The 57,671-nt window shown below is 39.3% G+C and carries 37 protein-coding genes and 2 tRNA genes (1 of these 39 running past the window's edge); 18 read left to right on the top strand and 21 right to left on the bottom strand.

The genetic code is table 11. The features are described 5' to 3' along the window. Positions 1–2,676 carry the 3' portion of an MHYT domain-containing protein gene (locus tag HCZ11_RS15830; protein ID WP_167658873.1) on the top strand. It extends 654 nt beyond the left edge of the window, so 2,676 of the gene's 3,330 nt are visible here — the last part of the coding sequence; its start codon lies beyond the left edge, outside the window; it ends in the stop codon at positions 2,674–2,676. Further along, a complete protein-coding gene (locus HCZ11_RS15825) occupies positions 2,673–3,662 on the top strand; it encodes a two-component system response regulator (RefSeq protein ID WP_167658872.1) in 990 nt (329 codons plus the stop codon). Before HCZ11_RS15830 ends, HCZ11_RS15825 begins: the two co-directional genes overlap by 4 nt. Positions 3,663–3,678: 16 nt before the next feature. Here the strand turns inward: HCZ11_RS15825 and HCZ11_RS15820 are convergent, their stop codons facing one another. Together HCZ11_RS15820 and HCZ11_RS15815 are read right to left on the bottom strand one after the other, a co-directional pair. Beyond that, on the bottom strand, positions 3,679–4,071 hold the full coding sequence (locus tag HCZ11_RS15820; protein ID WP_130051813.1) for a VOC family protein: 393 nt from the start codon (positions 4,069–4,071) through the stop codon (positions 3,679–3,681). A 1-nt stretch (position 4,072) separates the two neighbouring features. Then, entirely contained in the window at positions 4,073–4,720 is a 648-nt protein-coding gene (locus tag HCZ11_RS15815; RefSeq protein ID WP_167658871.1) for an HD domain-containing protein, read from the bottom strand. Between the two features lie 135 nt (positions 4,721–4,855). On the opposite strand from HCZ11_RS15815, the gene HCZ11_RS15810 reads away from it, so the two are divergent. Beyond that, positions 4,856–6,046 carry a class I SAM-dependent methyltransferase gene (locus HCZ11_RS15810; protein ID WP_130051815.1) on the top strand — a complete coding sequence of 397 codons (1,191 nt, stop codon included), beginning with the start codon at positions 4,856–4,858 and terminating at the stop codon, positions 6,044–6,046. A gap of 9 nt (positions 6,047–6,055) precedes the next feature. Here the strand turns inward: HCZ11_RS15810 and HCZ11_RS15805 are convergent, their stop codons facing one another. From HCZ11_RS15805 to HCZ11_RS15780, 6 genes are all read right to left on the bottom strand, one after another. Further along, positions 6,056–6,352, bottom strand: coding sequence for a PilZ domain-containing protein (locus HCZ11_RS15805; RefSeq protein ID WP_130051816.1), 297 nt, complete (start codon positions 6,350–6,352; stop codon positions 6,056–6,058). Positions 6,353–6,360: 8 nt separating this feature from the next. Then, positions 6,361–6,774, bottom strand: coding sequence for a two-component system response regulator (locus HCZ11_RS15800; RefSeq protein WP_256855174.1), 414 nt, complete (start codon positions 6,772–6,774; stop codon positions 6,361–6,363). 73 nt (positions 6,775–6,847) lie between these two features. After that, positions 6,848–10,738 carry an ATP-dependent RNA helicase HrpA gene (gene hrpA, locus HCZ11_RS15795; RefSeq protein ID WP_167658870.1) on the bottom strand — a complete coding sequence of 1,297 codons (3,891 nt, stop codon included), beginning with the start codon at positions 10,736–10,738 and terminating at the stop codon, positions 6,848–6,850. A 249-nt stretch (positions 10,739–10,987) separates the two neighbouring features. Further along, positions 10,988–11,878: a peptidylprolyl isomerase gene (locus HCZ11_RS15790; RefSeq protein ID WP_167658869.1), complete on the bottom strand. Its 891-nt coding sequence runs from the start codon at positions 11,876–11,878 to the stop codon at positions 10,988–10,990. A 91-nt stretch (positions 11,879–11,969) separates the two neighbouring features. Beyond that, a complete protein-coding gene (locus HCZ11_RS15785) occupies positions 11,970–15,656 on the bottom strand; it encodes a translocation/assembly module TamB domain-containing protein (RefSeq protein WP_167658868.1) in 3,687 nt (1,228 codons plus the stop codon). After that, positions 15,656–17,353 (bottom strand): autotransporter assembly complex family protein, encoded by a 1,698-nt coding sequence (locus HCZ11_RS15780; RefSeq protein ID WP_233786803.1) that lies wholly within the window; start codon positions 17,351–17,353, stop codon positions 15,656–15,658. Before HCZ11_RS15780 ends, HCZ11_RS15785 begins: the two co-directional genes overlap by 1 nt. Positions 17,354–17,554: 201 nt before the next feature. Between HCZ11_RS15780 and HCZ11_RS15775 the strand changes: the two genes are divergently transcribed. Beyond that, entirely contained in the window at positions 17,555–17,887 is a 333-nt protein-coding gene (locus HCZ11_RS15775; RefSeq protein WP_130051822.1) for a ribonuclease E inhibitor RraB, read from the top strand. Between the two features lie 25 nt (positions 17,888–17,912). Here HCZ11_RS15775 and HCZ11_RS15770 read toward each other — a convergent pair whose 3' ends face one another. The 6 genes from HCZ11_RS15770 to HCZ11_RS15745 all read right to left on the bottom strand — a co-directional run bounded on the left by HCZ11_RS15770 (position 17,913) and on the right by HCZ11_RS15745 (position 31,407). Then, on the bottom strand, positions 17,913–19,658 hold the full coding sequence (locus HCZ11_RS15770) for a DEAD/DEAH box helicase (protein WP_130051823.1): 1,746 nt from the start codon (positions 19,656–19,658) through the stop codon (positions 17,913–17,915). Positions 19,659–19,727: 69 nt separating this feature from the next. Continuing rightward, positions 19,728–20,033 carry an H-NS family nucleoid-associated regulatory protein gene (locus HCZ11_RS15765; protein ID WP_063707100.1) on the bottom strand — a complete coding sequence of 102 codons (306 nt, stop codon included), beginning with the start codon at positions 20,031–20,033 and terminating at the stop codon, positions 19,728–19,730. Between the two features lie 110 nt (positions 20,034–20,143). Further along, positions 20,144–24,274 (bottom strand): transporter substrate-binding domain-containing protein, encoded by a 4,131-nt coding sequence (locus HCZ11_RS15760; RefSeq protein WP_167658867.1) that lies wholly within the window; start codon positions 24,272–24,274, stop codon positions 20,144–20,146. Between the two features lie 216 nt (positions 24,275–24,490). Further along, positions 24,491–25,465: a class I SAM-dependent methyltransferase gene (locus HCZ11_RS15755; protein WP_167658866.1), complete on the bottom strand. Its 975-nt coding sequence runs from the start codon at positions 25,463–25,465 to the stop codon at positions 24,491–24,493. Positions 25,466–25,515: 50 nt separating this feature from the next. Continuing rightward, positions 25,516–28,158: a TonB-dependent receptor gene (locus tag HCZ11_RS15750; RefSeq protein WP_167658865.1), complete on the bottom strand. Its 2,643-nt coding sequence runs from the start codon at positions 28,156–28,158 to the stop codon at positions 25,516–25,518. A 585-nt stretch (positions 28,159–28,743) separates the two neighbouring features. Continuing rightward, complete coding sequence (locus HCZ11_RS15745; protein ID WP_167658864.1) at positions 28,744–31,407, bottom strand: TonB-dependent receptor; 2,664 nt, start codon at positions 31,405–31,407, stop codon at positions 28,744–28,746. A gap of 640 nt (positions 31,408–32,047) precedes the next feature. Here HCZ11_RS15745 and HCZ11_RS15740 point away from each other — a divergent pair. The 3 genes from HCZ11_RS15740 (at position 32,048) to HCZ11_RS15730 (ending at position 36,275) form a co-directional block, all read left to right on the top strand. Continuing rightward, on the top strand, positions 32,048–33,223 hold the full coding sequence (locus HCZ11_RS15740) for a DUF547 domain-containing protein (RefSeq protein ID WP_130051828.1): 1,176 nt from the start codon (positions 32,048–32,050) through the stop codon (positions 33,221–33,223). A gap of 62 nt (positions 33,224–33,285) precedes the next feature. Beyond that, entirely contained in the window at positions 33,286–34,431 is a 1,146-nt protein-coding gene (locus tag HCZ11_RS15735; RefSeq protein WP_167658863.1) for a DUF547 domain-containing protein, read from the top strand. Between the two features lie 53 nt (positions 34,432–34,484). Further along, positions 34,485–36,275, top strand: coding sequence for a putative 2OG-Fe(II) oxygenase (locus tag HCZ11_RS15730; protein ID WP_167658862.1), 1,791 nt, complete (start codon positions 34,485–34,487; stop codon positions 36,273–36,275). Positions 36,276–36,322: 47 nt separating this feature from the next. Here HCZ11_RS15730 and HCZ11_RS15725 read toward each other — a convergent pair whose 3' ends face one another. The 3 genes from HCZ11_RS15725 to HCZ11_RS15715 form a co-directional block, all read right to left on the bottom strand. After that, entirely contained in the window at positions 36,323–37,969 is a 1,647-nt protein-coding gene (locus tag HCZ11_RS15725) for a tetratricopeptide repeat-containing sulfotransferase family protein (protein WP_167658861.1), read from the bottom strand. A gap of 76 nt (positions 37,970–38,045) precedes the next feature. Beyond that, a complete protein-coding gene (locus HCZ11_RS15720) occupies positions 38,046–40,904 on the bottom strand; it encodes a TonB-dependent receptor (protein WP_130051832.1) in 2,859 nt (952 codons plus the stop codon). Positions 40,905–41,159: 255 nt separating this feature from the next. Next, positions 41,160–43,508: a DNA polymerase II gene (locus HCZ11_RS15715; protein ID WP_130051833.1), complete on the bottom strand. Its 2,349-nt coding sequence runs from the start codon at positions 43,506–43,508 to the stop codon at positions 41,160–41,162. Positions 43,509–43,576: 68 nt separating this feature from the next. Here HCZ11_RS15715 and HCZ11_RS15710 point away from each other — a divergent pair, with 68 nt between their 5' ends. The 9 genes from HCZ11_RS15710 to HCZ11_RS15670 all read left to right on the top strand — a co-directional run bounded on the left by HCZ11_RS15710 (position 43,577) and on the right by HCZ11_RS15670 (position 51,474). Then, positions 43,577–45,292, top strand: coding sequence for a tetratricopeptide repeat-containing sulfotransferase family protein (locus HCZ11_RS15710; RefSeq protein WP_167658860.1), 1,716 nt, complete (start codon positions 43,577–43,579; stop codon positions 45,290–45,292). An 85-nt stretch (positions 45,293–45,377) separates the two neighbouring features. Beyond that, a complete protein-coding gene (gene dinG, locus HCZ11_RS15705) occupies positions 45,378–47,453 on the top strand; it encodes an ATP-dependent DNA helicase DinG (RefSeq protein WP_167658859.1) in 2,076 nt (691 codons plus the stop codon). Continuing rightward, entirely contained in the window at positions 47,453–48,229 is a 777-nt protein-coding gene (locus tag HCZ11_RS15700) for a TSUP family transporter (RefSeq protein ID WP_130051836.1), read from the top strand. Before dinG ends, HCZ11_RS15700 begins: the two co-directional genes overlap by 1 nt. Next, the gene (locus tag HCZ11_RS15695; RefSeq protein ID WP_130051837.1) at positions 48,230–48,838 is read left to right on the top strand and encodes a primosomal replication protein; all 609 of its coding nucleotides are present in this window, start codon (positions 48,230–48,232) and stop codon (positions 48,836–48,838) included. Continuing rightward, positions 48,835–49,728, top strand: a complete 894-nt coding sequence (locus HCZ11_RS15690) for a histone deacetylase (RefSeq protein WP_368484057.1) — start codon at positions 48,835–48,837, stop codon at positions 49,726–49,728. Before HCZ11_RS15695 ends, HCZ11_RS15690 begins: the two co-directional genes overlap by 4 nt. A gap of 46 nt (positions 49,729–49,774) precedes the next feature. Next, a complete protein-coding gene (locus tag HCZ11_RS15685) occupies positions 49,775–50,047 on the top strand; it encodes a late competence development ComFB family protein (RefSeq protein ID WP_130051839.1) in 273 nt (90 codons plus the stop codon). After that, positions 50,044–50,202, top strand: a complete 159-nt coding sequence (locus HCZ11_RS15680; RefSeq protein WP_130051840.1) for a DUF2496 domain-containing protein — start codon at positions 50,044–50,046, stop codon at positions 50,200–50,202. The genes HCZ11_RS15685 and HCZ11_RS15680 overlap by 4 nt, the downstream gene beginning before the upstream one ends. A 72-nt stretch (positions 50,203–50,274) precedes the next feature. Beyond that, entirely contained in the window at positions 50,275–51,162 is an 888-nt protein-coding gene (locus HCZ11_RS15675) for a DMT family transporter (RefSeq protein WP_167658857.1), read from the top strand. Positions 51,163–51,231: 69 nt separating this feature from the next. Next, the gene (locus HCZ11_RS15670; RefSeq protein WP_054563649.1) at positions 51,232–51,474 is read left to right on the top strand and encodes a hypothetical protein; all 243 of its coding nucleotides are present in this window, start codon (positions 51,232–51,234) and stop codon (positions 51,472–51,474) included. Here the strand turns inward: HCZ11_RS15670 and HCZ11_RS15665 are convergent, their stop codons facing one another. Genes HCZ11_RS15665 through HCZ11_RS15650 form a run of 4 tightly spaced genes read right to left on the bottom strand, consistent with a single transcriptional unit; the run spans position 51,475 to position 56,436 of the window. Further along, positions 51,475–52,131 carry a tRNA (adenine(22)-N(1))-methyltransferase TrmK gene (locus HCZ11_RS15665; protein WP_167658856.1) on the bottom strand — a complete coding sequence of 219 codons (657 nt, stop codon included), beginning with the start codon at positions 52,129–52,131 and terminating at the stop codon, positions 51,475–51,477. Beyond that, positions 52,131–53,060 (bottom strand): class I SAM-dependent methyltransferase, encoded by a 930-nt coding sequence (locus HCZ11_RS15660; protein ID WP_130051843.1) that lies wholly within the window; start codon positions 53,058–53,060, stop codon positions 52,131–52,133. The genes HCZ11_RS15665 and HCZ11_RS15660 overlap by 1 nt, the downstream gene beginning before the upstream one ends. A 5-nt stretch (positions 53,061–53,065) precedes the next feature. Continuing rightward, positions 53,066–55,060, bottom strand: a complete 1,995-nt coding sequence (gene uvrB / locus HCZ11_RS15655; protein ID WP_130051844.1) for an excinuclease ABC subunit UvrB — start codon at positions 55,058–55,060, stop codon at positions 53,066–53,068. Next, positions 55,057–56,436, bottom strand: coding sequence for an MATE family efflux transporter (locus HCZ11_RS15650; RefSeq protein ID WP_130051845.1), 1,380 nt, complete (start codon positions 56,434–56,436; stop codon positions 55,057–55,059). The genes uvrB and HCZ11_RS15650 overlap by 4 nt, the downstream gene beginning before the upstream one ends. A 1,063-nt stretch (positions 56,437–57,499) precedes the next feature. On the opposite strand from HCZ11_RS15650, the gene HCZ11_RS15645 reads away from it, so the two are divergent. Together HCZ11_RS15645 and HCZ11_RS15640 are read left to right on the top strand one after the other, a co-directional pair. After that, positions 57,500–57,576: transfer RNA gene (locus HCZ11_RS15645), tRNA-Asn, on the top strand. Between the two features lie 19 nt (positions 57,577–57,595). Then, positions 57,596–57,669: transfer RNA gene (locus tag HCZ11_RS15640), tRNA-Asn, on the top strand. Positions 57,670–57,671 lie beyond the last annotated feature (2 nt).

The following is a 57,671-nucleotide window of genomic DNA, read 5'->3' as shown; positions in this document are numbered from 1 at the left end:
TTTGTCGCAACCTCACCTTTGTTATCCGAAAACGTGCAAACGTCGCAACTTACTTTTATCGCCATTAGCGTTTCATTTGCCACCGTATTATTAACCGCTCTGGTTGGGATTATTAATGGCATGGTGCGTTTTCGTTTATTACTTGCAGAAAAATCAGCAGAAGAGTCGCGCCTAGATGCCATTTTAGGCACTGCAATAGATGGCATCGTCACGATTAATATTCATGGCATTATTTTAAGCTTTAATAAATCAGCAGAAACTATTTTTGGTTGGCGCCAAGACGAAGTACTAGGCAAAAATGTAAAACTATTAATGAACGACGATATTGCTGCTCAGCACGATGATTATTTAGCTGATAGTAGCAGGCATGAAGTTAAAAAAGTCATTGGCGTTAACCGAAATGTCTATGCAAAACATAAAGATGGTCACTTATTCCCTATTCGCCTAGGACTTGGTGAAGTAAAACAGCCTAATGCAGAAACACTATTTGTTGGCTTCATAACCGATCTAACAGAGCAACGTGCACTGCAGCAAAGTCTTGAAGAAAAAGAGAAGCAATATCGTACGTTAATGAACAATACCCCCGGCGCTGTATTTCGTTGCTTGTTAGATGAACACTGGACGATGAAATTTATAAGCCCAAGTGTTGCTGACTTAACAGGATATAGCCCTGAAGAGTTTACCAATGGCACAGTTACATTTGCTCAAATCATTAATAATGATGATGTAGTGCATATTGATGAAGTTATTGAAAAAGCCATAGCAGAAAAAAACCAATATGCTGTTGAATACCGCATTCGCCACCGAAGTGGAAAAGTTGTGTGGGTTTTAGACCAAGGAACAATTAACGAAAATAGTGACTCTGACCAAAAGTGGATCGATGGTGTACTCATTGATATCACTACTCGTCACGAATATGAAGAGTCACTTAAACAAGCAAAACAAGAAGCTGAAGCTGCAGCACAAGCAAAACAATCATTTATGGCAAATATGAGTCATGAAATACGCACACCAATGAATGCAATAATTGGCTTTAGCGACATATTAATGGATAGCCCACTCAGTAAAGAGCAACAAAAGCATATTATTACAGTGAATAAATCAGCTCGCTCACTGCTGCATTTACTCAATGAAGTCCTTGATTCTGCAAAATTAGAAAAAGGCAAACTCGATATTCACGCTGAGCACTTTAACTTACAAGCGCTACTCGACAACATCGTATCGACCTTTTGGCTCGAAGCTAAGCGAAAAGATATCCTGCTTGATTTGATCATCGCTGATAATGTTGCGCCTATTTATATTGGCGATGAATCCCGAATTCGCCAAGTGATGAATAATCTCATTGGTAATGCCATTAAATTTACAGAACAAGGTTCTGTAACGATTACTGTAAGTCAAACTCCAGATAAGCAATTACTTTTTGAAGTGCAAGACAGTGGTATTGGCATAGCGAAGCACCGCTTAGATGCTATTTTCCAGCCATTTGAACAAGCTGACGGTACTATGACACGCCGCTTTGGTGGCACAGGTTTAGGCACCACTATTAGTAAACAGCTTGTTGAATTAATGGGCGGTTCAATTGATGCTAATAGTGAAGAAGGAAAAGGAAGTTGCTTTTACTTCACCCTTCCTTTGCAAGAGGGTGATATTAACAAAGTAGATGTATTTTCTTGTAATCAATTGAATTTACCAAAGCTTCAAATATTAGTGGTTGATGATATTGAGCAAAATATTGAGCTGCTCAATATTTTATTATCTCAAGCTGGGCACACAGTAGTTACCGCTCAGAATGGCCTTGAAGCCATTGCTGCATTTGAGCAACAAAACTTTGATGTGATTTTAATGGATATACATATGCCAGAATGTGACGGAATAACTGCCTGTAAGGAAATCCGTGAAATTGAAAAAGTCAGATGCTTAAAAATTACTCCTATCATCGCTTTAACGGCGAGTGTTTTACAACAAGATAAAATTACTACAAAGCAAGCCGGGATGAATGGTTTTGCAAATAAACCTGTTGATATTAACCAGCTGAACCATGAAATCGCGAAAGTGCTTGGTTTAGAAGTAAATAAAGTCACTAGTAATAAAATGCGTGATGAAAGAAAACACATCAACTACGACAAAGGTGTTTTGATGTGGGGAAGCAAAGAGAAGTTAAATATGGAAATTGGCTTATTCCTAAGCAATCATCAACAGAGCATTCTACGACTGAAGGATCAAAAACTCAGTGAAAACGAACAAAAATTAATTTTGCATACTCTTAAAGGAGTCGCAGGTAATTTAGCCCTGGCAAAATTATTATATTTGTTATCAAACGCTGAGAAAGAACGTGAAAAGGAAAGCTTCCCTTCACTCATTGCCGAATGCGAACAGGAATGGCAAACTCTAATTGCATTACTTGCAGATCAGCAGCAGCCCAGTTCACAACAGCAACGTATACACGAAGTGTCATTGGACGCTTTTATTAGCCAAATTGACACACTGCAAGAGCAAGCTGAGCATGCAGAAATAGACGATGATTTATTAAGCCTGGTGCAATCCCAAGCACCTACAACCTATAAAGAGCAGGTTGTTGAAATTTGTGCGCATTTTGAAAACTTTGACTTTGATGCAGCAAGTACCGCTTTATTAACTTTAAAGCATACAGTCCAAGCTGCTAAGGAACACCTATGACACAACTCTCAGAACGTGCAAAGATTTTGGTCGTCGATGATGAACCTGCAAATTTAAAAGTGATCCGTGAAGTACTTGCTAACGATTATCGCTTATCGTTTGCTAAATCTGGGGAACTTGCTCTTCAACTTATTGAGAATGAACCACCTAAGTTGATTTTGCTCGATATTATGATGCCCGATATGAGCGGCTTCGAAGTCTGTAAAGTGTTAAAAGCAAATCCTAAAACAGCGCATATTCCTGTTATCTTTGTTACGGCACTTTCACATGAACAAGATGAATCTGAAGGCTTTGCTCTTGGTGCAGTCGATTATATTACCAAACCAATTAGCCCCGCAATTGTCAGGGCTCGGGTTAAAAATCACTTATCCCTAGTGCAAGCTGAGCAACTGCAATTAGCTCATATTGATTTGATTCAACGTTTAGGTCGAGCTGCCGAATATAAAGACACTGACACCGGTGAGCATATCGCAAGAATGAGCCGCTACAGTAAAGTACTCGCCCTTGCCTATGGCATGAGTGAGTATGAAGCCGAGCAGCTTAAACAGGCTGCCCCAATGCATGATGTTGGTAAAATCGGTATTCCTGACGCCGTGCTTTTGAAACCTGGGCGCTTAAACGAAAACGAATACGAGCACATGAAACAACATGCTTTAATAGGTGCGAAGATTTTAGAAAACTCACCTTCGCCGCTATTACAATTAGCTCATAAGCTTGCCCTTGAACACCATGAAAAGTGGGATGGTACGGGTTATCCGTATGGCCTTAAAGGCAAAGAAATCAGTATTGAAGGACGTATTGTAGCTATTGCTGATGTATTTGATGCTTTAACCTCAAAACGCCCCTATAAAAAAGCCTGGTCGATTGAAGAAGCCCTCGACTTATTAAAAGATGAGGCAGGTAAGCATTTTGATCCGCAATTAGTTGATTTATTTATCGGCCAAATAGATAGCATCATAGAAATCAAAAACACTTATACCAGCTAATGGCGAATTAAAGGCCTCATTTGAGGCCTTTTTTAATTGCTTCATAATCATGCGAAGTAATTTCATGGCTATTACCAGCACAATCTTTAAAATACATTGAGTAAGTAACACCATGGTCGGCAACAACAGTTTTAATATCAAATTGAGCTAAATGTTCAAGCCATTCTAGAAACTGTGCTGCATTTGCGCCAAAAGCAATCCCCTTGCTTCTACCCTCAGCTTCAAACAGTGCCAGACGAATCGTTTTTGCTTGATCTTCTAGGGTTAACGGACCTTTTCCTTCATCCCAAAAAGCAAGTTCAGGAACGACGGTAAAACCAAGTACCTGTTGATACCAGCCAACAGCTTTAGCTAAATCATCAACATTTAAGTGGCAATGGTCAACACCACATAAAGATGGAATAGCCATATTACTCGCCAATTTCTGTTTTTAACTGTTCTAAAAATTCGAGCATATAAGCTGTGCGTCTTTTGGCTTCATCTTTCGCTGATGGCGTGTTCATACTCTCGCTAATGTTTAAAAGCTTAATGAAAAAATGATCGAGGGTGTATTTTGTATCATCGGGTTCGCGGTTTAAGCAAAATGGATCGTCTTTATGGTACAGATAGCGACCAATTGAGCCCCCTACCTTCATACAGCGGCTAACACCGATTGCACCTAATGCATCCATTCGATCTGCGTCTTGTACTATTTGCGCTTCGACACTTTCGACTTTGATATTGGCACTAAAGCTATGTGCCACAATAGCATGATGAATGGCACTGAAATACTGCTCTGGATAATTAATTGAGGCTAAAAAACTTAACGCCTTGTCTGCAGCCATGGTCGATGCTTTTGCCCGATCTGGGTGGTTTTTTGCAACCGCAACACAATCATGTAACCAAGCTGCAGGTAACACCACTGCCATGTTGGCCTGCTCTGCAATACATAACTGTTTAGCAACCCTAACTACTCGCTCAATATGGCTAATATCGTGTGCGACATCGGCATGAAGTAAAGACAAAATAAAGTCTCGACACTGAGTTTCTAAAACTGCAAAGTCTATTTCTGGCTGCATATACAGGCTATCACCATTAACTAATTGAAATTATGCTTACTTTAGCGTGGTTGCTGGATTTGTTCAAAACATTCATTGTATGTTTGTCAGCGCTTCATTAAACTATGCCCCCTTTTGTTTGACGCGAGAATCCCTATGTCATCTGCTATTTACCTGCAAGCTGGACGAGAAAAATCATTAAAAAGAAAACACCCGTGGGTGTTCTCAAAAGCCATTAAGAAAGTAAAGGGTAAGCCAGGACTAGGTGATACTGTCACTATCTATGATAATGACGGTAAATTTTTAGCCATTGCTGCTTACAGCCCGCAATCGCAAATTCGTGCTCGCGTATGGAGCTTTGATAAAAACGAAGTGATTGACCAAGCATTTTTTGAAAAGCGTTTACGCCGTGCTTATGATGCTCGACAGCAGGTGATCAGTGAAGGTGGTTTAACGGGTTTTCGTTTAAGTGCCGCTGAATCTGACTATTTACCAGGCATCACTATCGATAAATTTGACAATGTACTGGTTTGCCAACTCCTAAGTGCAGGCGCAGAGCGACATAAAGGTGAAATAGTCGCTGCACTTATGACTATTTTTCCTGGCTGCGATGTCTACGAACGCTCAGACGTTGATGTTCGTACTAAAGAAGGCCTTGAACCAATCAAAGGTATACTTTGGGGTAAAGAGCCAACTGGACCAGTACTAATCGAAGAAAATGGCTTAAAGCTTGAAGTAGACATTATTGAGGGCCATAAAACAGGTTTTTATTTAGACCAGCGTGACAGCCGCGCTGCGCTTGAACGCTTTGTGAAAGACAAAACAGTATTAAACTGCTTTAGCTACACAGGTACATTCTCACTCTATGCTTTGCGTGGCGGTTGTAAACACGTCACTAACGTCGATGTATCACAACCAGCGCTTGATACTGCTAAGCGTAATGTTGAGCATAATAACCTTGATTTATCTAAAGTTGATTTCGTCAAGCAAGATGTCTTTAAGCTGTTACGCCAATACCGTGATGAAGGTGTGCAATTTGATACTATTGTAATGGATCCACCTAAATTTGCTGATAATAAAGCACAATTGACCGGAGCATGCCGTGGTTATAAAGATATCAATATGATTGCGATGCAAATCTTAAAGCCTGGGGGAACCTTACTGACATTTTCATGTTCTGGGTTAATGGAACAAAATTTATTTCAGAAAGTGGTTGCGGATGCTGCCCTTGATGCAGGTAAAGACTTATTGATCATGGAGCGACTAAATCAAGCTGCCGACCACCCGATTGCTGGCAGCTACCCTGAAGGTTTTTATCTTAAAGGCCTAATCTGTAAAGTATACTAAGCAAAGAGATTAGTTAAAATTTACAATTTCTAAACCGGCACTCAAGGAGCCATCTTGCTCCTTGGTTGCTCGTATCACCCGTGCTGTAGCATCAAATGAGGTAATAGCGGTGCTAGTCGAAGCAATTAACACGCGATAAAGACGGCCTATTTCTAAAGCTTCATCAAGATGAATTGCAAGCCCTGTTGCACTTAAGTCAGTGCATATCGCCTCAATTTCTGCGCCATTAGCAACATCTAACGGGATAAGTTTTGCAGGGGTATGAATTTGCATGCGGCGAAAGTCGCGTTTCTCCTCATGAAACATATGGCCTCCTATACCAGTGTTTTTATTTTCTCTATTAATGTTTTAACAGAAAAAGGCTTCACTACATAGGCGTCGCACCCAGCATCAAACCCCGCTTTTTGTTCAAGCTCGGTTTCAAGGCCAGACACCATGACAACAGGGATTTGCTCTGTTTCTGGGGTGTTTTTTAGTAATCGGCAAGTATCATAACCATCTAAGCCCGGCATACAAACATCTAACAGTATAGCATCTGGCGGCTCAGCTATGGCTGACGTTAAACACGATGTGCCTGAGTTTGCATAGCTTAACGAAAACTCATCTCCAAGGCTTGCTTTGAGCATTTCAAAATTAAAATATTCATCATCAACGACCAAAATGCTTGGTCGCGGTCGATTTACCGCTCGCTCAGGAACTGAGATCGGTCTTTCCTTTTCAATGCCCACATAATCTCCTTTTAGCATTTGTGTTTGTAACTTAAAGCAAGGAAGCGCTTAACTCACTGCTCATTCCTTAGTATTATAACTCACATTCTTTGATTGCGTTTAAAACACGTTTAGCAGATACAGGATAAGGCGTCCCTAGTGTTTGTGCAAATAAAGAAACACGTAACTCCTGTTGCATCCAAAATATCGCGCTTATTTCTTCGGGAATAGGCATACCCTTAGGAATTTTATTCGCTAACTTTTGATATTGCTCAGCCACTTTTTCAAGTTCAAGCACGCACAGCCTGTCACGATTAGGGTCGACTGGTAATTTTTCTAGGCGTCGTTCAATGGCTTTTAAGTAACGTATTAAATCCGTCATTTTTGCTGCACCATGCTGGCTGACAAAGCCTTTAAACACCAAGCTTTGTAACTGTGATTTAATATCACCGTGCGCCGTGATCATAGTTAAATCAACACGACCTTTCATACGTTTATTTAAGCCATGAGCTATACTCAGCACTTGCTCTACTTGGGTGGCAATCTCAACAACAGTATCACCAAGCTCACCGCGAATTTGCTCTTTCGCTTTTTCAAATGCATCTGCAGTGCGGATATTGCCATATTTAATTAATAAGCTATCGACGGCTGCAGCAATACAGTCATCAATTAAGTCATTGACCTTACCAAACGGATTAAAGTACAAACCTAGTTTAGATTTGTTCGGTAAATTTTGCTGTAAATACTTAATCGGTGATGGCACGTTTAGTAATACTAAACGGCGTAAACCTTGTTGGTGCGCCTGCTGTGCTTTGTGTTCATTATCAAATAGCTCAACCGCGGCTGAGTCTTTTTTATCCACCAGCGCTGGAAACGCCTTAATCTCGTATTGACCTTGTTTTTTCACGTAAGAGCTTGGTAATTCACCAAAACTCCACTCGGTTAAATCAGCTTTCTCTATGCCCTTGTCGGCTACTTTTGATAAGGTATCCGTTACCTTGCCTTGTAACTGGGCTTTTAACTTAGATAGATTTAAACCACGAGCGAGTAACTTATCGTTTTCATCGCGTACTTCAAACTGCAGGCGTAAATGCGGAGCAAGGGTAGATAAATCCCATGCATCAGGCTCAACACGCACGCCTGTCATACGCAATAAACGCGTACTAATTGCATCAATTAGGTTACCTTGCATCGGCTCAATTGCAGCGAGTACCGCATCGGCGTAGTTTGGCGCAGGCACAAAGTTGCGACGAATCGTTTTTGGTAGCGACTTAATAAGCGCACAAATTAACTCATGCCTAAATGCGGGAATGTGCCAATCAAAACCGGTTTCTTGAACTTGGTTTAACAGCGCTACTGGAATTTGTACCGCAACACCATCAACGGCTTGCCCTGGATCAAAATGATAAGCCAGTGGTAATAACAAGTTCTCTTGCTGCCATGTATCTGGGTAATCGAACTCGGTAACATGATCGGCACCATGCTGCATTAACTCTTCTCGAGACATGTGCAAAAAGCGCTTATCTTTTTGCTTTTGCCCTTTCCACCACTTATTAAACGCGGCACGATTATTTACATCTTGCGGAATTTTCTTGTCGTAGAATTCAAATAAGGTTTGTTCATCGACCAAGATATCACGGCGGCGAGATTTATTTTCGAGTACCTGAATATCTTCAATTAACTCTTGGTTATACTGTAAAAACCCTTCATTTTGACCCAGCTCTTGCTCTACTAAAGCGGTGCGAATAAACAACTCGCGACTTACTTTTGGATCAATATTGCTATACACACAGCGGCGCTTATTAACAATTAATAACCCATACAAGGTTTGCTGTTCAAACGCGATAACTGCACCCGGTTTTTTCTCCCAATGCGGTTCGCTGTAGCTGCGCTTTACTAAATGTTGAGCAAAGCCTTCAACCCATTTTAAGTCTATGCGCGCGTTGATCCGCGCATAAAGCTTACTGGTCTCAACAAGCTCTGCCGACATAATCCATTTTGGGCTCTTTTTAAATAATCCTGAGCCTGGAAAAATATGGAATTGACTGTTGCGGGCGCCTTTATAAATTTGTTTTTCATCTTTAAAACCAATATGGCTTAACATACCGCTTAATAAAGATTGATGGATTCGGTCACTATCAGCAACATTGGTGGTAGCCTTCATGCCCATTTCATTACAAACCGTCGATAGCTGATAGACTATATCTTGCCATTCACGGATGCGCATATAGGCTAAGAAGTCCTTTTGGCATAACTTTCTAAATTGGCTATTGCTCAATTCTGATTGCTGCTCTTCAAGGTAATTCCACAGATTTAGAAAAGCGATAAAGTCTGAATCTGGATCATCAAAACGACCATGTTTTTCGTCTGCTGCGCCACGTTTTTCTTGCGGTCGTTCTCTTGGATCTTGAATAGACAATGCCGCAACAATAATGATCACTTCACGCAGTGCACCTAAGCTATCAGCAGTTAGCACCATTTTCGCTAGACGTGGATCTACCGGTAATCGACTTAAGCTCCTACCTGACTTAGTCAGTTCGGTTTTCTTGTGACGTTTTGCAGGCTTAATGGCTTCGAGTTCTTCAAGCAACGTCAAACCATCGTTAATATTACGACTATCAGGCGCTTGCACAAACGGAAACTGCTGCATGTCGCCAAGTCCCAAACCGAGCATTTGCAAAATAACAGAGGCTAAGTTGGTGCGTAAAATTTCAGGATCAGTAAACTCTGGGCGCGAATTAAAGTCTTCTTCACTGTATAAGCGAATACAGATACCCGCTTCAATACGACCACAGCGGCCTTTTCGCTGATTGGCACTTGCCTGCGAAATTGGTTCGATCGGAAGCCGTTGTACCTTAGTACGATAGCTATAACGGCTAATGCGCGCAGTGCCTGGATCGATAACATAGCGAATACCTGGCACCGTTAATGACGTTTCAGCAACGTTGGTGGCTAAAATAATATGACGGCGGCTGTGCGGCGCAAAAATTCGGTTTTGTTCAGCGTTTGATAAACGCGAATAGAGCGGTAAAACATCCGTGCCTTTGAGGTTTCGCTTTGATAACGCATCAGCAGTATCGCGAATTTCTCGTTCACCATTCATGAAAATCAGAATATCGCCGGGGCCTTCATCGCAAAGCTCATCGACAGCATCAAAAATCCCCTGTAATTGGTCACCATCCGCTTCCATATCATCTTTGTTGATTTCAGTAGTTGGTCTATAGCGAACGTCTACTGGGAAAGTACGGCCTGATACTTCAATAATTGGCGCATTATCAAAATGTTTAGAAAAACGCTCAGGGTCAATCGTCGCTGAGGTGATGATAACTTTTAAGTCTGGTCGCTTTGGCAGTAAATTTTTTAAATAGCCTAAGATGAAATCGATATTCAGACTTCGTTCGTGGGCTTCATCGATGATAATAGTATCGTACTGATTTAGGTATCTGTCTTGTTGAATTTCAGCCAGCAAAATACCGTCTGTCATCAATTTAATGTAGCTATTGTCAGAGACTTGGTCGCTAAAGCGAATTTTAAAACCCACTTGTTGACCTAGCTCGCACTGCATTTCTTCTGCAATACGATTCGCTACACTGCGTGCAGCGAGTCGACGAGGCTGAGTGTGGCCAATGTATCCATCAACACCTCGGCCAAGCTCTAAACACATTTTTGGGATCTGCGTGGTTTTACCTGAGCCTGTTTCACCAGCAATGATCACGACTTGGTTATTGGCGATGGCCTGTTTAATGTCATCTTTCTTTTGGCTAACTGGTAGTTGCTCTGGGTAAGTCACTTTTGGCAAGGCAGCCAAACGTTGCTCGCGCAATTGCTGAGAACGGCTAATATCTTCTGCTATTTTTTGCGCTATGTTTGCTTGCTTAGTTTCATCGTTGATTTTTTTGATGCCATGAAGGCGTTTTTTGAAGATGAATTGATCTTTGCGTAAACACGTTTTTAATTCGCCGAACAGCGGACCTAGGTTAACCACCCGATACCCTTATATTTCTTAACCAATAGATTGATATTGTATCAAATAATCTATCAGGTGGTCATGGCTTTATTTATGCCAATTCGCTTAATTAAGTGAACCGTTTTGAGGCAATAAAATCTCGTTGATAACAAGGCAAAAATTTCGTTGTTTAATTGTTCTCGGCAATTGCTCTACTTCCTGCATCCATGCAGTCGTAAATAAGTAATATTTAACGCAGTTAGCGACAGATTTAATCCCTCAAAATGATTAAGGATTATTGCGAGTTGGCATCACCCTCTCTGTTGGGATTGGCATTGCACAAACGTTGATGTAATCAGGGCTTTCAACAAACCACGCTTCAAGGCGATTTTTACGCGCTTCAATGAGGGCTATAAACGCATTTGAGTCTGTTTTCATGACCCGAAATTTACTGTTGTCTGTGTCTTTAATATCTGCTAATAGTTGCATATCTGTAATGGGGTTAAATATCTGACCTTCAGTGGCTTTACGCTGTAAGAGATTAAAATGTTCCATCCCTTCTAAAACGCGACCAAATACAGTGATGTTACGGTCTAAATAGCGCTGGCTATTCCCTATGGTCACATAAAATTCGGTCCCACCTGAATTGATATCATTATCGCGAGCCATAGCAAAAACACCAGGGCAATGTACTTGCCATGTTTCAGTTTGGCTTTGGTTTTGTGCCACAGCAAAGCCGTTTAAAAAGCCCGTTTTAGCTGCATAACCATCAGGTCCTTTGAGCTCTGTAATCTTTAGAGGAGTCTCGGTACGTAAGTAAAACTCAGCGGGTAAGGCTTTTTTAGCATTTTTAACAGGTTTGCTTTCGCTGACATCGCCTCCTTGTGCTACAAATCCTTCAACAAAGCGATACACACTCAGGCCTTGATAAAACCCTTCTTTGGCAAGCTGTCGCATGTTGTTTGCGTGCGTAGGCGCCAATTTATCGTTTAGTTCAATATAAGCAGCACCCGTAGGTAGGGTTAGTTTAATGATGTTCTGGGCACTAACAGTTCGCCATTCACTATCGCTGGCAGTTTTAATGATTTCGCCAGCAGAACGTTTTTGACTGGTTTCTTTTCCATGAGTTGGTGCAATTAATACCGCACCAAGACACAAGGTTAATAGTCTTAATTTCATTGTTATTATCTTTTAAGTAGTTGACAATTCAGCCTATTAATTTATGCCCCAATAAGCAAGTAAAAGCGACTTATTAAGGCAATGCTCATTATTAATCCCAATCAAATTTATAGAGAATATCAACATTTTGATAAAGGCCACTGGTCACCTCAATGTACAATTGTGACAACAATTGATAGCGCACAGCAACTTCACTTAACGAATCAAAAATACCAACACTGTATTTCACTTGAATGCCCGGTGTAAGATAGCCAGATATCTCTACTTTTGTATCGTCACCACTACCACTCGAACTTAAGCTTACATCTGACAAACCAAAACTTTCGCCTATCTTAGACACCACCCCCTCACTGCGGTTTACACCTTGGGCAAGCAATAATTGTGTTAACATGGCATCGGTCGAGCTGTCACCTTCATCAAGAGGTTGTCCATTTAGCAAATAAGCCAGGGCTTGACCCTGATCCATCGCTGGCTCTGAAAATACTTTTAACGAAGGCTGTTCAACATTACCTGTTAAGGTGATCCCTGCCACAACACCATTTGAGGTGTTATCAGGGTTACGAATCGCTTTGATATTTAAGTAAGGTTTATCAATTGAGCCACTAAACCCCACCTGACCAGTACGGATTTGCAAGTCTTGTCCAAATGCACGGTATGTACCGTCTACTAGGTTCAATTCACCCGTTGCTATCATAGGAGTGACTTGGTCCATACTTATATTTAAATCACCTTCAACTTTTGACTTAAGGCCAAAAGAATCTATTCGTACATCATTCTCAACCAATACTTTTAAATTTATCGCATAGTCAAATGGTACTTTCTCAGATTGTTGCTGCTCAATATCAACAATCACTTCATCATCGCTGACTTGTACTGCGCCCTCTGGTAGCTCTTCAATAGCAATTCGGCCCCATGGCACCACGACTTGGCCATCGAGATTAAACGCATTATTCTTCAATGACATAGTTAAATCTGGTGATACTTTAAAGGTAACATCTTGCTGAGCACGCACAAAAAACTCTTTACCGTTCAATTTCACGTCAACGTCTGGTAAATCTTGCTGCCAATCGACACCGCCAGATAAGTTAAGTGCGCCCCCTTCAGTGTCTTTCAGCTCACCCGTGAGCTTTGCACTTTGGTTATTAAAGGCAATGTTTACATATGAATTTTGCAGCGATACGGGCAATGTTGCCCCTTCTAGATTGATTTTTTCAACATCAAATTCACCATTGAGTAATGGCTCTTTCAAGGTGCCTGCGATTGCTAAACGGCCTTTAATATCGCCTGTTAATTGTTCAAGTGATGCAATAAAGGGTCTTAAGTTTGTTAACTCAATTTTCTCAATAACCAAGTCGCCCGCTAAGGTCTGTTTATTTTGTATATCATCAATGTTGAGCTGTGAAGTCACTTTACCTAATACGGATGAATCAAGGGTGGCATTAAGTTTACCAACTTGCGCATCACTCATTGCCGAGATATCTAAAACCTCTACCGGTAATTTATAGACATTTGCACCATCAATTAAGGATGCTTCTAGCTGCTGTGTTTTGATATTGGCACGAATCGTTTTCAATGCGCCATTATTCCAATTAGCAACAAACTCCCCGTTTGCATCGCCAATTACTTTCAAATTATCTGGTAAGAAGTGTTTAAATTCAGCAATAGATAACGCAGCAAGCTTTGCATTCAACTGACCTAATTGTTTAGTTTGCTGCAAGGTCTCAAAACATAGTTTTGAGTTATCGCTTTGCCAGCAGTGCGCGGCTACATTAAAGTCAAAGGTTTTGGTATTTAGTTGAATATTAACCGGCTTATTAGTACCAAAGCGCACCTGATTATCGGTTACAAGAATTTGACTTAACGCACCTTGCCAGATTTCTTTATTAAATTTACCGTCAACATCAAATGATGCTTTCCCTTGATCTGCATCGAGTAAAAAAGCTAAATGGTGATCAGTTTTATCTCCACTGGCATCTAACTCAATTTGATTAATTTTATGTTCGCCTACACTTGCAGAATCAAGAATAAGTGACAGGTCAGTTTGCCAGTCTGCGGCATAATCGAATTGCCCTTTTAATGTTAAACCATCGACCTGGATATCTTGATAACTCAACGTATGAAGTACCATATTTAAATCAACCGTTGGCGCGAGTCGCTTTCCACGTAAAGTCAAATCAGCAAACCCCTTACCTTGCATAGGCAAGATATCTTGACCACTTGCATCTAAACGCATTTTACCTTCGACGCGCCATACATCATCTACCTGACCTGATAAGGCAATTTCATTTTTACCACTTTTCACTTCAAGCTTTTTAAAACTCGCATGTAAGCTGCTATCAAGTTCAAAATCCGAAAGTAAGGTCACAGGAACTTCATTTATTGAACCATTTAATTGCGTGTTATCTAACGCAAGCTGCCATTCACTTGCCTGTAAATTGAATGAACCCTTAAACTCACCGGATAAGTCACTGCTCAGTGCATCCGTTAAGTATTGTGCTTTTAAGTGACTCAAAGTTCCTTTAAATTGACTTTTTACCCCATTTGACCAATCAACCGAAGCGGTTACTACTGCGTTACTGTCATTCGCATTAAGGTTTAATTGCTTCAGTTTTGCACTTGTTAAGCTACCCTGTAGTTGCGATTTCACAGTCATTGCCGGTAACGCGTCTAACTGTGTGACTAAGCTCAAATCGACTTCATAAGCATCGGCGTGGCCTTTGGCTTGTAAATCAAAGTCAGTTAATTGCAGGTTTTGTGTATTAGTTTCAATTTGCCACTTTTCTATCTGGCCTGTTAAATCAAATGGAAAATTTGTTTCTCTTAAATTCACAGTCCCTTTTAGCTTTGCTGGGTATGTCCCCTGAGTTACTAAATCTAACTTTAAATTAGCAAGTGGGCCTAAAACAGTTAAATTAGCTTGATGCTCAGTGTTACCTACCGACAGCGAGCCACTAACAGTATTATCACCAGAGAGTTCAGCCGTTAGCTTGGTTTGTAATTGCCATTGCTGATAGCGTGCAGCAAGTTTTTCAAGGTTAATATCACTGCCATTAACTGAAGCGACCAATTCAATATTTTCAACCAGCTGAGCCTCTTCTACCCCAGAAGGTGTAATAGCAACCTTGCTGATTCGAAATTGATTAACTTGGAGGTTAACCGGGAGCGTAGTATCGATTTCTGGTAGTGCCGGTACCTCCTTTAGTGGAGTCGACTTAGGCTGCTCTTTAGTTTCATGCAATAACACCTCTATGTCAGCAATATTCAATGAATTCACTGTGACGTCTGATGCTTCGGCACGCCCCTCAAGGCTTAATTTATTTACTGTTACGTCGGCACTGGCATGCACTAAACTAAACCGATTAATTGCAACTCGGTTTAGAGTGATTTTTATTGGTAAGCTAATTTGTGTGGCTTGTTCTACTTCTTGCTCTGATTCATTACGAGGTTCAGTTGATGAAGCTTGCTTTTTAATATTTAAATCAATCGACTGGGCGCTTAAATTTTCAATACAAATACCATCACAACGCCACCAGAACAAATCAACTTTTAGTTGCTTTGCATCAAGCATGATACCTTGGTTTTCAAAGAAAACATCAAACGCATCGTTATATAAAAAACGCCCTGATGGCAACTTAATTGTTAAGCCATCAACTAGCTTATTAGCAGAGTATGCAATAAAGTGATTACCGGGTGCTGTGAACAACAAACAAAACACAATGACTGCCAAACTTGTCAATGTAATTGATAGAACCTTGGTTATCTTTTTTAACATCTTCATTAGATTTCAGGCCCTATGGTAATACTTAGTCGAGTGCTTTTACTTTCTTTTGTCAGACCCCAAGCATGGTCGATACGCACAGGACCAACCGGTGTTAAATACCTAAAACCAAAACCAGCCCCAACTTCTACACGATCAGTAAAATCATTTGTCGCGGTACCACTATCAACAAATAAGGCTGCTCGCCAATGCTCGGCAAATTGGTAGTTATATTCAACGGTTCCGCTCATTAAATATTTACCACCTATCAAACGTCCTTTTTCATCTTCAGGCGAAATAGATTCATAAGCAAAACCACGCACACTTTGGTCACCACCCGCATAAAAGCGCAAAGATAGAGGAACTTCATTGATATTATCGACCAGCATTGCGCCTAGGTTGGCTCTTAAAAACAGCATATGGCGATCTGCAAACGTGGTTAACCAAGCATTTTGCAGTTGTAATCGCAAAATGTTAGTTGAAGACATCATATCTTTTAAACCAAATTCGGCTGACATCATCCATTGATAGCCTTTATATGGCGTTGTGCCTCCTTCAGTGTCTTTCTTGGCATAACTGATGCCAGGCATTAACATTTTTGCACTTTGCTCTTCATCACCAATACGGTAAGTTTCATAGTCACGCCTTAAAAATGCAGTGCGTACCCAATCGTCGTCTGTTAGCCATTGGCGCTGTAATTGGCCTGTAAATATGCGGCTATATAAATCATTGGTTAATTCGTCTTCTAGTTTGTAGCCCAAAGAAAAACGCCATAAATCATCGTTAGGGTCATCTACAGGTACCGTATAGCCGAGAGAGATATCTTGCTGACGTTCTGATACATTCAGATTGCTCTCTAAGTAATGACCATCTTCAGTGATCCAGGGTTTTGTCCATTTAAAGCGAACTTTTGGCCCAAGGTCGGTGCTATAACCGCCACCCACTTCGAAGCTATTTGCAGGTTTATGTAACACATCAACATTAATTGGCACTTGATTATTTTTACGTTTAGCAATGTCAGCATAAACACGCACACTCGCAAAATAAGGCGTGCTCGACAATGCTAAATTGTAATCAGAAATCTCAGTCGCTTTATAAGGCTGGCCTTGTTTAAACTCCGCTAGTGAGCGAATATATTTTTCAGCGGGAGTCTCACTGCCGATTGTGATATCACCAAACTGGTACCGAGGCCCAGTATCAACATTAAAAATGACTCTCGCGTTATTATTTTTCAAAGACACCGCTAATTTATGCTCATGCCATTTTGCATCAAAGTAACCTAACTCTAATAGTTGGCTTTCTATGCGTTTTCTAGCGGCCTCATATTTACCGTGATTTAAAAAATCACCCTGTTTTATTTTGATGCTGTTGACTACAGACATGAATTCAGCGTCATCTTTACCTGAACCAGTGATAGTCACTTTGATATCTGCAACTCGTGTAACAGGGCCGCGTTCAACATTAACTATCAAAAGCTGCTCTGCGTTATCGAAGCTAATTTTAATGGTCGGTTTATAGTAGCCAAGAGCTTTTAAACTCATTTCAACTTGGCTTTTAGCATGACGCTTTAGAGCCTTAGAGTTTTTTTCATCGACAAGTTGTTTAATGTAAAGCTCAACGTTCCCCTCAAGCTCGCCACTAATCCCTTGTATTTTATAATCTTTAATAATCCCTTCCGTACCAATTGAGTACTGGCTATACGAAGAACAGAAAAGCAAAAAGACAAAATAGAGATGCCGAGTATACAAAAATTATCCTTACTTTTTTGGAAGAGTCATAATCTAAAATGAGTACAAAATGATATTAACACAGCGTTATAGCCACTGACATAATTGAAATGTTAAAATTAGTACGCGTTAAACTTTTATTTTCGCTACAATAGCGGATAATACCTAGATTTATAATGAACGAGCGACTAAATGCACTTCCCTGATGACGAAAACGGTCAATTATTAGCTGAAATTGCTGAAGCTGGTGTCGACTTAACCAGTATGCAAACCATCGATTTCTATATTCTTTTTGAACAAAAACCAGAAGCAGAAAAATTTTCAAAAGTAATTGAAAGTGATGAGCTTGCACCTTCTACGGAATTAAACAAATGCCCTGATACAGGGGTGTGGGAAGTAATTACTCGTGTGAAAATGGTGCCAGATCACACTTTACTTAGCCAAACAGAGCAATACTTAGAGAGCATCGCAAATGGTCACAATGGATATGGTGACGGCTGGGGTTTAATGGCCGAAGAAAAATAGGTCTGCCCCAATTTCGTAAAGCGAATCAACTCAATTGATTCGCTTTACGGAAACTCCCCTGATAATCAAATAGCTTTTCAGCCACTTTCCAACCGTATTTTTTATTTTTACGGGCAATCACAAAGTCTGGTGCAAGTAGTTGCTTCTGTAATTCAACAACTTGTTCTGCGCTTTGCCATTCAACGGGACTGTAACCGGGTGCCGCTCGTTTGCCAAATTGCTTATTAAAGATAAACCGCCCCGTATCGTTGGTTAAATTAAATACTTCATCACAACTTGCACCGTCTTCATCAAAGTAACTAATTTTAAGTAAACCTTTAGCAAGCAACTGTGCCGACAAACCACTACACCTTAATACCAAAGCATCTTTTAGATTAAGCGCTTCTCTTAGTTTATCATCAGGATCTGCCATCATAGCACCACATGACTGACACTGCCTTGCTGCTATGTCATTTTGTTCACCACAGTGCTCACATTCTTTAAAACGAAAACGATAATCGCACTGTACTTGCACTTCATCATTTTCCAGCAACCCTTGGCAACGCCTGCCAAAGTGCTCAACAACTTTACCTTCGCTATCAGTTTTACCCCAAAAAATATTCGCAAACCCACAACCAGGGCAAAGTACTTGTACTGGCTCATTATCACTTTGTGCTTTGATACTACCTACCTCAGGATAAAACAAATCAAAGCCATTACCAGCATAGTCAATAACTAAGCAATCTTCTTTACCTTCGCTTAAACGAAGTCCCCTACCTACAATTTGTTGGTATAAACTCACCGATTCTGTAGGCCTTAAAATTGCGATGTAATCAACATGAGGGGCATCAAAGCCTGTCGTAAGTACTGATACATTGACTAAATACTTTATTTTTTTTGCTTTAAATTGATTAATAATCCTATCGCGTTCTTGATTATCGGTATCACCAGTAATCAGTGCAGTATTATGCTCAGGTAAGTAGCCTGTTATTTCTTTGGCGTGCATCACAGTTGCAGCAAAGATCATTACACCATGACGCTGCTCACTATATTCTATTACTTGGTTGATAATAGCTTTTGTCGCGCGAGTGTTATCTTTCAATAACGCATTCATATTCTCGACACTGTAACGACCAAATGAATCACTCGGCAGTGATGAAAAGTCATAATGACTAATCGCAGCATCCACCTCGTGAGGCGGCGTTAAATAGCCATTTTTGATCATATATCGCAGTGGTAACTCAAAAATACACTTTTTAAATGGCGCATCGCTATCACCTCTAACAAAGCCATGATAGTGATGATGATAAACCCACCCCATGCCCATTCGAAATGGAGTCGCGGTTAGTCCAAGTACTTTAAGACTAGGATTTTGTTTTTTTAGACTCGCTATCACCCGTCCGTATTGGCTTTTTTCATCACCGCTTACACGGTGGCATTCATCAATGATCAATAATGAATAGGCGTCGGTTAGCTGTTTTGTATTTCGCGCCAGTGACTGCACACTTGCAAAGGTGACTTGTTCAGTTAAAGACTTTTGCTTTAAACCCGCTGAAAATATGCTGGCCTTAAAACCAAAGCTGGTGTATTTCTCAGCGTTTTGCTCTACCAACTCTTTAACATGAGCAAGCACCATAATTTTTTGTTTGGCAATACGCGCAAGTTCAGCAATAACAAGACTCTTACCTGCACCTGTTGGTAACACAATAAGTGCTGCATCATCAGTTTGTCGAAAGTGAGCAACTGTGCGTGCTACGGCCTCTTGTTGATAGGGTCTGAGTACGTACTTCATTTTATCTGACTATTATCGACATAAAAAAAGGGAAGCATACGCTTCCCTTCCTATTCTTTAAAGCAAAAATTAAGCGAGGTGTTTTGTTAGATCTACACCTTGGAAAGCTTTAGGACGTTTACCACGGCCTGTCCATTCAACAATTTCACCATTAAATTCGATGCGATATTTTGGTTTTACTTTAGTACGCTTATCAGTTGTTGCTACATCCTGTAGATCTTCTAATGTAAGTCCTTTTTCTTTTAGTAGATCGAGTACTTCTTTTTTAGCTTCTTGCTGTTGAGTATATTTCTCGATTGCTGTGTCAATTAGCTGTTTTGCTTTTTCTAATTCAGATAATGACGCAGATTTCACAAAAGATCGGATTTCTTTCATTGAGAGCTCTCTTAAGTATTAAAAGTTAAGTTAAAAGTTTAACAGTAGCTAGTATATGTGGATTTAATGAAATAATCTATTCCATGTTTATTTTTTATCCTATCTTTTTATTATAGCCATAGCTTTATTTTATCTATTACATCGCTTAGCTCTGCAATTAACTTTTCGACAATTAATGTATCTTGCAGTTGATTAAAACGACTCTCGGTCGTTACGATAAGCTCAGATAAAGGAGGATATTGAAGCATTACAATAGCGCCTTTAAGTTTATGTATTGCGCCAGAAACCTTTTCTAAATTTTGATTTTTTATTTGCTCTTGTAAGGAATTTAAGTCTGCTTGCAAGCTAGTAATAAATACCTCTGCGAGCATTTTTGCATCATTCTCATTGCCGAAAACATTTAACCAATGCTGTTTATCTTTTATACCTTGTAAGCTTAAATCGGGATTATCATCGGTAATTGGCAAATCATCACTACTTAACTCTATAAACTCAGCTAGTCGATTATATAATTCATTGAGTTTATATGGCTTAAATAACACACAGCTCATTCCTGATTTTAATGCTTTATTTAAACACTCTTTAGAATCATCCGCAGTAAAGCCAATAATTGGCAAATTTTTAAACTTCTCTTGACTGCGTAATTGCTCAGTTAATTGAAATCCATCTAAATCAGGCATGTGACAGTCTGTTAATAATAAATCAAAATGCCCTGTTTCAAGTGCTCTTAGAGCAGCAATACCATCGTCAACCATGACCGCTTTAATTCCTAGTTTTTGGCATTGTTTTTCGAGCAATAACTGATTTGTTTTATTATCCTCAGCTATTAATATTTTCCCATGTAACGGATAGCTTTGCGTTAGCATCTCATCATCCAAGCGAATGTGTGCACTATTTATAAGCTCTCTCAAAGTATCTGGATACAATGGTTCAATAGGTAGAATATGGCAGCAACAATTTGCTGGTGTATGCACTTTGTTAGCGCATGCTACTAAAATATAATTATTACTTGCATTACTAATTGATTGCTGCCAATTAGCGCCCCACAGTGCATTAACATAACTCTCGTCAATGAGAATATTATCAGCTTGTTCAAATGCGTCTTTATCGATTGGCCAACTTAATTGATAGTGTTTCACCCCCATACTGGCTAGGTTATTTAGTAATTGATCGTGCTGGGTACAAACAGCCCAATTAACTGACAAAGCTCGTAACTTCTGTTTACTTGCGTTTTTAAGTGGTACTGAAATATAAACATTAGTGCCTTTACCATAGGTGCTTGATAGGGAGATTTCACCCTGCATAGCTTCAACAAGTTGCTTTGCCAAGCTTAAGCCTAACCCAGTACCACCATAGCGACGTTGAATAGAGTTATCTGCCTGCTCGAAAGGGATAAATATATTAGCCAACTGCTCGGCTGTCATACCTTTACCTGTATCTGATACTTCAATCTTTAAAGATTGCTTATCAAATAAAACATCACAGCTTATTGTCCCTTGCTCTGTAAATTTCACGGCGTTATTTAGTACATTAGAAAGCACTTGCATCAAATGACTTATATCGACCAAAGCCAAATTAAAAGTAGCTTTACGCCATAGTACATTGAAAGCGAGCCCTTTTTGCTTAGCGAGGTACTCATGAGCACGCATAACACGGCATAAATGCGCCTCAAGGTCGGTTTCTCTTAAGTCGACTTCGATATTACCTGTACTACTGTTTGCGAAATATAAAATATCATCGACTAAAGTGCGAAGCTTTGTTACTGAGCTCTCTATGTGCTCGATTAAATAGTGTTGCTCTTCATCAAGTGATGATGATTTTAAAAGCTCTATAAAGCCATTTACTCCAGACATAGGTGTTCTTAGTTCATGGCTCATAGTGGCAATAAAACGACCTTTCGCCAACTGAGCTTGATGTGCAAGCTCCGTTGCTTTATTCAAATCTTCCTGCTGACGTTTGAGTATGCTGATATCAAGCAAAATACCATTCCAACGCACACCCTGCTTATTTTCGCGCTTATTAGTTTCTGCATTGGCAATAAAACGACACCAAATTTGCTGGCCTAGGTTGTTTATCCGAAACTCAATATCAATCATTTTGTTGAGTTTACTCGCTGCTTTAAAACTCTTTGCAATTTGCACTCGGTCTTCATCAACAATAAGCGGCGAAATACATCCCGTCATGCCGCGCTGGTTAATCATTCGCGAAGTAATCCCTAATAAACTCTGTGCACCTTTACTAATATAGGTATAACAACCCTCACCGTCATCGTAGTACTCATACTGAAATACACCTCCAGGTATTGTGTCCGTAATGGTTTGTAACAGTTGCTGTACAGATTGATTCTCACGCTGAAGGTGACGATGTTCAGTTACATCAGTGATCACCGTCATAATACCTGCAAATTCACCCCCTGAGCCCAAGTATGGCTTTTTGGTGTAAAGTAACTCCAGCTCTTTACCCGATTTATTCGTGTAATTTATATGCTGATTGATTACCTTGCCTGAATTTAAACTTTGCTCATTTTGCGAAATCAGTTTTTTTACGACTTTAATATCTCCGCGCAAATATTGGTTTTTTTCATCCCATAAGTGAGCAAAATTTTCTTTATAAGCTCTGTTCCACATAATACGCTTTTGGTGCTGATCTTGTATCACCACCATAGTGGGTAAGTCATCTATCAGTTTTTGGGTAAAATTAAGCTTACTTAAAGCCACTTCTTCAGCATCTTTGCGCTTTGCAATTTCACGATTAATGGTTAATCGCCAGCTAATAAAATAAATTACCGACACAGCAATCAAAATTAAAATGAGAATAGCTGTGGTATTAACAGTTTTACGGTCGTAACCACGTTCAATACTAAAAATGCCGTGACGACTAACAACATAGTTAAAATCATTGCTGGTCAATGTTTTAAATAGGCTGTCTAGCAGAGTCGCAAATTCTGAGAAGTGTTTATTCACTAAAAAATAAATAGGCTGGGTATAACGGTATTTTGGATTGATATAAAACTCACCAATATAAAATTGGTTTAGCTGATACGCCGCAATACTTTGCGGTAGTATCACCGCATCTATGTTGTCATTTCTCAATGCATAAAACAGCGTTTTGATTGAATCAAATGAGACTGTTTCGACTAATTCATTGGTCAATAGCTTTTGTTTAGGATCGGCGAACACCTCTAAGTAGCCAATTCGCTTGGTTTGACTAGCTCGTTTAGAGATTAACACCATCTCTAAACTATAGTGAGAAGGTAACGCAATTAACACACCTTCTTCTATTTTTGTGGGGTTCATAGTTGGAATTAAATCAATTTTATTAGCTAAAAAGAGCCTTTCTAGCTCTTGAGAGTTGGCAGCTGGTATATATTTAAATTGAAAATCACTTCGTTGTGCTAATAGTTCCAAAGTGTCGTTTAAATAGCCTTTTGCTTCGCCTATATTACTGGTTGCGTGAATTGGAAATAAGCCATCTACAAAAGAAAAAGTGAGTAAGTAATTATTATCTTCCACTTTGTCAATCTGATTGAAATCACGCTTAAATTGGCTATAAGCTTTTGCTGCTAAATACTCTTCACTGGCAGAGCTTTCCCATAGTTGTTTAGTTGTAGGAGAAATAGCAGCTAATACCGAATTAACCTGATTACGTAATGCCGTATTATTTTTATTAAACATAACATGCAGGGTTTCACTGGATAACCAAACTGGACTTACAACTTTCAGGTTTTCTTGGGAAAGGTTTTTAAGTTGGTGAGATAAAACCGAGTAATCACCCATAAACGCATCAAATGAGCCATCAGCTACTTTTTTAAAGGCGTCCTCTGGTTTTATAAAACGGTTGATAAATAGCGCACCATTTTCTACTAGATATTCACAGTGCGAACTCCCCGTAATACACACCCATCGCAGGCTAGCCAAATTTTTTAATGCATCATTCGCGATGGACTTATTCGCAACAATACCTCTTGGCGCTTCCATGAATGGCGTTGAGAATAAAAAGTGCTTTTTACGTTGTGAGGTTTTATTTAAGCCGACGGCAAAGTCAACATCACCAGCTTTAAGGGCATCTAAAAGCTCATCTAGGCTATCATAAACGCGGTATTCGAGATCAGCTTCGGCCAAACGAGCGATTTCATTACTGTAACCAACAATTACACCTGAGAACTGGCCATCAGCGTCGCGAGTATGGTAAGGGAAAAAGTTATAGTTAACGATACCCGCTTTGAGTTGTGTTGCAAACACATCACCAGAAAATGAAAGCGTAATAATAGAAAAGTAAAACAGAAGTAGTCTTATCAGAGCCTGACCATTTAAAAAAGCAATAACTAAATATATTCTAGCAGTGTAATTTGAATACACAATTATTGTTTATAGCTTGAAGTTGAAATTCATTTAGCCAAATTCTTACAATACCAATACACTGTATTATTAAAGCTTACACTCTACACAATTATGTGCTTAGCGAAAGATATCAGTGTTTTCCTGTAACTTTTTAGCTCTTAATACCCAACAGAACAATTCTCCATCAATTTTTTTGGGCGTAATATCAAAGGTTTCCCAGCTTGAGCTCATATTAGAAATGATTGCCTTTTGATCATCTTCGCTCCAAGAGGCTTCGATTTGCTCATTTATCCGTAATTTATAATTAGCAAGTTCCTCAATCAAACTCTCAACTTGATGAACAGCTACTTCCCTCCAGTTTACTATCATCGGAATAAAACTTTTTGCTAACTGCCCAAACCAATCTTGTTCAATTTCAGAGTTAAAATTAATTTGAACCTTTTTAAAATCTAATAACAGCTTCTCATTATTTTGTAGGAATTCATTTTGTTCTTTTGCCGTTGGCTTTTCTATTAGACGATAATTACTACAGAAATTAACAAAGTTTCTAACTTTATATGCGAGCCCATCTTGATTTACGAATTGTGAAAGTACTTTAATTCCTTGTTGGCAATCTTGGGTAATGAAAGAATTTCTATGATGAACTAAAGCAATCAGTTCGCCACCACTTTTAAGTACTCGATTAGCTTCAAGAAAAGAAAAGTTTAGATCTGAATATTCAATGCCAAATTGACTAATGAGGTAATCAAAAGATGAATCGTTAAAGTTTAACTTTTCACAACACATTTCACTGTAAAAATTGATGTTTTTTAGTGAAAGAGAAACTTTTTCATTGTCGTTAAAATGCTTAGTAGGATCTATATTCGCAGCATCAATTGCCGTAATTTCAAATTCATTTGGATATTGTTCAGCTAAAACAGCCAAGGCACCATTTCCGCAACCAATATCTAAAAGTTTGGCTGATGATTGAAATTCTCTAAAAATGGCATTCCAGAAATTTAAAACATCTCCTTGATAACCATCTTTGTGATTACTTTGGGCAAAACTGCTTAAAGTTTCAGTCGATAGCCAATATGAGTCCCAATGTTTCACACTTACTCCAAAAAAAGGTGGGCTTAAGCCCACCCCTCATATTGTTTTATTTAGAATGATTGACGGAAGCGAAGGTATGTAATACGTCCGTATGCGTCATATAAATCGAAGTTATAGTTACGACCGCCAAATGGGCTTAATTGCGGCTCTTTCTCAAAGGCATTTTGCATACCTAGAGAAATCTGCGTACCCGTAGACATGTTATATGTAACTTGCAAATCATGTGTTACCCAAGTTGCAATATTACCTGTCTTATCTAAAGAACCATCATCATTTTGAGTCACGTCTTCATATTGCTTACCAATTAAATTGATATTCCATACAAAGTCAAAGTCACTCCAAGTATACGTATTGTTAAGAACAGCACGGTCTTGAGGCTCACCTGGATCTTTAAGTGTATTACGGCCGCCATCTACAACGCTTTCAAACTGGTGACTCCATTGTAGAGTTTGCTTGAATGTACCCGCATCACCAAAATCAAACGTTGTATTCAAGTTCAAGTCTAAACCATTTATAGACCAGCTACCTTCGTTAGCATAACCTTGAGTGATTAAGTCGATACCACCATTGCTTAAGCGCTCTACACCTAAACCTGCAGGAATTGGGTCACCTGTTTGTTCACGGTTAAGAATAGTTGTTGCGCCAAAGAAACGGATCATATTTGATATTTCAATATCATAATAATCTGCAGAGAAGTTTAACCAATCTGTTGGTTGATAAGCTAAACCTATTGACGTTTGTTTAGATGTTTCAGAACCAATTTCTGGGTTAGCAAGCGTAACTGCGTTAACTTGAACGTCACAACCAGCTTCAAGACCAAAGTTTAGACAAGAAGGGTCATCGCTAACATTTGGGTTGTCAGGTGCTGGCTTAGCTGTCGTGATATCAAGTGTTGGAGCACGGAAGCCTTCCCCATAAGAAGCACGAAGAACTAAACCTTCCATTACATCGTATTTAAACGAGATTTTTGGCGAGAAATCACTACCGTAATCTGAATATTCATCATAACGGCCAGCAAGAGTCATCTCAAGATCATCCATTAACGGGAACAATGCTTCGAAGTAAGCACCTTTAACGTCACGAGAGCCACCCGCACTGTTACCTGATGAACCACCGACTTGACCAGCTTCTGAAAGTGAATCATAAGTATCTTGATACTCTTCTTTACGGTATTCTGCACCGACTACCGCTTGAATCATACCACCGCCAATTTCAATGACATCGAATGATGCTGACGCGAATAGCTCTTCTTGATTGAATTCACCAATACGAGAAGTAGTTACTTTAAGACCGCTTAAAAGCTCTTGATAATCGCTCTTCTCAGTATCCGTTGTAAAACGATCACCAAATGGGTCATTTAACATATAAGCGCCACTATCCATTGCAGCACGGGCATTACTACCCATTAAGTAGTTGCGACCGATTTCGTATGTTTTAGTTTTAGTCTTACGTGCACCAAAATCAACAAAAACATCACCAATTGAACCTTCAGCACCGAATAAGAAATCTGTAGACCAGTTATCTACGTTGTTATCACGGTTACCCAATGCAGCAAAGCGGTGACGGATTTGAACTAAACTTGGATCATCGCCATTGGCAATTTCACCAGCTCGTTTATCAGCCATATAGCTTGCAAATTCTGCATCGTAAAAAGGGCTATTTGGGTTAATAGGGTTGTTAGGGCTATCATCTGATAAGAAAGCTGCATCACCTGCATCATTCAAAGAAGGAGCATATCGACCAAATGATTTTGTTTTAGAAACAAGAGTATGCGAGAAGATTTTCCAATCGTCATTTATCTCATATTCTGCTTTTAGGAAAGCAGATTGGTTACCTGTTGATGCTTCATTAGCATTGGTTGCGTTGAAGTTATAACCACAGGCACCCGTAGAGCCATACATGAAGTTTTCTAAGCTGTCACATTCTTCTTGAGAAATGATAGATCTGTAACCAGCTTCTTTTAAAGCGTTCACACCAAAGCTAGATGCACCAGGTTGAACCCAAGGGTAATCGTGTTCATAAATAATATCGCGGCTATTCCAAGAAATACCACCAATCACTGATGCATTATCGCTTGATGAGCCGAAAACTACAGAGCCTTCCTCACGGTCACCACCTTCTTCAGGAAGACTTACATCGCCCGCACCTAGACGTACCTCAACACCATTAAAGTTTTTTCGAGTAATAATGTTGATTACACCCGCAATCGCATCAGAACCATAAACAGCTGAAGCACCATCAGATAAAATCTCGATACGCTCTACAGCAGCCATAGGGATTGAGTTTAAGTCTTGAGAATTACCAGTTGATGGTGATTTAGGAAGACGACGACCATCTACAAGGATTAAAGAGCGAGATGCGCCTAAACCACGTAAGTTAACTTGCGAAACACCTTGAGCTGAACTACCAGATTGAGGTCGGAATGAACCTGCTGAGTTAAAGCTTGTATTACGGATCAAATCAGAAACTGAAGTTTGACCTGAAAAGTCGATTGAAGCACGGTCAATAACTGTTACAGGAATTGAGCCTTCTAAGTCAGTTCGTTTAATACGTGAACCTGTTACGGCGATACGTTCAACTTCTTCTACACCTTTATCATCAGCAGCATAGCTCGTTGCTGAAAATGCAGCAGTTGACGCTGCACCAAAAGCAATCGCTAAGCGAACTGCTTTTGAAACTTGATTATTTAACATTTGATTCTCCCTGGTCATATCCATGTTATGACTTTATTAATTTATTTTAACCCTTAAAGAGGTACTAGTACCCTATAAGGGAATTAAATACTAATATCAGGGACAACTTTTGGTCAACAGTTTTTTAACCTTTGTTTTTTAATGTAAAATCCAGTAATTCGTTATATCTAAAAATACTCCCAAAACCATTCATACACCATTAACCGCTATTTTAAAAATAGGGACAAACTAATTTTAAAATAACCGACACAGCCTTTTTAACACAATAAAAAAACCATTAAAGCTCTAAAAGATAGTTCCAAAAAACAAAACCAATAAGCTTTCGTTTTTGCGAAAACAACAACACTATTTACTGGGAACTTTATTCGATAACTTAAAGATTTTTCTTAGAAAGAACGACTGTTTGCACAAAATCAGACTAAGACAAAAGGTTTGTAATTAAGTTTTTGCAAACCGAAGCACAGCGGTTTTAACAACAACTAATATTGATGAATCCATTTTTAAGTATTGAGAAACGAGAATTAAACAAAAAAAACCCCGCGATGTCGCGGGGTTTTATTGCTTATACTAATTTGTTTTCAAAGTTTAGAATTTTTGTTCTAAACGAAGGTACATTGAACGACCTGTTTGATCGTATAATGACCAGCTTGAATCACGGTAGTCACGGAAGCCGTCATACCAAGAAGGAGCTTTCTTATCAAATACGTTGTTAACACCTACAGAAATTTTAGTATTTGTTGGTGCAGTGTATGTGAACTGAGCATTATGCTTGAAGTATGAAGGTACATCAGCAAGGTAATCAACACCCCACTCTTCATTACCAGACTCTTGTGCACCTACGTAGAACATAGTCCAAGACGCACTGTAGTCTTCATAAGAGTAGCTAACACCTAAATCAGCTTTCCAATCTGGGTAATCTTGAAGACCTGCATAATCAAATGGTTCTGCATCTTTGTCAGCTTTCTCTTCAAATTCCATAACTTTAGAAACGTTTAGCATAACACCGAAGTCACCGAAGCTAGTTTCATGCTTGTAACGAGTTGAGAAGTCGATACCAGACGTTTGTAGTGATGCTTTATTGATATAACCTGTGTAGATGTAATCAATTTGACCATTACCATTAGCACGGTCGATAGCATCTGGCGTAGAACCTAAACCACCCTCTTCTTGTTCAATACGTAGAAGCTCAGTAGTGCTTACGTCATCAATACGGTTCTCGTAGCTGATATCGTAGTAAGTTAATTCTACGGCTAAACCATCAACGATATCCCATACGAAACCAAGAGTCGTAGAATCACCTGTTTCTTCAGTAAGGTTTGCATTACCACCGAACCATGTCGCTACTTGCTCACCAGCGTCAGAACAGTAACCTTCTAGTGCTTGACCTGGGTTAGCATCACACCATGCTGTATCACGAACAGTTGGGAAACTTAATGCATAAGACTGGAACATTTCGCCCATGTTAGGAGCACGGAAAGACTCACCCCAAGAACCACGGATTAATAATGTTTCAGTTGGACGCCAAGTAACACCTACTTTTGGAACAACTTTATCGAATGTAGTGCTCTTTTCACCAAGGTTTGTCATACCAGACTGTTCGTATTTCTCATAACGACCAGCAACTGTTACATCAATTTCGTATGGTAAGCTTGCTTGGATTTCCATGTAAGCAGCAGTACGGTCACGAGTTGCATACACGTCATCACCGCCTGAACCACCAGAGATGAAACCATTTGCAGATTCAGGATCAGATACTTGAGTGAAATCAATTTCTTCAAATTCAGCACCAACAACACCAGCAATAACGAAGTCACCGTTATCAACAAAAGTAGTAGACACTAAACCATCAATTTGTTGACTTTCGTAACGACCTTCATAAGTACCAGTGTGCGCTGCATATTGGTATAAATCAGTTAATTGAGTGTTCCACTCATCGTAGCTCATACCAGTAGTATTAAGAATATCGTACTCACCAGAATCAATCGCGTTTTGTAACATTACGTCGTTAACTAGGTTACTACCGAAAACGTTTGTTTTAGAAATGCTATTTTGGTAGTTGATTTCCCAATCAAGGCCATTGCCAATATCAGTGAAACCTTCAAGACCTAGTACGATATCAGTTGTAACAACTTCTGTTTTAGTGTCACGGTTACCAATTGGTACAGAGCGCATGTAAAGACGGATGTCTTCGCCTTCTGGGTTATACTGGTTGTCAGCGTCCATCCATACAGCACCCGTAGATACTGGAGTACCAGCATAACGTGAATTTGTTTCGTTGAAACTTGCCATTGCACGGCCAACAAAACGGATGTTATCAGTTAGTTCATAGTTAAAGTTTGTTAAGAATGAGTTATTTTCTACGTCTGGGTAGAATTTTGTAACGTTACCGTAGTTATATAAACAACCGCCAACGCCATTTTCATCCATAGCATTCACTACGTCAGCTGTTTGATCACATAACTCTGGGTTTGAGATGTAGCTACCTGCACCACCAATTCGATAGTTTGGTACATGGCTATAACCACTGTACGCACCGTACGTAGGATCGTCCATCGCCCAAATTTCTTTGTCGAAGATTGCGTTGTCACGTGAGTTCTCATACGTGAAAATGATATTACCTTTTTCAGATGTATAACCTGAAGTAATTGAGAAAGTTTTGCTTTCGCCACCTTCTACTTTAGGTACCTCGTAATCGTATTTAACGCTAACGCCATCAAAATCTTTCTTTGTGATGATATTGATTACACCAGCAACTGCAGATGAACCATAAACAGCTGATGCGCCATCACGAAGGATTTCAACACGCTCAACAACTGCCATTGGGATAATTGAAGTATCTGCTGATGAACCTGAAGATGAACTTGTACCAGGCATACGACGACCGTCTAATAATACAAGTGTCGCATCAGAACCCAGGCCACGTAAGTTGATGTTAGAAGATGCTGCACCACCTGCGCCGTAACCAGATACACCCTTCCAAGAACCGAAAGAGTTAGAAGCAAGGTTATTTAAAACGTCAGCAACTGTAGGCTCACCTGAAAGGCTAATTTCTGCAGCTGATAAAACAGTTACTGGAGAGCTGTTTTCAAGGTCTACTTGTTTGATGCGTGAACCTGTAACTTGAATACGTTCAACTTTTTCTGCGTTTTCTTCGTCTGCTGCAAATGAGCTTGCAGAAAATGCAGCAGTAGAAGCTGCACCAAAAGCAACCGCTAAGCGAACAGCTTTTGAAACTTTATTATTTAACATTTGATTCTCCCTGGTCCATGTTATTCATGGAATATTTATAGTTATTCAAAATAAATGCATATTACACAGTCATTTTGAGCCATGATAATAATACTCGCGACTCTCAAAGGTCAACACTTCAGTAACGCAAAAGTTCAACTTTTAACAATAAATATAAGAACACCCAAAATAAAAAAACAACATTAACACCTTTAAATCCCTTGAATTACAAAGAGCATGACAGTGTTTACAACAAGTTATAAAAGAATTTAAAAATCCACATTTCTGGCATTAATATAGGTACAAGCACAAAACCAACCAATTAATTGCAATAAAAGCAATAATTAAAGCTTTGTTGTTTTAGATTTTTTATCTGGTAAAAAATAAAAATAAAAAAATAAACACCCAGTAATTACGGTCAATTCACAATTAAACAGGTCAAATTAAAGGGTAATGATAAAATCAAGACTTAAAAATGCAAAAGTTAATAGAATGAACATTCTATTAACCACAAACAGAAAGACAACTTAACCAACAATTTACAACACCTCCTTATTTACTAGGGTAAACATTGGATCCAGTTATATATTCGGTACATGTTCACTTGAAAAAAATGTAACAATCAGCAATAGTTAGATTGTTAAAACAACAAGGAAAAACCATGATTAAACAATTATTACTAATTACATTTACTTTTTGCTCACTTTCTTCGTATGCAAAAATAAATGAACTCCCAGAAGAGTTTTCTGACTTTAGTCTCAATCGTGACATTAAAGTCTCGTACGAGGATCTCGATAAGCTACTTGAAATGACCGTAATAGATATGGGGAAATCAGATCGAAGTTCTCGTAAATCTCAATCCTCTATTGGCACACGCATGAAATCCCACAAAAATAATGATACTGCGCTTGAAGCCAATCGTTTTTTCTTCGAAGGGGTTGTTAAATCAGACATAAAAGATGGATTTCACAAAATTAGGCTTAGCCTAGAAAAGGTACCGAGTGAAGTGTCATTAAACGATTTAAGCCTTGATGAACAATTGGCATATTGGCTTAACCTATATAATACAGCGATGGTTGAAAAGTTAATTGAACACTACCCTGTTCGTGATACGGAAGATCTTCTTTTTGGTGATGACTCAATTTTAGAAGATGAGTTTTTAACCGTTGCCGGTTACAAACTTTCACTCAATGATATTCAACATAAAATTGTTTTTGAAAAATTCGGTAAAAAGAAGCCAATTGTTATGTATGGCTTTTATCAAGGTAACATTGGTAGCCCAAACCTTCGAGATGAAGCGTATAAAGGTAGCAAGGTTTACCATCAACTTGTTGAAAATGGTGAAGAGTTTGTAAACTCAAATCGAGGCATGCAAATTAAGCGTAAAAACCGCCTTTATGTGTCTAAGTATTATGAACAAGCTGAGTCTTTATTTTCAGATTTCGAAAATGACTTACGTGAGCACTTAGAAGACTATGCTGAAGGTCAAATGAAAAGCGATGTTAAATACGCCAAGCGCTTCAAAATTGATATTGAAGATTGGAGTATCACTGATTTATATGGCACCGACCGTGATTATGGCGGTTCTGCATCAACTAACCCTGCGGCAATGCTAAATGCTGTTGTAAGCAACTCTGCAGTACCTATCGGCCCTGAAGGTAGTGGCGCTGGTATTGGGGCAGTAAACGTTAGTCACATTACTGATTCAATTATGATGCGCACCATGGATTTTGGTCGTTTTTCTCCTGAAATGTTAGAAAAAATCAAAAAACTTAATTTAAAGCGCCAAGACAACAGTGGCTCTGTTGAGATTAAGGATCTTGATTCAAAGAATTAAAATAAGATAGCCACTCGTCAAAAGAATGTGATGGGTGGCTTTTTCTGAACAGGGAGTTCGCTATGCTTAAACCACTCTTATTAATTACCACAATTTTCTTTACTGCATACTCATCAGCAAAACTAGACACTCTACCAGAAGAATTTGCCGATTTCGGCTTAGATAATGATTTAACAATATCTTATGGTGATTTAGATCAGTTGCTTAAAATCACTGTTATTGACTTAGGCCGCTCAGACCGAGGTTTTCGAAAAGGCCAATCAAGCATTGGGACACGCACCCGAGCACATAAAAATAACGATACTGCTTTAGAAGCAAACCGTTTTTATTATGAAGAAGTTGTAAAGGCAAACCTGAAAACTGGTTTTAGAAAAATACGTCTGAGCCTTGAACAAGTTCCTGAACAAATCCCTCTTAATGAGCTCGTCCTATCTGAGCAACTCGCTTATTGGCTAAATTTATATACCACAGCATTATTAGAGAAACTCATTGAGCACTACCCTATCTTCAGTACTGAAGATTTATTATTTGGTGATAATTCATTACTTGATGAGGAATTTATTACTGTTATGGGACATAGCCTGTCTTTAAATGACATACAACACAACATTGTCTTTAAAAAGTTTGGCAAAAGTAAACCGATTGTAATGTACGGCTTTCATCAAGGGAATATCGGCAGCCCAAATCTTCGCCCAGAAGCCTATGTAGGAAGCAAAGTGTATTACCAACTAGCAGACAATGGTGAGGAATTTGTTAATTCTAACCGAGGTATGCAAATTAAAGGGAAAGATAGGCTTTACATATCCGTCTACTACCAGCAAACAGAAGCCTTGTTTGACGACTTTGAACAAGATTTAAAGTCTCATATTGAACACTATACTAATGGCTCTTTAAAAGATGCTGTAGAGTCATCTAAAGGGTTTAAGCTTACAATAGATGATTGGCATATCGTGGATTTATATCGCACGCATAGAGCCTATGGAGCCTCTGCAGCTATTAACAGGGCTCCGTTAGAAGGTATAGGTGGAATAACATATGGATATCGTGCAGCAGACGGAAGCTATATCACCGATCCCTTAACGAAGCGGCTAGCTCAATTTGGTCGATATCCACCACAAGTTTGGAAGAAAATTCGCAAGCTTTATAAACAAAGAGAACGCATTAAAGGTACAGTAGAAATCAAAGACCTTGATGTAAATCAAGAGTAATATTTTACTTTACTGTACGCCCTGTTAACATAAAGCAAAAACAGGGTGTACGAGTGAATAATACATTGCAAAGAGCTTTGCACGCATTTAATCAACAACAATATGTGCAGGCATTACAACTCCTTTCTTTACATACAAATAAAACCGCTGATTGGTATACATTGAATAGCTTATGTTTATCAGCTGTAAACAAAACTATTGAAGCAGAGCAGTGTTATTTAAAAGGCCTTAGCCAATTTAGTAATCATGTTGGCCTTTTAGACAACTACACCAATCTACTTTGTAAACAAAAAAAGTATGCAGAGTGTATTCAGTTTTGTGAATACAACACAGCTTCTTTGTCACTCGAAAAGCCACGACTTAATTATATCGAAAGTCTAATTAACCAAGACGAATTACTGAAGGCTGAGCTGTTTATTAACGAAAGATCCCCTTCGCAAACTTCATTAGTTCGATATCACTGGCTCGCTCTAGAGCTTTTCGAGCGATTGGGTGATTTACAACGTATCGAAGACTATTTTCAAACAAAATTACCAGCCCAATTAAAGGGGCAATTTCATTTCGTTTATAAAGAAGCGTGTAATTATCGTAATTTGGGTAAATTTGACAAAGCATTGGAGCTTTTGAAAATGCTTTTAAAACAGCAACCAAGTGCTGAATTACATTATATAGTTGGTTGTACACATTATGATTTACAACAATATGAACATGCACAAGCTCACCTCAAGGCATGCTTAGAGCTTGCTCCTAACTATGTACCTGCACATGAAAGTCTTAATAAGCTCTACTGGGAACACTCACAAAACCAGTTGATGAGTTCATATGCCCATACTTTTAAAAACTATGATGCTAACCCTGTTTTAATCCATTCTCAAATTGGTCAATTGCTGCAATTAGACAAGTTAGAAGAAGCGTTACTTATAAGTAGTAAAGCAACACAAAGCCATCCGCAGAACTTAGATTTACTTCATGCCCATAGTATTCTTCTTGATAAAACAGGAGAAGCAGAAAAAGCATTTTCACTCCTTCAGCAACTAGTCAAAGCAGCCCCACAAAATGCTCGTTACTGTATTGATTTAGCAAACTTTTACATACAACAAGGCGATTACAGCTCAGCGATCTCTCATTTAGAAACCGCAGTAAAATTTAATCCTAATAACCAAGAGCTTTGGGCATATTTAAGTATTGCTTGGCGACTATCAAATAATGATAAATATCATTGGTTAACTAACCTTGATAAATTCGTTAAGGTAATGGAGCTTCCTGCCCCGCATGGTTTTAAAACGTATGGCGATTTCAATAAACAACTGCAAGAGCTAATGATTGGCCTACACACCAATAAACTACAACCATTAGATCAAAGTGTGCGCAGTGGCAGTCAAACGCAGGGTCACCTGTTGCACCGCTCTAATCAACTCATTGATTTATTTAAGTCATCAATGACGACATGCATAAACCAATATCTGCAGCAGCTGCCAGAAGATGCTAACCATCCTCTATTGGCACGTAACCATCAACGCTTTGTTGCCAAAGGTAGTTGGTCTGTCAAACTAGAACAAGGTGGTTTTCATGCTAACCATATTCACCCACAAGGTTGGTTATCGGCTCCGAGCTATATTTCTATTCCTGATGAAATGAGTAAAGATGATCCGACTAAAAATGGTTGGTTAAAACTGGGGGAAACAAGTCTTAACTTAGGTGATCGAGAATCTATTGCTCGTGAAATATGCCCAGAAGAAGGTCATATTATTATTTTCCCTAGCTATATTTGGCATGGCACTTACCAACTCAAAAGTAAGAGTCCTAGGCTAACAATTCCTTGCGATATCATGCCCTTAAAATAGTGAAAAAAAAGACCATCAAACTGATGGTCTTTTCCTCTAATTAGCTGTTATCTATTTAAAAGCGCTTTTGCATCTAAATAGGATTTCTCATCAGCCTGTATATGCTTTAGATAATTTACAAAACGACCTGACGAAGACTTATAAAGTGGTTTTCTAACCTGCCAGACACTCGCTGTACTTACAGTGCCAGATTTATTATGAAACCGCTGGGCTTCATCAGAGTATTCTAGCCCTAAAAAACTAAACAACTGTTCTAACACTTGCTCAGGTGAGCAAACGAGCTGGTCGTAATTCAGAGTAAAAATATCATCGCCAAAACGCGACTGCCAATGTGACTTAATTCGTTGTTGCTGCTCGTAATGATGCAATGTATCGTTTAGCGATACAGCATAATTTAAACTTGGACCTAAATGCTGGAAAAAAGCTGATAAGCTATTGTCTTTAATATCTCGCTCTGTCCAGATAATCTTAGCTTTTGGATATAGCTGCTTGATAATGTCTAAGTAAAGGTAATTTTCAGGGCGTTTATCTGTTACATAAAGCGCACCTTCAGCTCTTAAGGTTAATTGTTCTTTATAACCATCAATAAATTCAGGCTCTTTAGCCTTATTAGCAAGAGCCTTTTCATCGCCAATTAAATTGAATAACGATGAATGTAAATAGGCAATTTCACCACCTGCCGCTATTTGCTCGTTAGAGCTGATGATTTGTTCAATTAGTGTTGAGCCAGAACGAAACATACCGCAAATTATAATTGGTGTTATTGAGCTATTCGCTTCTTGCAGAACAATATTACGAGCTAAGGTGTAGTCAGTAATCTTCTCAACAGATTGGCGATCATAGGCTGGTAAATACTTTTTATTGTAATGATTAGCTTTTACATAATAATGCCAAGCTTGCTGATAATTTTTGCAATCATTAAATACTTTACCAAGTGCATAATAAATATCAGCACACGCTATATCATCTGATTCCCGCTGTAATATGGCTAAGCTTGCTCGTTCATAGTCAATTGCATCGCGTTCAGTGAAGGTTTCAATATCGGCCAATCTTGCTTGAGCCATCGCATTAAATGCATCTATTTTTAAAACCTGTTGAAATCCCTTCTTAGCCTTGTCTTTATCACCGAGTTGTTCATAAATATTTGCCAATGCAAAGTGGGCTTGCAGATTATTACTATCAGCACTAATTGCCTGTTCTAAATACTTTATTGCTGAATCTGGCTGATGTAGTTGATCATTATGGACAAAAGAGATTTCGATTAAAGCAGGTACTTTAAACTGCTCAGACAAAACCCTCGCTTGATCTAGATAAGTTAATGCTGCATCTGCGTTATCAAGCTTTCTTTCTATTTTACCTAGCTGAAAACAAATATCAGCTTGCTGCGGGTTTGTCTCATATAAAGGTAATAGCGCGTTTTTTGCAATTTCTAGCTCACCACAACTTAAACTTAATTGTACTAGGGTCAGTACGTAATCAAACTTTGTAGGAGCAATTGATACCAGTTGCTGGCAATAAGAAATGGCTGTTTCAGTGTCTTGTTGCTGCATAGCAACTTTAAAGAGAATCTGTAACGCTTTTTCAGCAAACTCACTGTTATGTGTTAACGGTTTTAATAATTCTATCCCCTGGCTAACTTTACCTTGCTGAAGTAAAGCAACAGCTTGGGTAAACGTGTGTTGTTCTGATGTCATTGTTTCCCCATAAAAAAAGCTTCCCCATAAAAAAAGCGAGCCGAAGCTCGCTTTATCATACATTAATTAATTCAAATTAGAATTTTAATGAAACGCTTGCGTGGAAGTAACGACCAAGTGTGTCGTAGTAACCAGCTACTGCGTTACCATTTGTAGATAATGTACCGCCTACTAATGGTGGCTCTCTATCTAATACGTTATTCACACCAACAAGAACACGAGTGTAATCATTGATTGTGAATGAACCCTTAAGGTCAAGGTAGCTTTGTGAACCGATACCGTCTTGAACTAATGTGTCAGAACCAGTGTAATCATTCACGCCACTAAAGAAGCGCCATTTAGCTGTCGCTTTCCACCAGCTGCCAGTGTCGTAGCTTGCGCTAAGAACATGACGCCATTCTGGTTGTGGGAAACAGCCATTGTCTAGTGTATCAACACAATCATACGGTTCACTTACACCTGGAATATCTTCATATTCTTTAGTCATCATGTAAGTACCGATTAGGCTAGTCGAAAGTGTACCACCGCCAATTTCCATGTCGTAGTTAGCACTTAAATCGATACCTTCAAAGTGAATGTTACCTAAGTTAGTGTTAGTTGCAACAACTTGACCAGAACCAACCCATAAGCTACCGCTACCAGGTGTACGTTCAATCTTATCACAGAACTGTGCATCGCCTGTTAGACCACATTGACGAACGATTAACTCAGGGTCAATTGCACCGATTGCGTCTTCAAGGTCGATATCCCAGTAGTCGATTGAGAAGTTGAAATCTTCAAATGGGTTACCAACAACACCTAGGGTGATTGTGTCTGCAATTTCAGGACGAAGTTCTGGGTTACCACCGAAGAAACCGTTGTACTGATCCGCAGGGCTCTTACCGATGCTACCATACTGAGAAGCTGAAACACCTGTGTTTGCACAAGCTGATTGGCTAAGTTCTGGAGTTGCAGTCGCACATGGATCTACACCACCCCATAAGCCACGGCTTTGTTGAGCAAATAATTCACCATTGTTTGCTGAACGTACTGCACGGTTGTAGCTTGAACGGATTTTCCAGTTTTCAGTTACATCCCAGTTCATTGCTACTTTATAAGTAGGCTCTGAACCTGAAGTGCTGTAATCAGACCAACGATAGCCTAAGTCGATTAATAGGCTTTCAACACCAGTGATGCCTTCAACGATTGGTAAGCTTAACTCACCGAAGAATTCTGTTACATCGTACTCACCGTTAAGGCTCTTAGTTGGACCACCTTGACCAAGTAGTAGACCTTGCGCGTAAACTTCATCCGCTGTACGGCCGAATGTCTCTTCGCGGTACTCAGCACCAAATACTGCTGCAATTGGGTAATCAGAAGAAGGTAGACCAAATTCAAATTCACCTGTTACGAAACCACTTACGATAAACTGTTCTGTTACACCGTTAAGGATCGCAGTACCTGTTAGTGCACCAGCTGCTTCAGCTGAAACACCTTGGTAAGTAAATACTTCATATGGAATACAACCTGAAGTTGCCGCACAATCTTCACCATTTGCAGAAAGAGCTGTACTGATACGTGGACCGAAGAAGTCATTTTCGTATGCAGAAGATGAAGAAGTTGAACCATATTGCATGAACGCTTCATATGACCAAAGGTCACTAATTTCACCTTTACTACCTAATACTAAACGGAATGAGCTATGCTCAAGTTGGTTAACACGAGGACCACCTTCAACGTTACGTTTACCGATGTAAGTTGCAAATTGGTCACCTGAAGTTAAACCGAAACGGTCAGTTAGGTTTTGACGCTGTGCATCAGTTAGTAATGGGCTATCATAATCCATTACATAATTTTCGTTGAAGAACGTACCAGATTCTGCGATTTGTGCAGAAGTACGGTCACGCATGAACATAGCTTCAATGAACGGGTGGAAGTTATCATTTACTTCATAGTTAGCAAATAAACCAAGTGTATGACGTTCATCTGGACGCATAAAGTGGTTAACTGGCGCATAGTTATATAGGTTGCCGCTTGAAGGAATGAAGCTGCTATCAGTACCTAGTGTCCAGTAATCGTAATCATCCCAATTGAAGCCACCAGCATCTGTAACACCAGCGATATAGAAGTTAGGAACAACTGCGTTACCAGAACCACCACATGAAGTACCTGTAGAAGATAATGCACAAGATGAGTAATCACGTGAACCTTGACGTAATTCGTTTTGTTTGTTGTAAGTAAAATAACCTACAGCATGACCTTTACCGCTATCGAATGAACCACCTAGCGTAGCAGAGAAATCAAACGATGAACCATCAAAACCAGTGTTACCGCTTTCGTATTCAAAACCTTTTTCATCCATTAAACCTTGGATGTACTCGTTATCGTTATCATGTTGATAAGCTGTTGAGCCTAAGTTTACTTCGAAACCTTCGAATTGATCGTCCATTACGAAGTTTACAACACCCGCTACTGCGTCAGCACCATAAGTTGATGAACCACCACCAGTCATAACATCAACACGTTTGATAAGTGCTGCTGGGATTTGGTTGATATCTGCAGATTGGCTATAGATACCACCTGCTTGCATACGACGACCATTGATAAGTACTAAGGTACGTTGTGAGCCCATACCACGTAAATCAAGAGTAGCAGTACCAGAAGCACCATTTGATTGGAATGCAGTACTTGAAGCTTCAAGTTGAGGCAAGCTGTTCATCATGTCTTCAACACGAGTAAAACCAGCAACTTCGATATCTTCAGCTGTTGTAACTTGTACTGGGCTTGCAGTCTCAATATCAGTACGTTTGATACGTGAACCTGTAACTTCAATACGTTCAACTTTTTCTACTGCTTCTTCTTCTGCAGCATAAGAGTTTACAGAAAACGCAGCTGTTGAAGCTGTACCAAAAGCAAGCGCTAAGCGAACTGCTTTTGAAACTTTATTATTTAACATTTGATTCTCCCTGGACCACTATGTTGTGGCTATATTTAGCATAAGCTTGTTTATTATTTGTATCGCATCAGGACTGCGACAAACAAATAATAAACAAATAAAACAAAATATCCAGCTCTTTATTTACAATTTTTTAATGAAGCAGCAAAAAGTTTACTTTTTCTGTTTTTGTGAACAAAAAACAGCCAAATAAGCATTTAAACCTGTCCACTTGATCATTCATCGCAATAAAGAATCAAAAAAATGTTAATTTTTTTAAAAAAGCTGTATTTGACGGTCACTTAGAGATGAAACTATAGTACCCAAATCAACAACAATCATTTCAGCTATTGGCAGCAATTGTTTATTAACATAAATGCTATAATCATAATTATGCTCACCTATGTAGTACTCTGCACCACTAGGGGTGTAAACGTATTCAATTATTTGACCACGCTGAAACGCCAGGTGGGGATTGTCAGCTAAATGCTGTTTCGCAGCTTTTACATGGGGAGGGATGTTTTTTTGATAATCAGTTAAATGCTGACCTAAACGCTTACGATAGATAAGGCTTGAATCAAACTCACCCGCATAGAGTTTTTTAACATACCTATCAAAGGCTTGCACTATTAATTGTGGACTGTAATTTTCTGAAAATAAAATCTCAAATAATTCTGTCTGAAACTTATGAGCAAGCTCTGTCCAATCACTTCTCACAGTTTCCATGCCTTTAAAGACTAATTTTGAAGCGCCATTTTTTTCAACTTTTCCTACATAGCGCTTTTTAGAACCTGTTGTTTTTCCTCTAATTGTAGGCATAAAAAATGGGCTATAGTGGGTTTCGAACTCAATTTCCAAGAAACTGTCTATTTTATAATCTTGTAATAATTTAATTTGCCAACATTTGTTAATTTTTTTTGCCAGTTTCGTACCGATTTCATTACAGTCATGCGAATTTAGATCATCATCAAGCCTTACAAAGGTCGAATCTGTATCACCATAAATGACTTCGTAGCCCCACTCTTCTATCCACTGCTTGGTGGTTTGCATAATTTCATGACCACGTAAAGTGATAGAGCTAGACAATCGAGGATCATAAAAGCGACAACCTTTTGAACCAAGTACACCATATAAACTATTCATAATGATTTTAATCGCCTGTGAGAGCATAGGCTGATCTTTGTCTTTGGCTATTTGTCTTGTCGCTGCAAGTTCACGGATCAGTTCAGGCAGGTGGTGTTCAGTGCGTGAAAACTGTGCTTGGTTAAATCCTTCGATTGCATTATCTGGCTTTTTTAATCCCTCTATAAGCCCAAGAGGATCTATACAAAAGGTCCTCATGATCGATGGATATAAGCTTTTATAATCAAGCACAAGTATATTCTGATACAAGCCTGGCTGCGATGACATAACATAACCACCTGGGCTGTCAAAGCTTAGCCCGTGATCTCCTAAATTCGGGGCAACATAGCCACTTCTATGTAACAGTGGTAAATAGAGATTAGTAAAGGCAGCAACTGAACCCCCCATTCTCTCTAATTCGAGGCCTGTGAGCTGGCTTCTTACAACCGCAAAGTCGAGCAGTTTAAGCTTCTCAAAGATGCGTAGTACCAATATACAATCTTGTCTGTTGTAGTTAGCAAGCGAAAGCTTCTCTTCATTAAACTGACGAATAATCTCTTCAAGGCGATTATCAGTGCTAATCAGCTTTTCTTCGCCAAGTTCGATGCTTGCTACATTGGCAAGGCTAAAACTGTCGTAATGATAAGTGGCATTTTTTAAGGTATCAATACCATCAACCACAACGCGACCAGGTATTGTAATGCGGGTAAAGTTTCCCTCACGCAAACGCATTTTTTCTTTATTACGCCCAAGCTTTAGTGAAATACCTAGTGCCTCAGCCCTTGCATGAAGTACACTAAAGTCAAATTCAATAACGTTCCAGCCAATCAATACATCTGGGTCAATTCGCTGAATTTCAGTCTCAAACTGAGAAAGCAGGTCAATTTCATCTTCACACCAGTTAATTTGATAATCTAATTCGGCAGTAGGTTCTGGGCGTCCTATCATTAACACTTTGTCTATGCCGTCTCCGACTAAGCCAATAGAAAATAGTACGCCATCACCATTACACTCTATATCAATAGAAACGAGCTTAAAATTAGGTTTAAATTCATTGTTTGGTTTTAATTTTGCTTTCTTTAGCAGTCTAAAATCGTTTCGTGTATGAATTTCACCTTTAACCCATACAGAGCCTTTTATAAAACGTTCCATCAAAAATCTATCAATTGGCCTAACATCATCTTCAAACGTCACTATTTGTGAACTTTTTAAAATTTTGATGGCACGGTAATAGTCTTTTAATGAATTAAAATAACAACAGATCACCGATTGATTTTGAAAGTTTTTTAATTTTGCATCTGCAAAACGAACATAAATGTTTTGACTTTGCAAAAGCCTTTCTGCAGCAGACACTTGATTGTCAGGGATGAAAAACACCACTTCTTGCTGTTCAACGAGCACTTTTAATGGGCCGTGTTTACACCACAACCAAAACACAAAAGTAACCCCTGTTGAGCTATCGAAGGCCTCTTTTGAAAGGATAAAACCTGTATCTGTAACCATTTACTTCAAATATCTATCACGGTAGAGGTATAGTACACCCTAACTATAAAAAATTATAAGAGCCAATTATGAGCCCAATTAATGCAATTAAAAGCGCAAAAACACTCGTTGCTACTGAACCACATAAGGCTAAAGCTTTGTTGCTAGACATACTCAAACAACACCCTGAATATCATGATGGCTGGGCATTACTCGCTGAAACTCACAAAATGCTGCAAGAGCACGAACAACAGCAAAGTGCTTTAAAACAATATGAGATGATTTTTTGGTTTAACAAACAATTAGAAACGGCTAAACAACAGTTAAATAACCATAACCCTCGCCAAGCAGAGCAAATCACTAAGCAACTACTACAACTCGTGCCTAATGAGTATAGAGCACTTCAAACGCTGGCTGATATCGCACTAAAGGTGGGAGATAGCAAAGCGTACTTGGACATATCAAAACATAACCTCGAGAACAACTCGCAAAAACAAGCAGTCCTAGAAAACTACTGCCAAGCCTTACTCAATACCAAGCAATTTGAAGAGTTACTCACATTTTATCGCACATCGATCCCCTCTCCTACTTTATTTATTGAGAGTTTAATTGCTATCGCTCATGTAAAAATGATGCAATTTGATAAAGCAAAGGCCATCTATAACAAGTTACTCGATGCAAACTATTACGCAGCCCATTGCCACCTTCGACTTGGTAACATAGAAAAAATCAAAGGTGATACTGAACTTGCTATAACGCACTATAAACAAGCACTCCAACTAGATAACAGACTAGGTGAGGCCTATTGGAATTTAGCTAATTTAAAAACATATACATTTAATAATAGGGATATAGACAGTTTAGTAGAACAAACACAATCTGCTGTTCAAAACCTCAACAGTGCTCAACTTTACTTTGCTCTCGCCAAAGCCTATGAACAATGCCACAACTACGAACTCTCATTTAAGACATTAGAAAAAGCAAACAAAATTCAAAAAGCACTAACACCATACAAGCCAAGCAACTTTACTTTTCGTTGTAAAAAATATTTAACTCAAAGATCTATTAATAATCTTACATCTAATGAATCGCTACAGCTGATTTTTATCGTCAGCTTACCGCGAAGTGGCTCTACCTTAGTTGAGCAAATTTTAGCAAGTCACCCTGATGTTGATGCAAGTTACGAGCTCACAGAAATAAATGCAATCGCTCGAGAGTTAGAAAGTAAAAAACTCTCAGATGTTCCTTATGGCCTTGATAAGCTAACTGATAAAGATAAAGCACACTACGCTGATAGATACCTAAAATTTATTGCTCCTTTACGTGGAAAAAACAATATATTTATCGATAAGCAACCAGTGAACTTTCATCATATCGCGTTAATTAAAACGCTCTTCCCAAATGCGAAGATACTCGAAGTAACGAGAGATAAAGCCGCAACTGCGTGGAGTTTATACAAACACTCTTTCTCTGAGGGTCACGCCTATAGCTACGACTTTACATCTCTTGCAGAATATATAAATGATTACACTGATTTAATGTCGCACTGGCATTGCTTATATCCTGACGAAATATTTAAAGTCGACTATCAAAATCTTGTTAATGATTTTTCCAACACCGTGAGTGAGTTACTAACTTACTGCGATTTAGAAATGCATGAAAGCTGCATGAGTTTTTATAATCACAAACGCCCAATTATGACACCAAGCTCAGAACAAGTAAGGCAACCCATTTACAAAGATGCATTAACAGAATGGTCTAATTATCAGGTTCATCTTGAACCTCTATTAAAGCTAATAAAATAATAATCGAACAAGTCGCTTGTAGTTGCCCAGTTAAATCTCTAAAATTCATTACTGTAATTATATACATACTTTAGGTTTTCTGGGCATGCTATCTGACTCTTTAAAAAAAACAATTCGGCAAATTCATAAGCATGTTGCTGATAACCTTACTGACTACCGCCCTAGAAGCAGTCAAAACTATTTAGTTGCCGAGATAGCAAAAACCCTTGCCGGTGAGTATCACAAAATTCAACGTATCTGTGTCATTGAAGCTGGCACAGGGACCGGTAAGTCACTCGCTTATTGTTTAGGTGCATTACCATTGGCGATGGCCAAAAAAAAGAAATTAGTGATTTCGACGGCAACTGTTGCCCTACAAGAACAGTTAATTAGTAAAGAACTGCCGTTTTTTAAAGAGCACTCTGGGTTAGATATTAAATTTGATTTAGTTAAAGGTCGTCAGCGTTATATCTGTGCACAAAAACTTAGTGCTGCAGTTAATGGCGACAGCCAAACGCAAATGGAGTTTATGCCAACCCTGTCATCACCACTTTCAGATATGGAAACCAAGTGCTTAAAGCAACTTTATGATGCTTATTCAAACAAACAATGGCAAGGCGATCGCGATAGTTGGGCTGATACTATTCCGGATAAAGTTTGGAATTTAATTGCCTGTGATAAACACTCATGCCAACGACAAATGCGCGCTCATCAGCTCTGCCCTTTCCATATGGCGCGTCAGCGTCTTATGCAAATGGATGTGCTAGTGATCAACCATTCTTTGTTACTAGCTGATCTTGATTTGGGTGGTGGTAAGATTCTACCTGAACCTGACGATACTATTTATGTTATTGATGAAGCCCATCACTTAGCGCACATCACTCGAGACTTCTCATCTGCTGCGGCAACAATCAAAGGCACCATCGACTGGCTCGACAAGCTTGTTAAATTCGCAGGGAAAATGGCGAATGTACTGGTGGGTCAAAAAGCGATTGGGCAAAATTTTAAACTCAGTGACAGCATCAATGATGCGGGCAAAAACCTAAAAGTAGTCCGTGACATTCTTGATAATGCCGACTTTAACTACAATAGTGATGATACCTATCGCTTTGAGCATGGTGAGATTCCAGCGGCTTTGCATGCTAAAGCAAAAGATATTAGCGATGCCACCCTTGATGCACTAAGAGCACTTAACAAGATGCACGACACCCTAGTGCAAGACGTGAGTGATGGCGATATTAAACCTTATGTGGCCGATCCAATATTGGCTGAAAGTGGCCAGTACATTAATCGCCTAGAGTTATTAAACAAGCTATGGTTTAGTTACGCTACAAAAGGTGAAGGTATTCCCCATGCCAGGTGGATAAAACGCCTAGAGTATAAGAACCATCACGATCATTTACTCAGTGATTGCCCTATTGAAGTTGGCTATTACTTAAAAGATAAATTATGGAACCAATGTGCAGGTGCTGTTCTGTGTTCAGCGACATTAACGGCACTTGGCTCATTTGATCACTTTGCATATGAATGTGGCCTTGCCAAAGAAGAAGGTGTCAAATACATTAAAGTTCCTTCTCCGTTTGATTATCCAAAACAAGCCACGCTGCATATTCCTGCAAGTCATATTGAGCCTACAGAGAAAGCCTTTAGCGACCACTTAGCTGAACAGTTACCTAAATTCCTTAACGATAAAAAAGCTAATTTAGTGTTATTTGCCTCTTATTGGCAAATGGACCATGTCGTCAAAGCGTTGAGAAGCAAAGGGATTGATGTATTAGTGCAAGGTGAAATGTCGCGTGAGGCACTTTTGAAAAAGCATAAAGCGAATGTAGATTTAGGCCGTGCTAGTTATTTATTTGGCACTCAAAGCCTGTCAGAGGGTCTTGATTTACCGGGTAAATACTTAGAAAACTTAGTTATAACAAAGATTCCATTTGCGGTGCCGACCTCCCCAATAGAAGAAGCACAGGCTGAGTTTGTACAAAGTAAAGGTGGCAACCCGTTTCTTTCGATAACCGTTCCTGATGCTGCAAAGAAATTAGTACAAAGCTGTGGTAGACTGCTTCGCAAAGAAAATGATCAGGGTCGTATTACTATTCTTGATCGCCGATTAGTGACCAAGCGATATGGCAAAGCCATGCTCGATACCTTGCCACCCTTTAAAAGACAAATTGATTATTAATGTTTGAATTAGCTTTAGACCCAACAACATGGGCACTATTATGCGCAGTGGCGCTGGCAGCTGGCTTTATTGATGCTATCGCAGGCGGTGGCGGCATGTTAACTGTGCCGGCGCTATTAACTGCGGGCTTACCTCCCCATCTCACATTAGGCACAAATAAACTTGCAGCAAGTTTTGGCTCATTAACAGCCAGCGTGACCTATTTTCGTAAAAAGTTATTCAACCCTCGATTTTGGGCCGCGTCAATCCTAGCAACAGCCATAGGTGCGCTTATAGGTACCCTTGTGGTTGATTACTTAAGTATTGAATTTCTGAATAAATTATTGCCAGTGGTAATTATTCTAGTAGCTTGTTACAGCTTATTTGGCAGTTTGAGTACTACCGAGCATAACGAATTACCAGAACTTGATGGCAAAACTAAAATTAAACAGTGGCTGCAAGGGCTTGGGCTAGGCTTTTTTGATGGTTTAGCAGGCCCAGGGACTGGTACGTTTTGGACTGCTTCAAATAGCCTATTATATAAGATGAGCTTGTTACTTAACTGTGGGCTTGCTCGCTCGATGAACTTCGTTTCAAATTTTATTTCTTTGATCACCTTTGTTGCGTTAGGGCATGTGAACTTTATACTTGGTATCACGATGGGCTTTTTCTTGATGCTAGGTGCATGGTTAGGTGCGCATTCGGCAATTAAGTTTGGCAGTAAAATGATCCGCCCCGTGTTTAACACTGTGGTTATTGTTTTAGCATTAAAGTTAATCTATGAGGCTTATTTATAAATGCAATCGACTGCTTTTGATAAACTGCGTTCACAAATTGAAAGGCTAAAGCAATTAGCTACACAATTTGATAAGGGTAATTTATTTGCGAAAAATCGTTATATGCAAGCCCAACCAAGTTTATTTGATAAAGCAGTGTTTAGCACAAAAAGTATGAAGCTGGCAGATTATGTCATAGAAATCGAAGATGAGCTTAACAGCCTGCCACCTGCTGAGCATCGTCACGCATACCAATATGCTCTTGAACGAATTGCCCTTCAGGTAGAAGCTGTATTCAATGTGATCAAATCAACCCCTGTGTGGGCTAAAGAAAATAAGTACAGTTTTAAACCAAAAACAAAGCCACAAGTTTATAAACAAGCAGTAAAAAAAATCATGCAGTCGTCACATGAACTGTATGATGAACTAAAGCAAAATCACGAGTTTGAGCGCCGCTTAGTTTTGATGATTGAAGAGCGAAAACTTAAGCTCGAAGCTGCAAATACGCAGCAAGCAGCCGAAATCAATAAAGAAATACTTGCATTGCATGCTAGGTTGGGCCGTTGCCGTAAGGCAATTTCAGCCACTGAAGACAAAATTCAACAGGTCGAAAAACAGCAGCTCAGATAATGTTTTACTATCATCCAAGTTATTCAGCGTTAGCTTTACCTGAGCGTCACCGCTTTCCGATTGATAAATACCGCTTGTTAAAACAACTTCTCAGCGGCTTTATTGATGAGCAGCATTTCATTATCCCACAACAAGCCACTCGAGCACAGCTTGCTCTGTGCCATGACCAAGATTATGTCGATGCTTTTTTAACTGGCAGCCTTGATACAAAAGAGATAAAAAAAATGGGCTTCCCTTGGTCACATGAATTAGTTGAACGAACACTTTATTCTGTAGGGGCGAGTATTCATGGCGCAGAGTATGCCTTGCAACATGGTGCAGCTTTTAACCTAAGTGGTGGTTATCACCATGCATTTACAGGCTATGGCAGTGGCTTTTGTATTTTCAATGACTTAGCGATAGCAGCTGCGCATTTAATTAATACAGATCAAGCCGACACCGTGTTAATCTTTGACTGCGACGTTCACCAAGGTGACGGTACCGCTGAAGTGACACAAGTGCACCCTCAGATCATTAGCTGCTCAATTCATTGTCAACAAAACTTCCCGCGAATTAAACAGCAATCAAACTACGACTTTTCCCTAGAGCATGGCACAAAAGATACTGAATACTTGGAAACAGTGAAACAAGCATTAGCCTTAACGATGAGACTCCACCAGCCAGATATCATTTTGTACAACGCCGGCGCAGACATTGCAACGAATGACGAATTAGGACACTTTCAAGTCAGTATGGAGGGAGTGTATCAACGTGATTATTTTGTATTAAACCAAGCGAAAGAAGCAAAAATCCCTGTCTTTGCAGTCATGGGCGGTGGCTATCAGCGAAATGTAAGCCGTTTGGTTGATGTTCATGGTCAGCTTTTTAGGGCTGCTGTCGATTTATTTTAAAGCTTGGTATACACTTAAAGTGACTTTTTAATTGGGTTCACTTTGTATGAAATTGCATGACGACATTCACAACTACTATGAAAAACTGGTTGTCGAAGACATCACAAAACGTAACTTAGAAACGACCTACAGTGATGATGTTATGGCAGATTTATGCTGCACTGTATTAAATCAACTCCCTGCCCGCTACATACGCTATGATGTTGATATGGAATTTTATTTACCGCAAACAGAGCGTATAAAAATGGAGCAGCAAGTACAAACGGCAATCGATGTGGCAATCAGTCAAGTTGCTAAGAAAAAGGAACTACAATCATGAGTAGTGAGTTAGAGCATGCGCCTGACTATATAAAGATTGCTGTTGACCTAATTATGCTCTTAGAGCAAAACGACGTACCTGCTGAAGATGTATTAGCCGCACTAGAAATCGTAAAATCTGACTTCGAAAAGAAACTCTCAAAATCAACTAATTAATAGTCCGAAAATGGCGAGTATTAGGGCATAAATTTGTTATGCTCAGGTTTTATAATTAAAGAATGTAACACCATGTCATTGCCAAGTTTTTTGCGCTTATTCATCCTTGCTGCTATTTGGGGCGCTTCCTTCTTATTTATGCGTATGGCAGCTAATAGCTTAGGCCCTGCGGTATTAATAGAGCTAAGAGTTGGCTTTGCAGCAATAACACTCTTGATTTTTGCTTTATACTTACGAAAGACACTCGCTTTCACGACACATAAAAAACACTTTTTTATTATTGGCGCACTTAATTCCGCTATCCCCTTTTTACTGTTTGCCTATGCAGCACAAACAATCAATGCATCAACCTTATCAATACTAAACTCAACAACCCCAATTTGGGGCGTGATTGTTGGTATTATTTGGAGTAAAACTAAACCCACTAAAAGTATGCTGCTTGGCTTACTATTAGGTTTAACGGGCGTAGCAATTTTAGTGGGTCAAAATAGCCTCACTATCGATACCCAAGCAGTTACAGCAATCTTTGCAGCACTTTGTGCTTCACTAAGTTATGCCATAGCATCCCATTACACTAAACATGCACCAAAGTTGTCTGCTTTTGATAATGCTCATGGCAGTATGTGGGCAGCAAGTATTATGGTACTACCGCTTATTTTTGTTATTCCTGCCAGAGAAATGCCAAGTAATGAAGTGATGCTTGGAGTGGTCGCTCTCGGTGTGCTTTGTACTGCTGTGGCGTATATACTGTTTTTCCGCTTGATTGATGACATTGGCCCAACTTCTGCGTTGACTGTTACCTTTTTAATCCCACTCTTTGGTATTGTATGGGGTAATTTAATTTTAGATGAGCAAATAGGACCAAATACCTTAGGCGGCGCACTTTGTGTTATCGCCGGCACCATGCTGGTCACAGGCTTTATCCGTATAAAACCATTTTTAAAACGAAACACCTTGTAACAGAATGCAAATTGCATTTTTAAATACAATCTATACTCTATTAGGTACTAAATATGGAAGGAGAATAGTATGTCAGGTACTACCATGGTGGTGTTAATCGTGCTGATATCAGTCGGCTCTGGGGTAATTTATGATATGTATAAAAAACACCTTGAGTTTAAATCACGGACTTTAAAGAATTCAAAAGAAGCAAACGAACATGTTGCCGAAGTGACAAAAGAACTACAAGAGTTAAGAGAACGTGTACAAACGCTCGAAGCCATTGTCACAGACTCTAGCTACAGCGTAAAACAAGAAATTAATAAACTTTAATTACAATAATAAAGCTGAGTACTCATCAAGCACAGGCTGATAATAAGCCGCGTCTTGATTTAACATGCGTTGGTAATGAGCACATAACTGCTTTAAATAGGCTTGGTGCTCTTTACTTGTTAGTTGCCACATTTGCTGCCCAACTCGAGTAACCTGTTTCGATGATGACACACTCATAGCTATGATTTCATAAAAGCGTTTATTTTCACAAATCAACTGTTCTGATACGAGCCCTAATGAGAGTGTTTGCAAATAGCGGCGAACTTGATAACTGTGATGTACAGGGCAAACAATAAAGTCAATATGAATACCTGGGTGATGACCCACAATCTTCGCTAAAAATTGCACCAATAGCTCACCACCAACACCCGCAATAATAACAAGATGGCGTTTATTTGGATCAGGGGAAATCATCGCAACATCCTGACAATGAACTTGCCAGCGAGCGCATTGCTCGTTAGTGGCAAAGCGCACCAGTTTGTCGTTTAGTGCTTGCATCAACTCAGGCACAATATCAACAAAATGTATAAGCTGTGCTTTATTTTGCTGTAAAAGCTCAATTCCTAACAAACCGTGGTCGCAGCAGCAATCCCAGATTTCGTCATAGCCTGATTCAACCACATCAACGATGGCTGATAGTCGTTTACTCAATGCCATTAATTTGCTGTTTTATAGACTAAGGCTTTTAAACTTCGATCACTGTCTACTTCAACAAAGCCATCTGTCGGTTTTAAACGCTCAACAAAACAAATAGCCCCTTGCGTATGCTCAGCAATTAGCTCTTTAAACGCCTGCTCTGAAAGCTCAGGGCTATTAGCACAAAGCAATAATTGGGTGTTTTCATTTAACAGTTCAGGTAAACGACGCAGGATTTTTTGATAATCCTTAGTCAATATAAAGCTTCCTTTTTGAAAGCTCGGTGGATCAACAATGATCAATTCATAAGGTGCTGATTTTTTTAACTTGCCGAATGACTTTAAAATATCGTGTGGGAAATAACTAACTCCTTGAGCAAAACCATTTAACTGATGGTTTTGTTTACCCGTTCTAAGCACGCCTTTATTCATATCCATATTAATAACTTGGTCAGCACCACCCTGCATTGCAGCAACAGAAAAGCCACAAGTATAAGAAAACAAGTTTAGCACTTTTGCGTTTTTACTATTAGCTTGGACAAACTCACGACCACGGCGCATATCAGGGAATATACCGGTATTTTGGCGACTAAGTAAATCTACTTTAAACTTAATACCATTTTCACTAACAAGATGCTCTTGTGGTAATTCACCAAACAGAAGAGAATTTCGGGTATTAATCCCACAGCGTTGTTGGTAAACCAATGCAGTCACAAGCTCTGGTGCGTTTACTTGCGCCCATTGCCACACTGTATTAGTTAATTGCTCAAGCACTTGTTCATCTATTTCTTCATATGAAACTAAAAAAAGTGCTGGCGGATAAAAGTCTAAGTTAATGTGACTAAGCTCAGCCACGGAGTGGCCACGGCCATGAAATACACGGCATAATTCATTTGTAGCGAGAGGAGCCTCTGCTAAAGCATTTAAAATGGCAGAAAAATCGTTTGTCATAATCTTTAGTTAATTAACTGTTGTTGTAATTCGTGAATTTCATCACGCACAGATGCCGCTTTTTCAAATTCAAGATCGCTAGCATAGGCATGCATTTTCGCTTCAAGCTCTTTAATTTGGCTGGCAATTTCTTTTGCACTGAGTACTTGTTTAGACTCTTTACGCACCAATTTAAGGTTGTCTTTAGGGCTTGCTTCTTCGCCCACATCCATAATATCGGTGATGCTTTTAACCAAAGCTTGCGGCTCAATACCATGCTCAAGATTATAAGCTTGTTGTTTTTCACGGCGGCGATCTGTTTCATCAATGGCTTGTCTCATTGATTTAGTAATGCGGTCACCATAAAGAATCGCTTTACCATTTAAGTGACGTGCAGCACGACCTATGGTTTGGATCAGTGAACGAGTAGAGCGTAAGAAACCTTCTTTATCGGCATCAAGTATCGCTACTAAGGATACCTCTGGCATGTCGAGACCTTCTCGTAATAAGTTAATGCCCACTAACACATCAAACACACCAGCACGTAAATCGCGGATAATTTCAACCCGTTCGACGGTATCGATATCTGAGTGCAAATAACGAACTTTTACGTCATGGTCATTTAGGTAGTCGGTTAAATCTTCAGCCATACGCTTGGTTAAAGTAGTTACCAATACCCGTTCGTTGACCTCAACTCGTTTGTATATTTCAGAGAGTAAGTCATCTACTTGTGAGCCCACTGGGCGCACTTCAATTTCTGGGTCAATAAGCCCGGTTGGACGAATGACCTGTTCTGCAACCTCCCCTGACGAGCGTTCAAGCTCAAAGTCACCTGGGGTGGCTGACACATAAATAGTTTGCGGCGCGATTGCTTCAAATTCTTCAAAGCGTAATGGGCGGTTATCTAACGCCGATGGCAAGCGAAAGCCATACTCAACGAGATTTTCTTTACGGCTTCTATCACCTTTATACATAGCACCGATTTGCGATACCGTAACATGCGATTCATCGATAATCATTAATGCGTCATCAGGCAAATAGTCAAGCAATGTTGGCGGCGGATCGCCTGGCGTTCTGCCAGATAAGTAACGCGAGTAGTTTTCGATTCCTGAGCAATAACCAAGCTCGGTCATCATTTCGATATCGTACTGGGTGCGCTGAGCAATACGTTGCTCTTCTACAAGTTTATTGGCACTAAGTAGCTGAGAACGACGGTCTTTAAGCTCATCTTTTATTTTATCAATAGCATCGAGAATTTTTTCACGCGGCGTAACATAGTGCGTTTTTGGGTAAATAGTAGCGCGTACAATGTGCTTTTCAACAGCCCCAGTAAGTGGGTCAAAAATACTTAAACGCTCTATTTCATCGTCAAACATCTCCACACGAACGGCATAAGTATCAGATTCTGCAGGAAATATATCAACCACTTCCCCACGAACACGATATGTACCACGGCTAAATTCAATATCGTTTCGAGTATATTGCAATTCAGCAAGACGACGCAGCATGTCGCGTTGATCGACAGTTTCTCCAACTTTAAGCAGTAGCATCATTTTCATATATGAGTCTGGATCGCCCAAACCATAAATAGCAGACACCGAAGCCACAATGATCGTATCACGACGCTCAAGTAGCGCTTTAGTAGCGCTTAAACGCATTTGCTCAATATGCTCATTGATAGAGGCGTCTTTTTCAATGAATGTATCACTAGCAACAACATAGGCTTCTGGCTGGTAATAATCATAATAAGAAACAAAATACTCAACCGCGTTATGAGGGAAAAACTCTTTCATTTCCCCATAAAGCTGAGCAGCGAGTGTTTTGTTGTGTGCCATGATAATGGTTGGCCGATTCAAATCATTAATGATATTGGCCATAGTGAAGGTTTTACCCGTTCCTGTAGCCCCTAATAATGTTTGATGTGCAAGCCCAGCCTCAAGACCGTCTTTTAACTGTGCAATCGCCGTTGGTTGGTCACCATTTGGCTGAAATTTAGAAACTAGCTGAAAATGGTCGCTCATGAATGACACTCCTTCACATAAGACTCACTTAACCCATCAACTTCTTTGATAAACCATCTATAGGCAACCACCGCAGTAAATAGGTTACCTATAGCCGCGCCAATAAATAACCCTTTTAACCCAGCAAACTCACTGCCGATATAAGCAAAAGGCACGTAAAAAACAAACAGACGTACTACACTTAAAATAAGCGCATTCATCGGTTTATGTAATGCGTTAAATGAAGAGTTCGATAGAATAATTACCCCTTGTAGGCCATAACTGAGCGGTAGGATATAAATGAACAGCTTAATAACATCCATTACCGCCTGCTCTTTACCAAATACATTAGCTATCAAGCCAGAAGTTAATAGCAGTAAAATATAAATAGCAAACTGCCAAATCATCACGAATTTTAAGGTTTTAGTGTAGGCTTCTTTTACACGTTCAAACTTACCGGCACCAAAGTTTTGACTAACAAATGGCGGTAAAGTCATCGATAAAGCAAGCACAACAAGACTTGCGATAGACTCAATTCGACTTCCAACACCAAACGCTGCTACAGCTTCAGGACCATGCTTAGCCACTAATGCCGTAATTACCGCCATTGCTATTGGTGTAAGCATATTTGCCCCCGCCGCTGGTAAACCAATTTTAAGAATTTTTTGAATTGAGCTAAATGGTGTTTGCAAACCAGCATGCAAACTCAATAAGCCATTTTTAATTGCTAGAATATATAAAATGATAACCACCGCAACCGACCACGCAATAACGCTGGCAATTGCTGCGCCTTGTATACCTAATGCGGGAATAGGCCCAAAGCCAAAAATAAGCATAGGGTCTAAAATAGCATTAATCAGCCCCGCTCCACCCATAACAATGCTCGGAGTTTTGGTATCACCACTTGCTCTAAGTACTGAGTTGCCAACCATAGGTGTAATTAAAAACACGCTGCCAAGGAACCATACACTCATATACTCATGAATAAGCGGTAATACTAATTCACCAGCACCAAGTAACTTAAAAATAGGATCTATCAAAAGATAGCCCATCACAGAAAGACTAAACACCATCACAACCGATACCAACAATGACATACTGGCATCAAAGCGAGCTTCATCTAACTTATCACTACCGAGGGCTTTAGCGATAACCGCTGAAGTGCCTATACCTAAACCAATTGCAAGGCTAATAACAGTAAAAGTAACTGGAAAGGTAAAACTGACAGCGGCGAGAGGTTCAGTGCCTAGTAAACTAATAAAGAAGGTGTCAACGAGGTTAAACATCATTAGGGTGATCATTCCAAAGATCATCGGAATGGTCATTTTTTTTAAGGTTGGCAGAATGGGTGAGTTTAAAAGATCAGGTTTAGTTTTGCTCTGCGGTTTCACGCTCATGGGGATACTTTGCCTCTTTTTCTGAACCTGTTAGTTTAAAGCATCCTTCTCTTGCAAGCTATGCTTTATTAGCAGAATCAAAATTGATACACAAAACTATCACTTTTGACACTTTGACATAAAAATAACCACTAACCCTCATAAAATACAAGATAAAAACAACTTTAATAGCTTTGTTACAATTAAAAGGCAGTTTTCGCTGTTTTTTTACACAACAAATCGCGCTATTTCATCGTCACGAATAAATTTACTTATCAATTCAGCATGGCTTCAGATAAAAATACTAAGCAATTGATTTATAATAAAATAAAAAAACTTAATTAAATGCTTGAAATTGCTGTAGCGCCCTAAAATCCTAGTACTATAGCTGTTCTTAAAGTTTAATAAACAGAGTTATCCACAGAAACCGTGGATAACTCTCTAGAAGCCGCAAATATAAAGGCTTCTAAGGTGGATGTTCATCTCTGTATAGGAAAAGTAACAAAGCCTATTGTTTTAACCTTTTTATAAGTTTCTAGAAAAGAACGCGTAAAAATTGTTCTACCCTATTATAAAGTTAAGTATGACAATTAAAGTTCTATAAAATTTCATATGCTAAGCTTATGAAATACAGCACTAAAAATGAGTTTACTTCTATTGGATTCAGATCATTTTTGAGTTTCTCTGCAAAGAATAGAGAAATCTTTACTAGTCCTACACAGTAAATACAAAGAAAAAATTACGCTCGGAGAACTTCGAACAAAAAGAATTAGATCTGATTTTCATAGTTAGAATAAAACATTGGATAAATGATGATTTACTCAACTTGGTAAAGAATATCTAAGCAAAGAAACTTTTTTATACTTTTAAAATGATGCTTCTGTTTAAAAAGCATGCAAAAAATAAAAGCTTTCGACATAGGTCCCCTACTACAAGCTAAAAAATGCAGTGGTTTTCAGCTACATTTTGCGCAGATCGAACATAAAAACATCGAATAAGCTTCTTTTTTGAATTTATGAAGTTTTTATGTTGACACTTTGCAATGCTGTCATTAATATTTCGCCCCGTTGAAAGGCATGACGCTTCCCCCTTAGCTCAGTTGGTTAGAGCGACGGACTGTTAATCCGCAGGTCCCCCGTTCGAGTCGGGGAGGGGGAGCCAAGTTTATGAATATGATTGTTCCCCCTTAGCTCAGTTGGTTAGAGCGACGGACTGTTAATCCGCAGGTCCCCCGTTCGAGTCGGGGAGGGGGAGCC

The organism is Pseudoalteromonas sp. HF66, assembly GCF_011806445.1.
Lineage (GTDB): Bacteria > Pseudomonadota > Gammaproteobacteria > Enterobacterales > Alteromonadaceae > Pseudoalteromonas > Pseudoalteromonas apostichopi.
The sequence above is the reverse complement of the archived record's forward strand: the minus strand, read 5'-3'. Positions and strand labels throughout refer to the sequence as shown.

What these genes read in the sequence shown, in the direction of transcription:
- HCZ11_RS15825 (WP_167658872.1), top strand. Translation starts at nt 2,673, where the DNA reads ATGACACAACTCTCAGAACGTGCAAAGATTTTGGTCGTCGATGATGAA.
- HCZ11_RS15820 (WP_130051813.1), bottom strand. Translation starts at nt 4,071, where the DNA reads ATGGCTATTCCATCTTTATGTGGTGTTGACCATTGCCACTTAAATGTT.
- HCZ11_RS15815 (WP_167658871.1), bottom strand. Translation starts at nt 4,720, where the DNA reads ATGCAGCCAGAAATAGACTTTGCAGTTTTAGAAACTCAGTGTCGAGAC.
- HCZ11_RS15810 (WP_130051815.1), top strand. Translation starts at nt 4,856, where the DNA reads ATGTCATCTGCTATTTACCTGCAAGCTGGACGAGAAAAATCATTAAAA.
- HCZ11_RS15805 (WP_130051816.1), bottom strand. Translation starts at nt 6,352, where the DNA reads ATGTTTCATGAGGAGAAACGCGACTTTCGCCGCATGCAAATTCATACC.
- HCZ11_RS15790 (WP_167658869.1), bottom strand. Translation starts at nt 11,878, where the DNA reads ATGAAATTAAGACTATTAACCTTGTGTCTTGGTGCGGTATTAATTGCA.
- HCZ11_RS15785 (WP_167658868.1), bottom strand. Translation starts at nt 15,656, where the DNA reads ATGAAGATGTTAAAAAAGATAACCAAGGTTCTATCAATTACATTGACA.
- HCZ11_RS15775 (WP_130051822.1), top strand. Translation starts at nt 17,555, where the DNA reads ATGCACTTCCCTGATGACGAAAACGGTCAATTATTAGCTGAAATTGCT.
- HCZ11_RS15770 (WP_130051823.1), bottom strand. Translation starts at nt 19,658, where the DNA reads ATGAAGTACGTACTCAGACCCTATCAACAAGAGGCCGTAGCACGCACA.
- HCZ11_RS15765 (WP_063707100.1), bottom strand. Translation starts at nt 20,033, where the DNA reads ATGAAAGAAATCCGATCTTTTGTGAAATCTGCGTCATTATCTGAATTA.
- HCZ11_RS15750 (WP_167658865.1), bottom strand. Translation starts at nt 28,158, where the DNA reads ATGTTAAATAATCAAGTTTCAAAAGCAGTTCGCTTAGCGATTGCTTTT.
- HCZ11_RS15745 (WP_167658864.1), bottom strand. Translation starts at nt 31,407, where the DNA reads ATGTTAAATAATAAAGTTTCAAAAGCTGTTCGCTTAGCGGTTGCTTTT.
- HCZ11_RS15740 (WP_130051828.1), top strand. Translation starts at nt 32,048, where the DNA reads ATGATTAAACAATTATTACTAATTACATTTACTTTTTGCTCACTTTCT.
- HCZ11_RS15735 (WP_167658863.1), top strand. Translation starts at nt 33,286, where the DNA reads ATGCTTAAACCACTCTTATTAATTACCACAATTTTCTTTACTGCATAC.
- HCZ11_RS15725 (WP_167658861.1), bottom strand. Translation starts at nt 37,969, where the DNA reads ATGACATCAGAACAACACACGTTTACCCAAGCTGTTGCTTTACTTCAG.
- HCZ11_RS15720 (WP_130051832.1), bottom strand. Translation starts at nt 40,904, where the DNA reads ATGTTAAATAATAAAGTTTCAAAAGCAGTTCGCTTAGCGCTTGCTTTT.
- HCZ11_RS15715 (WP_130051833.1), bottom strand. Translation starts at nt 43,508, where the DNA reads ATGGTTACAGATACAGGTTTTATCCTTTCAAAAGAGGCCTTCGATAGC.
- HCZ11_RS15710 (WP_167658860.1), top strand. Translation starts at nt 43,577, where the DNA reads ATGAGCCCAATTAATGCAATTAAAAGCGCAAAAACACTCGTTGCTACT.
- dinG (WP_167658859.1), top strand. Translation starts at nt 45,378, where the DNA reads ATGCTATCTGACTCTTTAAAAAAAACAATTCGGCAAATTCATAAGCAT.
- HCZ11_RS15700 (WP_130051836.1), top strand. Translation starts at nt 47,453, where the DNA reads ATGTTTGAATTAGCTTTAGACCCAACAACATGGGCACTATTATGCGCA.
- HCZ11_RS15695 (WP_130051837.1), top strand. Translation starts at nt 48,230, where the DNA reads ATGCAATCGACTGCTTTTGATAAACTGCGTTCACAAATTGAAAGGCTA.
- HCZ11_RS15685 (WP_130051839.1), top strand. Translation starts at nt 49,775, where the DNA reads ATGAAATTGCATGACGACATTCACAACTACTATGAAAAACTGGTTGTC.
- HCZ11_RS15680 (WP_130051840.1), top strand. Translation starts at nt 50,044, where the DNA reads ATGAGTAGTGAGTTAGAGCATGCGCCTGACTATATAAAGATTGCTGTT.
- HCZ11_RS15675 (WP_167658857.1), top strand. Translation starts at nt 50,275, where the DNA reads ATGTCATTGCCAAGTTTTTTGCGCTTATTCATCCTTGCTGCTATTTGG.
- HCZ11_RS15670 (WP_054563649.1), top strand. Translation starts at nt 51,232, where the DNA reads ATGTCAGGTACTACCATGGTGGTGTTAATCGTGCTGATATCAGTCGGC.
- HCZ11_RS15665 (WP_167658856.1), bottom strand. Translation starts at nt 52,131, where the DNA reads ATGGCATTGAGTAAACGACTATCAGCCATCGTTGATGTGGTTGAATCA.
- HCZ11_RS15660 (WP_130051843.1), bottom strand. Translation starts at nt 53,060, where the DNA reads ATGACAAACGATTTTTCTGCCATTTTAAATGCTTTAGCAGAGGCTCCT.
- uvrB (WP_130051844.1), bottom strand. Translation starts at nt 55,060, where the DNA reads ATGAGCGACCATTTTCAGCTAGTTTCTAAATTTCAGCCAAATGGTGAC.
- HCZ11_RS15650 (WP_130051845.1), bottom strand. Translation starts at nt 56,436, where the DNA reads ATGAGCGTGAAACCGCAGAGCAAAACTAAACCTGATCTTTTAAACTCA.